This window comes from Quadrisphaera sp. GCM10027208 (assembly GCF_042658805.1).
Classification (GTDB): domain Bacteria; phylum Actinomycetota; class Actinomycetes; order Actinomycetales; family SCSIO-59966; genus SCSIO-59966.
Window position 1 is genome coordinate 1 of the sequence record NZ_JBHSRC010000010.1, and the last position, 56711, is coordinate 56711.

The 56711-nt window shown below is 72.8% G+C and carries 57 protein-coding genes and 1 pseudogene (1 of these 58 running past the window's edge); 12 read left to right on the forward strand and 46 right to left on the reverse strand.

The window, feature by feature from the left end; genetic code table 11:
* Positions 1–98: 98 nt before the first annotated feature.
* The 4 genes from ACFP6A_RS13510 to ACFP6A_RS13525 form a co-directional block, all read right to left on the reverse strand.
* The gene (locus ACFP6A_RS13510) at positions 99–917 is read right to left on the reverse strand and encodes an AAA family ATPase (protein WP_379604352.1); all 819 of its coding nucleotides are present in this window, start codon (positions 915–917) and stop codon (positions 99–101) included.
* Positions 914–2314 (reverse strand): Mu transposase C-terminal domain-containing protein, encoded by a 1401-nt coding sequence (locus ACFP6A_RS13515; RefSeq protein WP_048545308.1) that lies wholly within the window; start codon positions 2312–2314, stop codon positions 914–916. Before ACFP6A_RS13515 ends, ACFP6A_RS13510 begins: the two co-directional genes overlap by 4 nt.
* 3 nt (positions 2315–2317) lie before the next feature.
* Positions 2318–2917 (reverse strand): recombinase family protein, encoded by a 600-nt coding sequence (locus tag ACFP6A_RS13520; RefSeq protein WP_111251521.1) that lies wholly within the window; start codon positions 2915–2917, stop codon positions 2318–2320.
* 733 nt (positions 2918–3650) lie between these two features.
* Positions 3651–4040 (reverse strand): heavy metal-responsive transcriptional regulator, encoded by a 390-nt coding sequence (locus ACFP6A_RS13525; protein WP_028708020.1) that lies wholly within the window; start codon positions 4038–4040, stop codon positions 3651–3653.
* A gap of 78 nt (positions 4041–4118) precedes the next feature.
* On the opposite strand from ACFP6A_RS13525, the gene merA reads away from it, so the two are divergent.
* Positions 4119–5567: a mercury(II) reductase gene (gene merA / locus ACFP6A_RS13530; protein ID WP_379604355.1), complete on the forward strand. Its 1449-nt coding sequence runs from the start codon at positions 4119–4121 to the stop codon at positions 5565–5567.
* Positions 5568–5633: 66 nt separating this feature from the next.
* On the opposite strand, the gene ACFP6A_RS13535 is transcribed toward merA, so the two are convergent.
* Together ACFP6A_RS13535 and ACFP6A_RS13540 are read right to left on the reverse strand one after the other, a co-directional pair.
* Positions 5634–6230 (reverse strand): cadmium resistance transporter, encoded by a 597-nt coding sequence (locus ACFP6A_RS13535; RefSeq protein WP_030153505.1) that lies wholly within the window; start codon positions 6228–6230, stop codon positions 5634–5636.
* Complete coding sequence (locus tag ACFP6A_RS13540) at positions 6227–6586, reverse strand: helix-turn-helix transcriptional regulator (protein WP_028708027.1); 360 nt, start codon at positions 6584–6586, stop codon at positions 6227–6229. The genes ACFP6A_RS13535 and ACFP6A_RS13540 overlap by 4 nt, the downstream gene beginning before the upstream one ends.
* 297 nt (positions 6587–6883) lie before the next feature.
* Between ACFP6A_RS13540 and ACFP6A_RS13545 the strand changes: the two genes are divergently transcribed.
* On the forward strand, positions 6884–7462 hold the full coding sequence (locus ACFP6A_RS13545) for a DUF3267 domain-containing protein (protein WP_379604358.1): 579 nt from the start codon (positions 6884–6886) through the stop codon (positions 7460–7462).
* A 56-nt stretch (positions 7463–7518) separates the two neighbouring features.
* Here the strand turns inward: ACFP6A_RS13545 and ACFP6A_RS13550 are convergent, their stop codons facing one another.
* The 7 genes from ACFP6A_RS13550 to def are packed head-to-tail and all read right to left on the reverse strand — an operon-like array spanning position 7519 to position 12726.
* Positions 7519–7971: a PH domain-containing protein gene (locus tag ACFP6A_RS13550; RefSeq protein ID WP_379604360.1), complete on the reverse strand. Its 453-nt coding sequence runs from the start codon at positions 7969–7971 to the stop codon at positions 7519–7521.
* Positions 7959–8804, reverse strand: coding sequence for an ATP phosphoribosyltransferase (gene hisG, locus ACFP6A_RS13555; RefSeq protein ID WP_379604362.1), 846 nt, complete (start codon positions 8802–8804; stop codon positions 7959–7961). The genes ACFP6A_RS13550 and hisG overlap by 13 nt, the downstream gene beginning before the upstream one ends.
* Before the next feature lie 11 nt (positions 8805–8815).
* A complete protein-coding gene (locus ACFP6A_RS13560) occupies positions 8816–9079 on the reverse strand; it encodes a phosphoribosyl-ATP diphosphatase (RefSeq protein ID WP_379604364.1) in 264 nt (87 codons plus the stop codon).
* A 26-nt stretch (positions 9080–9105) separates the two neighbouring features.
* Positions 9106–9765: a ribulose-phosphate 3-epimerase gene (rpe, locus tag ACFP6A_RS13565; protein WP_379604366.1), complete on the reverse strand. Its 660-nt coding sequence runs from the start codon at positions 9763–9765 to the stop codon at positions 9106–9108.
* Between the two features lie 10 nt (positions 9766–9775).
* On the reverse strand, positions 9776–11209 hold the full coding sequence (locus ACFP6A_RS13570; RefSeq protein WP_379604368.1) for an RsmB/NOP family class I SAM-dependent RNA methyltransferase: 1434 nt from the start codon (positions 11207–11209) through the stop codon (positions 9776–9778).
* A complete protein-coding gene (fmt, locus tag ACFP6A_RS13575; RefSeq protein ID WP_379604370.1) occupies positions 11206–12180 on the reverse strand; it encodes a methionyl-tRNA formyltransferase in 975 nt (324 codons plus the stop codon). The genes ACFP6A_RS13570 and fmt overlap by 4 nt, the downstream gene beginning before the upstream one ends.
* Positions 12181–12726, reverse strand: a complete 546-nt coding sequence (gene def, locus ACFP6A_RS13580; RefSeq protein WP_379604372.1) for a peptide deformylase — start codon at positions 12724–12726, stop codon at positions 12181–12183.
* 66 nt (positions 12727–12792) lie between these two features.
* On the opposite strand from def, the gene ACFP6A_RS13585 reads away from it, so the two are divergent.
* Positions 12793–15678, forward strand: coding sequence for an EAL domain-containing protein (locus tag ACFP6A_RS13585; protein WP_379604374.1), 2886 nt, complete (start codon positions 12793–12795; stop codon positions 15676–15678).
* Between the two features lie 183 nt (positions 15679–15861).
* Here the strand turns inward: ACFP6A_RS13585 and ACFP6A_RS13590 are convergent, their stop codons facing one another.
* A complete protein-coding gene (locus ACFP6A_RS13590) occupies positions 15862–17931 on the reverse strand; it encodes a primosomal protein N' (RefSeq protein ID WP_379604376.1) in 2070 nt (689 codons plus the stop codon).
* 167 nt (positions 17932–18098) lie between these two features.
* Between ACFP6A_RS13590 and ACFP6A_RS13595 the strand changes: the two genes are divergently transcribed.
* Positions 18099–19241 carry a hypothetical protein gene (locus ACFP6A_RS13595; RefSeq protein WP_379604377.1) on the forward strand — a complete coding sequence of 381 codons (1143 nt, stop codon included), beginning with the start codon at positions 18099–18101 and terminating at the stop codon, positions 19239–19241.
* Here ACFP6A_RS13595 and metK read toward each other — a convergent pair.
* The 13 genes and pseudogenes from metK to pyrR all read right to left on the reverse strand — a co-directional run bounded on the left by metK (position 19227) and on the right by pyrR (position 33003).
* Positions 19227–20432 (reverse strand): methionine adenosyltransferase, encoded by a 1206-nt coding sequence (metK, locus tag ACFP6A_RS13600; protein WP_379604379.1) that lies wholly within the window; start codon positions 20430–20432, stop codon positions 19227–19229. The genes ACFP6A_RS13595 and metK overlap by 15 nt on opposite strands.
* An 88-nt stretch (positions 20433–20520) precedes the next feature.
* Positions 20521–21765 carry a bifunctional phosphopantothenoylcysteine decarboxylase/phosphopantothenate--cysteine ligase CoaBC gene (gene coaBC / locus ACFP6A_RS13605; protein WP_379604381.1) on the reverse strand — a complete coding sequence of 415 codons (1245 nt, stop codon included), beginning with the start codon at positions 21763–21765 and terminating at the stop codon, positions 20521–20523.
* A 14-nt stretch (positions 21766–21779) separates the two neighbouring features.
* On the reverse strand, positions 21780–22043 hold the full coding sequence (gene rpoZ, locus ACFP6A_RS13610; RefSeq protein ID WP_379604383.1) for a DNA-directed RNA polymerase subunit omega: 264 nt from the start codon (positions 22041–22043) through the stop codon (positions 21780–21782).
* A gap of 60 nt (positions 22044–22103) precedes the next feature.
* Positions 22104–22709, reverse strand: coding sequence for a guanylate kinase (gene gmk / locus ACFP6A_RS13615; RefSeq protein WP_379604385.1), 606 nt, complete (start codon positions 22707–22709; stop codon positions 22104–22106).
* A 2-nt stretch (positions 22710–22711) separates the two neighbouring features.
* Positions 22712–23026, reverse strand: coding sequence for an integration host factor, actinobacterial type (gene mihF / locus ACFP6A_RS13620; protein ID WP_379604387.1), 315 nt, complete (start codon positions 23024–23026; stop codon positions 22712–22714).
* A gap of 108 nt (positions 23027–23134) precedes the next feature.
* Positions 23135–24013 carry an orotidine-5'-phosphate decarboxylase gene (gene pyrF / locus ACFP6A_RS13625; protein WP_379604389.1) on the reverse strand — a complete coding sequence of 293 codons (879 nt, stop codon included), beginning with the start codon at positions 24011–24013 and terminating at the stop codon, positions 23135–23137.
* The gene (locus ACFP6A_RS13630) at positions 24010–25122 is read right to left on the reverse strand and encodes a quinone-dependent dihydroorotate dehydrogenase (RefSeq protein WP_379604391.1); all 1113 of its coding nucleotides are present in this window, start codon (positions 25120–25122) and stop codon (positions 24010–24012) included. The genes pyrF and ACFP6A_RS13630 overlap by 4 nt, the downstream gene beginning before the upstream one ends.
* Positions 25119–28415 carry a carbamoyl-phosphate synthase large subunit gene (gene carB / locus ACFP6A_RS13635; RefSeq protein ID WP_379604393.1) on the reverse strand — a complete coding sequence of 1099 codons (3297 nt, stop codon included), beginning with the start codon at positions 28413–28415 and terminating at the stop codon, positions 25119–25121. Before carB ends, ACFP6A_RS13630 begins: the two co-directional genes overlap by 4 nt.
* A gap of 113 nt (positions 28416–28528) precedes the next feature.
* Positions 28529–29629 (reverse strand): annotated as a pseudogene (carA, locus tag ACFP6A_RS13640) (glutamine-hydrolyzing carbamoyl-phosphate synthase small subunit); the annotation flags it as partial.
* Entirely contained in the window at positions 29626–30132 is a 507-nt protein-coding gene (locus tag ACFP6A_RS13645) for a hypothetical protein (RefSeq protein WP_379604395.1), read from the reverse strand. The gene ACFP6A_RS13645 and the pseudogene carA, both read right to left, overlap by 4 nt.
* Entirely contained in the window at positions 30129–31451 is a 1323-nt protein-coding gene (locus ACFP6A_RS13650) for a dihydroorotase (protein WP_379604397.1), read from the reverse strand. Before ACFP6A_RS13650 ends, ACFP6A_RS13645 begins: the two co-directional genes overlap by 4 nt.
* Entirely contained in the window at positions 31448–32419 is a 972-nt protein-coding gene (locus ACFP6A_RS13655; protein ID WP_379604399.1) for an aspartate carbamoyltransferase catalytic subunit, read from the reverse strand. Before ACFP6A_RS13655 ends, ACFP6A_RS13650 begins: the two co-directional genes overlap by 4 nt.
* Positions 32416–33003 (reverse strand): bifunctional pyr operon transcriptional regulator/uracil phosphoribosyltransferase PyrR, encoded by a 588-nt coding sequence (gene pyrR / locus ACFP6A_RS13660; RefSeq protein ID WP_379604401.1) that lies wholly within the window; start codon positions 33001–33003, stop codon positions 32416–32418. Before pyrR ends, ACFP6A_RS13655 begins: the two co-directional genes overlap by 4 nt.
* Before the next feature lie 188 nt (positions 33004–33191).
* Between pyrR and ACFP6A_RS13665 the strand changes: the two genes are divergently transcribed.
* A complete protein-coding gene (locus ACFP6A_RS13665; RefSeq protein WP_379604402.1) occupies positions 33192–33689 on the forward strand; it encodes a transcriptional regulator in 498 nt (165 codons plus the stop codon).
* A gap of 5 nt (positions 33690–33694) precedes the next feature.
* On the opposite strand, the gene nusB is transcribed toward ACFP6A_RS13665, so the two are convergent.
* Positions 33695–34105: a transcription antitermination factor NusB gene (gene nusB, locus ACFP6A_RS13670; RefSeq protein WP_379604403.1), complete on the reverse strand. Its 411-nt coding sequence runs from the start codon at positions 34103–34105 to the stop codon at positions 33695–33697.
* Between the two features lie 3 nt (positions 34106–34108).
* A complete protein-coding gene (efp, locus tag ACFP6A_RS13675; RefSeq protein ID WP_379604404.1) occupies positions 34109–34672 on the reverse strand; it encodes an elongation factor P in 564 nt (187 codons plus the stop codon).
* Positions 34673–34841: 169 nt separating this feature from the next.
* Between efp and ACFP6A_RS13680 the strand changes: the two genes are divergently transcribed.
* On the forward strand, positions 34842–36197 hold the full coding sequence (locus ACFP6A_RS13680; protein WP_379604406.1) for a hypothetical protein: 1356 nt from the start codon (positions 34842–34844) through the stop codon (positions 36195–36197).
* A 301-nt stretch (positions 36198–36498) separates the two neighbouring features.
* Here ACFP6A_RS13680 and ACFP6A_RS13685 read toward each other — a convergent pair whose 3' ends face one another.
* The 4 genes from ACFP6A_RS13685 to ACFP6A_RS13700 form a co-directional block, all read right to left on the reverse strand.
* Positions 36499–36966: a hypothetical protein gene (locus ACFP6A_RS13685; protein WP_379604408.1), complete on the reverse strand. Its 468-nt coding sequence runs from the start codon at positions 36964–36966 to the stop codon at positions 36499–36501.
* A complete protein-coding gene (locus ACFP6A_RS13690; RefSeq protein WP_379604410.1) occupies positions 36963–37547 on the reverse strand; it encodes a helix-turn-helix domain-containing protein in 585 nt (194 codons plus the stop codon). The genes ACFP6A_RS13685 and ACFP6A_RS13690 overlap by 4 nt, the downstream gene beginning before the upstream one ends.
* Positions 37548–37625: 78 nt before the next feature.
* Positions 37626–38087 (reverse strand): type II 3-dehydroquinate dehydratase, encoded by a 462-nt coding sequence (locus ACFP6A_RS13695; protein WP_379604412.1) that lies wholly within the window; start codon positions 38085–38087, stop codon positions 37626–37628.
* Positions 38088–38266: 179 nt separating this feature from the next.
* Positions 38267–39880, reverse strand: a complete 1614-nt coding sequence (locus ACFP6A_RS13700) for a choice-of-anchor I family protein (RefSeq protein WP_379604413.1) — start codon at positions 39878–39880, stop codon at positions 38267–38269.
* A gap of 286 nt (positions 39881–40166) precedes the next feature.
* On the opposite strand from ACFP6A_RS13700, the gene ACFP6A_RS13705 reads away from it, so the two are divergent.
* Positions 40167–40406: a hypothetical protein gene (locus ACFP6A_RS13705; RefSeq protein ID WP_379604415.1), complete on the forward strand. Its 240-nt coding sequence runs from the start codon at positions 40167–40169 to the stop codon at positions 40404–40406.
* A gap of 255 nt (positions 40407–40661) precedes the next feature.
* Here the strand turns inward: ACFP6A_RS13705 and ACFP6A_RS13710 are convergent, their stop codons facing one another.
* Positions 40662–40886: a hypothetical protein gene (locus tag ACFP6A_RS13710; protein WP_379604417.1), complete on the reverse strand. Its 225-nt coding sequence runs from the start codon at positions 40884–40886 to the stop codon at positions 40662–40664.
* A 59-nt stretch (positions 40887–40945) separates the two neighbouring features.
* Here ACFP6A_RS13710 and ACFP6A_RS13715 point away from each other — a divergent pair, with 59 nt between their 5' ends.
* Positions 40946–41233 (forward strand): hypothetical protein, encoded by a 288-nt coding sequence (locus tag ACFP6A_RS13715; protein WP_379604418.1) that lies wholly within the window; start codon positions 40946–40948, stop codon positions 41231–41233.
* 33 nt (positions 41234–41266) lie between these two features.
* Here ACFP6A_RS13715 and aroB read toward each other — a convergent pair whose 3' ends face one another.
* Together aroB and ACFP6A_RS13725 are read right to left on the reverse strand one after the other, a co-directional pair.
* Entirely contained in the window at positions 41267–42355 is a 1089-nt protein-coding gene (gene aroB, locus ACFP6A_RS13720) for a 3-dehydroquinate synthase (protein ID WP_379604420.1), read from the reverse strand.
* Between the two features lie 239 nt (positions 42356–42594).
* Positions 42595–43080, reverse strand: coding sequence for a shikimate kinase (locus tag ACFP6A_RS13725; RefSeq protein WP_379604422.1), 486 nt, complete (start codon positions 43078–43080; stop codon positions 42595–42597).
* A 257-nt stretch (positions 43081–43337) separates the two neighbouring features.
* Between ACFP6A_RS13725 and ACFP6A_RS13730 the strand changes: the two genes are divergently transcribed.
* From ACFP6A_RS13730 to ACFP6A_RS13745, 4 genes are all read left to right on the forward strand, one after another.
* A complete protein-coding gene (locus tag ACFP6A_RS13730; RefSeq protein ID WP_379604424.1) occupies positions 43338–44681 on the forward strand; it encodes a sensor histidine kinase in 1344 nt (447 codons plus the stop codon).
* Positions 44678–45388 carry a response regulator gene (locus tag ACFP6A_RS13735; RefSeq protein WP_379604426.1) on the forward strand — a complete coding sequence of 237 codons (711 nt, stop codon included), beginning with the start codon at positions 44678–44680 and terminating at the stop codon, positions 45386–45388. Before ACFP6A_RS13730 ends, ACFP6A_RS13735 begins: the two co-directional genes overlap by 4 nt.
* Before the next feature lie 190 nt (positions 45389–45578).
* Entirely contained in the window at positions 45579–46472 is an 894-nt protein-coding gene (locus ACFP6A_RS13740; RefSeq protein WP_379604428.1) for an ABC transporter ATP-binding protein, read from the forward strand.
* On the forward strand, positions 46469–47677 hold the full coding sequence (locus ACFP6A_RS13745) for an ABC transporter permease (RefSeq protein ID WP_379604430.1): 1209 nt from the start codon (positions 46469–46471) through the stop codon (positions 47675–47677). The genes ACFP6A_RS13740 and ACFP6A_RS13745 overlap by 4 nt, the downstream gene beginning before the upstream one ends.
* A gap of 278 nt (positions 47678–47955) precedes the next feature.
* On the opposite strand, the gene ACFP6A_RS13750 is transcribed toward ACFP6A_RS13745, so the two are convergent.
* The 10 genes from ACFP6A_RS13750 to ACFP6A_RS13795 form a co-directional block, all read right to left on the reverse strand.
* Positions 47956–48405, reverse strand: a complete 450-nt coding sequence (locus ACFP6A_RS13750; RefSeq protein WP_379604432.1) for a shikimate kinase — start codon at positions 48403–48405, stop codon at positions 47956–47958.
* Positions 48406–48443: 38 nt separating this feature from the next.
* The gene (locus ACFP6A_RS13755) at positions 48444–49010 is read right to left on the reverse strand and encodes a Uma2 family endonuclease (protein WP_379604434.1); all 567 of its coding nucleotides are present in this window, start codon (positions 49008–49010) and stop codon (positions 48444–48446) included.
* Positions 49011–49015: 5 nt separating this feature from the next.
* On the reverse strand, positions 49016–50221 hold the full coding sequence (gene aroC, locus ACFP6A_RS13760) for a chorismate synthase (protein ID WP_379604435.1): 1206 nt from the start codon (positions 50219–50221) through the stop codon (positions 49016–49018).
* Between the two features lie 71 nt (positions 50222–50292).
* A complete protein-coding gene (locus ACFP6A_RS13765; RefSeq protein WP_379604437.1) occupies positions 50293–51279 on the reverse strand; it encodes an LPXTG cell wall anchor domain-containing protein in 987 nt (328 codons plus the stop codon).
* A 328-nt stretch (positions 51280–51607) separates the two neighbouring features.
* Positions 51608–52621 (reverse strand): hypothetical protein, encoded by a 1014-nt coding sequence (locus ACFP6A_RS13770; RefSeq protein WP_379604439.1) that lies wholly within the window; start codon positions 52619–52621, stop codon positions 51608–51610.
* A 22-nt stretch (positions 52622–52643) separates the two neighbouring features.
* Positions 52644–53441 carry a hypothetical protein gene (locus tag ACFP6A_RS13775; protein ID WP_379604441.1) on the reverse strand — a complete coding sequence of 266 codons (798 nt, stop codon included), beginning with the start codon at positions 53439–53441 and terminating at the stop codon, positions 52644–52646.
* Complete coding sequence (locus tag ACFP6A_RS13780) at positions 53441–54148, reverse strand: PilN domain-containing protein (RefSeq protein WP_379604443.1); 708 nt, start codon at positions 54146–54148, stop codon at positions 53441–53443. The genes ACFP6A_RS13775 and ACFP6A_RS13780 overlap by 1 nt, the downstream gene beginning before the upstream one ends.
* Positions 54145–55197: a type IV pilus assembly protein PilM gene (pilM, locus tag ACFP6A_RS13785; protein ID WP_379604445.1), complete on the reverse strand. Its 1053-nt coding sequence runs from the start codon at positions 55195–55197 to the stop codon at positions 54145–54147. The genes ACFP6A_RS13780 and pilM overlap by 4 nt, the downstream gene beginning before the upstream one ends.
* A 131-nt stretch (positions 55198–55328) precedes the next feature.
* Entirely contained in the window at positions 55329–56108 is a 780-nt protein-coding gene (locus ACFP6A_RS13790; protein ID WP_379604447.1) for a prepilin peptidase, read from the reverse strand.
* 49 nt (positions 56109–56157) lie between these two features.
* Positions 56158–56711, reverse strand: partial view of a hypothetical protein gene (locus tag ACFP6A_RS13795; RefSeq protein WP_379604449.1) — the 3' end only. The gene runs 901 nt beyond the window's last position; 554 of the gene's 1455 nt are visible here — the last part of the coding sequence; the start codon falls outside the window, past its right edge; it ends in the stop codon at positions 56158–56160.

The following is a 56711-nucleotide window of genomic DNA, read 5'->3' on the forward strand; positions in this document are numbered from 1 at the left end:
GCCGGCACAGGCCGGCGGACCAGCCACGCCCACGACACCGACCGACCTCATCAGGCCACCGAAACCACCCAAGCCGAATCAGCGCGGTGGATCAGGGGTCAACTGACGCCGATGACGAGAGTGCTGCCGGCGGCTTCGATGACGTCGTTGGTGATGGTGTCGAGTTCGTTGATCTTCAGGACGCGCTCGATCTGGGGGAAGAGTCGTTCCAGAAGCCGGAAGTTACCTCGGGTGATCCGGGCGATGGCGGCGATGGCTTGGGCGTCGGTGAAGTCCTCTGGGTCGAGGATCTTACCGAGGGCGCGCCAATGCCGTTGCAGGACGAAGAGCAGTTCCTCCTTGCCCAGGGGCCGGTACTGGTGGGCGAAGCCGACGCGGCTGTAGAACTGGGGATAGTGGCTGAACTGCTTCTCCAGACCGGGCATGCCGATCAGGATGAGGGCAAGGTTTTCTCGGTCGTAGCGATCGCGCAGCAGTTCCATTGCGGTGGGGCGGAGGCGTTCGGACTCATCGACGATGACCAGCTCCACGTAGTTCCTGCTGTGGCGCCATCCGCGCGTCTCTGGCGTGACCTGCCCGGCCGGCGCGAGGTGCTGCTCGATGCAGATGTTGGTGCGGGTGATGACCTGGTCGAGTTCGTCCTTCAAGGCTCGTGGCGTGGTCAGCACGCTGGGGGTGTAGAGCACGGTGCGGCTCTTGGCCAGCGCAGCGTAGACCTGCGCGTCACTGTCGGAGCGCGGTCCCCAGTAGGTCAGCAGGTCGTGGACCTTGTCCCAGCGGGCGTAGCGGCGCGCGGAGAGCGTCTTGCCCACGCCGGCTGGGCCAAAGCACAGGCCGATGGTGTGCCCGCGCCGCACGGCGTCGGCGAACTCGGTGAAGCGGCGGTGTTCTTTGGTCACGATGAAGCGCTGACTCACCTTAGGTCCTCTCTGTAAACCTTCAACTTCCGCCGTGGCGCCGGTGGCGGCGCCTCGGTCGCTGGTGGCGTTTCGGTGGTGTGGGTGGCCACGACGGCGATCCGCTCGTTGATGCCCTCCCGCAACGCCCGGCGCCGGGCGTTGCGGGAGGCCTGGACCTCCTTGAGGCTGACCTTCTGGTCGTGGTGGTCCTGGTTGATGGCCTTACAGACGAACTCCTCGTGGTCGAACACGCGGATCTCGGTGATGTCCCTGGGGTCGTAACGGATCACGACCGCCCGGCCGACATAGCCAGCCAGGGTCGGGGAGATGTAGCGCAGGCCCTGGAAGTGGATGCCATCGCGGCGCACCACCCTGGTCTGGGCGACGGTGAGCAGCAGCCCGTCGAGGTCCTCCAGGCTCTCCGGCATGCGCGGTAGCCAGCCATCGGCGATCCAGGCAGCGCGCGGGGAGGTGCCGAGCTCGCTGTGAGTCCGGTCGTTGTAGGTGATCACGAACTCCTCCAGCGCAGCGTCGAGCTCAGCCAGGGACAGCTTTGGCGTTGGCCAGGGGTGGCCCTCGGCGATGTACCCAGGCAGACCAGCCAGCAGCTCGGTGTTCACGGTCCCGAAGATCCTCTCCACCTTGCCGCGACCCTGAGGACGAGCGACAGCAGAGTGGATGAGCCGGATATGCAGGTCCACGGCTGTGCCGGTGAGTTGGTTGCTGATGAAGTCGCTGCCGTGATCGACGTAGAGCACATCGGGCAGGCCGCACATCGGCCAGGAGAGGACGGCCTTGTGCCAGATCGCCTGGCGCAGCGCCAAGGCGGTGTTCATCGCCGAGGGCGCGCCGAGGAAGACGGTGTAACCGCAGATCGCCCGGGAGTGGTCATCGATGATCGTGGTCAGCCATGGCCGGGCAGGCTTGCCGTCGGTGCCCACCACGAGGATGTCGAGCATCGTGTGGTCGGCCTGCCACATCGCATTGGGGTGCTCGGCCTGCCGTCGCAGCGCCAGTTCGTACTTGTCGCGATACGACGTCGGCCCTTCCAGGGCAAGGGTGACCATGCCCGGGTCGAGGTCGGCGATGATCGCGCGCACCACGCCATAGGAGGGCGCCGGCCATCCCCCCTCCTCGCAGATGGCGCTGATCTTGCGGTGGATGGTGATGATCGTCGGGCGGGGCTTGCTCAATGCCAGCCCCTCGATCAAGGACACGAGCTCGGAGGGCAGGTGATGGCTGCCGGCATCAGCGCGTCTTCGCGTACCGAGGCCCGTGTACCCCTCGGTGCGGTAGCGGGCGTGCCAGCGCTCCAGGGTGCGCAGCCCGACACCGGTGTCCCGGGCCAGGGCGGCGAGCGGGATCTGGTCCTCGACGTGAAGCCTGAGGATCTGCCAGCGCCCGGCCGCGTCCATGACCTACACGGCGCTTCTCGACTGTCGTGGTTCGACCACTGGGACACTTTGGCGGTTGAGCGCGCGGTAGATGGTGGCGCGGCTGACGCCCAGGACCGCACCGATCTTCGCCACCGTCATCTCATTCTGCTCATACATCCGACGGGCCGCCTTGACCTGGTCCGGCGACAGTGCGGGCGGTCGCCCGCCTTTGCGGCCACGGGCCCGGGCGGCGGCCAGTCCTGCGTTGGTGCGCTCACGGATCAGGTCACGTTCGAACTCGGCCAGCGCGGCGAAGACGTGGAACACCAGCCGCCCGCCCGAGGAGGTCGTGTCGATCGTCTCCTGCAAGGAGCGGAACCCCACGCCCTGCTCGGACAAGATCTGCAGCTGGTCGATAAGATGCCGGATCGAGCGACCCAACCGGTCCAGCCGCCACACCACCAGCGTGTCCCCCGGGCGCAACTGGTCCATCAGCTTCGTCAGCTCGGGACGGTGATCCAGGGAGCCAGAGATCGTGTCGACGAAGACCCGGTAACACCCCGCGGCAGTCAGCGCATCGACCTGCAGCGCAGCGTCCTGATCAGTCGTCGACACACGCGCATAACCCAGCAGATGCCCCACGGTACTGACTGTAGCGATACTCATCCAGCACTGGAAGTATCGAGCCATAGAATCCGGCACTGAGTTCCGCTACAAACGCCGTGGGTTGAGAGCCGCGAAGCGTCAAGCATCCTGGACAGGGCAACGCACCCTCGTCATCGCTGTAGCGGAATCGTTCGTTTACGGGACGACAGGCCGTCCCATATGACGCACCGTCACCGGACAACCCTTCTCGGGCGGTCTTGCGAACATTCGGGCGTGGGTTTCCGCCGATGACCTGCACCGCCTCCGCAACGGGTTCCTCCTACGGGACGGACAACTGGACCGACCGCAACCGCTGCGAGGGCGGACCACTGAGCGTTAGGGGGTCCCGTCCGGCTCCGATGCCCTCTCCAGGCTTCGGACCGCTGCCAGGCGGTGGAGCTCAGACCGTCGGATGAGGAGTGCGGCAACGGGCGCCCGCGATCGCGCTGGCGGCGTGATGATTGGTCGTCATTCGCGCCCTTTGGTTCCTTCGCGCACCATCCGACGATGTTCGCCGCGGCCGGCGGCGTGCCCGCGTTGCGGGCGGAGTCGTTCAGTCGCGAGCGATGTGAAGGGCGACCCAGAGCGCGCACCTTCGGCAGATGTAGGCCGGTTCGCTCCCGAGTGCGTGGAGCGACCTTCGTGGCCGCTGGCGGCCGCAGCACGAGCATCGTTGCTGGGTGTCATCGGCCATGTCGCGATGGTGCCACGGGCCGGTGACCTTCGCGGGTCACAGGTAGCGGCAGACGTCCTCGGGGGAGCATGTGGCCGGGTCGCCGGTGGTGGCGTGCTCGCGCAGGATGGCGATCGTGGTGCGTAGCTGCGCGAGCTCGGCGAGCTGCCGGTCGATGACCGCGAGGCGGGTGTCGAGCAGGTCGGTGACGTGCTGGCAGGGGGCCTGGCCCCGGTCTCGGATGGCCAGCACCTGGCCGATCTGGGCCAGGGTCAGCCCGGCGGCTTGGCCCCGGCGGATGAAGTGCAGCCGGTCGAGCACCTCGGGGCCGTAGTCCCGGTACCCCGCCGGGCTGCGGTCGGGGTCGGGGAGGAGTCCGACGTCCTCGTAGTACCGCAGGGTCTTAGCTGTCGTGCCCGACGCCTGAGCCACCTCACCGATCCGCATGCCACTCATTCTGCCTTGACCTTCCAGTGCACTGGAAGGTCGATCCTGGTCCTGAGGCGCGGCAACAAGGGAGGACTTATGACGGCAACGGACAAGGGCAGGTCGTATGACCTGGCAGTGATCGGGTCCGGTGGGGCGGCGTTCGCGGCCGCGATCCGCGCCACCACCCTGGGCAAGCGGGTGGTGATGATCGAGCGCGGCACCATCGGCGGTACCTGCGTGAACACCGGGTGTGTGCCCTCCAAAGCCCTGCTCGCGGCCGCCGAGGCCCGCCACGTCACACTCGACGCCGCCCGGTTCCCCGGTCTGCCACTCCCCGACGCCCCACCGGTCGACATGCCCGCCATGGTCGCCGGCAAGGACAAGCTCGTCGGATCGCTGCGCAGCGAGAAGTACGCGGCCCTGGCCGCCGAGTACGGGTGGGCCCTCCACCCCGGCGAGGCCACCTTCGTCGGCACACCGACTGAGCCGGCACTCCGCGTGACCGGCCCGGACGGCACGGCGGAAACCGTCCGGGCCGCGCACCACCTCATCGCTACCGGCTCCACGCCCTGGGCGCCGCCGGTCCCCGGCCTGCAGGAGGCCGGTTATCTGACCTCGACGACCGCGATGGAGCTGGACCACGTCCCGGAGTCGCTGCTGGTCATCGGCGGCGGCTACGTCGCCATGGAGCAGGCCCAGCTCTTCTCCCGCCTCGGTGCCCAGGTCACCATGCTCGTCCGCTCACGGCTGGCCTCCCACGAGGAACCCGAGGCCGCCACCGCCCTGGAAGAAATCCTCGCCGACGAAGGCATCGAGATCATCCGCGGCGCGGTGCCCACCGCGGTGCGCCGCGACCCGGCCACCGGCGAGGTCACGGTCACCGCCACCACCGCCGACGGCTCACACGAGCTCCGCGCGGCCGAGCTCCTCGTTGCCACCGGCCGCCGCCCGGTCACCGGCACGCTCGGCCTCGACACCATCGGCGTGCGCGCCGGCAAGCGCGGCGAGGTCATCATCGACAGCCACCTGCGCACCACGAACCCGCGGATCTGGGCCGCGGGTGACGTCACCGCCCACCCGCAGTTCGTGTACGTCGCCGCGGCCCACGGCGCCCTGGTCGCCGACAACGCCCTCACCGGAGCCGGCCGGGAGGTCGACTACCGCCACCTGCCCCGGGTCGTGTTCACCAGCCCCGCCCTGGCCTCCGTCGGAATGACCGACCAGCAGGCCAGCACTGCCGGGATCCGCTGCGACAGCCGCGTCCTGCCCCTGGCGCACGTCCCGCGCGCCATCGTCAACCGTGACACCCGCGGGCTCATCAAGATCGTCACCGACGCCGACACCGGCCGCATCATCGGCATCACCGCCCTCGCCCAGGACGCCGGTGACCTCGCCGCCGCCGGCGTCTACATCCTCGAGGCCGGCATGACCACCGACCAGGTCGCCAACCTCTGGAGCCCCTACCTGACCATGGCCGAAGGCCTCAAACTCACCGCCCAAACCTTCACCACCGACATCACCAAACTCTCCTGCTGCGCAGCATGAACCCGCACAGGGATCCCTATACCGGAGCGTCGAGCCTGGCGACCTCTCTCGTTCGCTTTGGCTCCGTCAGAGACCGAACGCTCCTCCGCTGACGAGGATGACGATGCCGAGGCCGATCAGGACGATGGGGAACAGGATGTGTTCCCAGCGCTCGAGGACTTCAGCGATCGGCGGCCGGGTGGCAACGAACTTGGCGACTACGACCAGGACCGCGACGAGCGCGAGGAAGACGAGGCAGTAGGCGACCACTGCGATGGGTTCCACGCTGAGGAAGACGGGGACATAGACGCCGATGTTGTCTCCGCCGTTGGCGAAGGTGACTCCTGCGACGGTCCACGCGCTGACCTTCGTGCCCGTGACCTTGGCGTCATCGTCGTCATCGTCTCCGCGCCAGGCTTGCCATGCAGCCCAGAGACCGAGGGCCAGGGGGATGAGCCCGAAGTACGGGATAGCTGCTGAGGGCAGGAATGCTCCGGCTCCGATAGTCACCAGCACAGCGGCACCGAGGATGCAGGCGAACCCCACGTACTGGCCGACCAAGATGCGGGTGGTCGTCCCGCGTTGGCCCGCGCCGCGGGCGAAGAACAAGGAGAGCACGATGATGTCGTCGATGTTGGTCGCGATGAACAGGCCGATTGCCTGCAGGACCGCAGCCAGGATCACGCGCCCGCCTCTGCTGCGTCGCATCCGTGCACCGAGCAGGCAGGATCGATGCACGGGGCGTTCTCGTCAACCGCGAGGGTGACGTCAACCAGGGCGGTCAGCGCCTGCGTCAGGTGGGGATCGGCGATCTCGTAGCGCGTCTTGCGGCCCTCGGGTTCGGCAGCAACGATGCCGCAGTCGCGCAGGCACGCCAGATGATTGGACACGTTGGAGCGTGTGAGGTCCAGATCGCGGGCCAGCTCTGCCGGGTAGGCCGGCCGGTCGAGCAGCGTCAGGATGATCCGGGACCTGGTCGGGTCGGCCAGCGCGCGGCCCAACCGGTTCATCACGTCCAGGCGAGAAGCAATGGTCAGCATGCGCTGAACTATACAGCGAGGACTGAAGTGGTTTTACGCAGCCCGGAGTCGCTAAGCGTGCGAACGAGGCTGTGTCAGTTGGGGATCGACCCACGGGACGATTCGCCCGATCATCAGGGAACTCACGAAGCGGCGACAGAACCCCGCCACATAACGGCCAAGGCCACAGCCGCCCTGGCCGAGCGGGCCCGGCCGCAGGCCTGAGCACGCCGGTCACGGGTGCCGGAGGACCTCGTCCTCTGCCGGCGCAGCCCGCCGGCGTGGAGGGTGAGGGCAATCCTGATGGAGGAGCCCTCGATGGTCACCATGCCGACCGACACGCACCTGCCCGACACCCCGCCGGGCTACCGGTTGGTCTCGAGCCTCGATCTCCGGGCAGATCGTCGAACGGCGGCCCTGATCCAGGGCGGCTTCCTCGTCGTCGCCGGGGTGCTCGTCGTGTCGGCCCTGGCCCTGGGCGTGCCGCTGGACACCGGCTGGTCCACCGCCGTCGCGGCGGCCGTGACCGTCACGGCATGCCTGGGCTACATGCTGGTGCACGAGCTCACTCACGCACTGGCGCTGCGGCTGCTCACCGGGGTGAAACCGACGGTCCGGGTGCGGCTGCCGTACCTCGCCACCGGCAGCACGGCCCTGTTGACCCGCAGGCAGGCGATCACCGTCGCCCTGGCACCCGTCACGCTGTGGGGCGTGGTGCTGCCCGTCCTGGCGCTGTTCGTGCCGGCGGACTTCGTCCTCACCGTCTTCGTCGTCGTGGTGCTCAATCTCGCCGGTTCCTCCGGGGACGCGGTGCAGGCCCACGCGTTCACGAGGCTGCCGCCGTCAGCGCGGATCCGCGACGACGGCGCCACGACCTGCGTCTTCGACCGCGTCTGAGCAGGACCGCTCTCCAGGCGCGACGGGGCCGCTGGCCGTCGGTCCCTCGGGCCGGGTCAGTCGTCGCGGTCAGTGGCGGTGTGCCGGGCGACCAGGGTCGCCAGCCGCCGGGCCTCGGCGACGCTGCGCTCGCCGTCCGCGCGCTGGACCGCCATCACCGACAGCGTGTCGGTGTCGGCGAGGTCGAGCGTGGCCCACGGCGCGCCGCCACCGAAGTGCACCGACACGATCTCGGCCCAGCGCAGCTCCCGGGTGAGGAAGAGGTTGCGCACCCGCAGGCCGTCGTGGCTGGGGACGGCGGCCACGCTGGCCTGGCGGTGCAGGAACCACATCACCACGACGCCGACGAGGACGAAGCCGACCCGGTCCAGCCAGCCGAGCGGCGCCGGCGGGAACAGCGCCAGGACGAGCATGAGCGCCAGCCAGGCCACGCCCACCGGGTAGGCGACGCGTGGGGCCCGGTACGGGCGGAACGGGCGGTACAGGTCCTCGGCCATCAGATCCTGCATGCGTGGATCGTCGTGACGAGGATGGCGCGGGCGCCCATCTCGTACAGCTCGTCCATCACCTGGTTCGTCCGCGCCCTCGGCACCATCGCCCGCACCGCGACCCACTCACGGTCATGCAACGGGGACACGGTCGGGGACTCCAGACCGGGCGTGATCGCGCACGCCTGCTCCACGAGCTCGACGCGCACGTCGTAGTCGAGCATCACGTACTGGCGGGCGACGAGGACCCCTTGCAGCCGGCGGACGAGGACGTCCAGCTCGGGGGTCGAGGCGGCGTCCCGGCGCCGGACCAGGACCGCCTCGGACTCCAGGATCGGGTCGCCGAACACCTGCAGGCCGGCGGTGCGCAGCGTCGTCCCGGTCGACACGACGTCGGCGATGACGTCGGCGACGCCGAGCTGGACGGCGGTCTCGACGGCCCCGTCGAGGTGGACGACCTCGGCGTCGACCCCGAGCCGCTCCAGGTGGTCCTCGAGCAGGCCCGGGTAGCTCGTCGCCACCCGGTGACCGTCGATCTGCTCGACGGACTCCACGGTCCCCGGCCGGGCGGCGAACCGGAACGTCGAGGCCCCGAACGCCAGCGCCATGACCTCCTCGGCGTCCGCCCGGGAGTCCAGCAGCAGGTCCCGGCCGGTGATGCCGACGTCCAGGGTGCCCGACCCCACGTAGACGGCGATGTCCCGCGGACGCAGGAAGAAGAACTCGACGCCGTTGTCGGCGTCGAGCAGGACGAGCTCGCGGGTGTCGCGGCGGCCGGCGTAGCCGGCCTCCCGCAGGATGCCGGCCGCCTCCTCGGACAGGGATCCCTTGTTGGGCACGGCGATCCGGAGCACGGGCTGGGTCCTCACAGGTGGCGGTAGACGTCGGTGGTGCTGAGCCCGCGGGCCAGCATGAGCACCTGCAGGTGGTACAGCAGCTGGGAGATCTCCTCGGCGGTGCGCTCGGCGCTCTCGTGCTCAGCGGCCATCCACACCTCGGCAGCCTCCTCGACGACCTTCTTGCCGATGGCGTGCACGCCGGCGTCCAGCGCGGCGACGGTGCCCGACCCGGCCGGTCGCCGCTGCGCCTTGTCGGCCAGCTCGGCGAACAGGTCGTCGAAGGTCTTCACGACGGGCAAGGGTAAGCGGCCCACGGTCAGCAGGCAGCGGCGGCCAGCGCCCGCAGCTCCTCGACCGCGGCGGCGGCGTCCGGTGCCCCGTACACAGCACTGCCGGCGACGAACACGTCGGCGCCGGCCTCGGCGGCTCGCTCGATCGTGGCCGGGGAGATCCCGCCGTCCACCTGCACCCACACGTCGAGCCCGGCGGCGCGCACGGCCTCGCGCGCGCGGCGGACCTTCGGCAGGCACACGTCGAGGAAGGGCTGGCCGCCGAAACCCGGCTCGACGGTCATCACGAGCAGCATGTCGACCTCGGGCAGCAGGTCCACGAACGGCTCGACCGGAGTCGCGGGCTTGAGCGCCAGGCCGGCGCGGGCACCGGCCCGGCGCAGCTCGCGGGCCAGCCGGACCGGCGCGGCAGCCGACTCGGCGTGGAAGGTGACGTTCTGGGCGCCGGCCTCGGCGTACCCGGGCGCCCACCGGTCCGGCTCCTCGATCATGAGGTGGACGTCGACCGGGACCGGGCTCACCTGCACGAGGCGCTCGACGACCGGCAGGCCGAGGGTGAGGTTCGGCACGAAGTGCCCGTCCATGACGTCGACGTGGGCCCAGTCGGCTCCGGCGACGCGGGCCAGCTCGGACTCCAGGTTGGCGAAGTCGGCCGACAGGATGCTCGGGGAGATCTGGACGCCCACGGCGGCGACCCTACCGGCGGCGCAGGACGGCGACGAACATCGCGTCGGTGCCGTGCAGGTGCGGCCACAGCTGGGCCGACGACCCCTCCCCGAGGTCCGGGACGTCGCGTCCGGCGGCACGCCGGACGAGGGCGGGAGTGTCCTCGAGGGTGACGTCGTCCCGGCCGCGCAGGACGTCGTCCAGGACCGTGACCGTCTCGGCCGGGTGCGGGGTGCAGGTGACGTAGGCGACCACCCCGCCCGGCCGGACGGCGTCCAGGGCGCTGGTCAGCAGGGCCCGCTGAAGCGGGCCGAGGGTGGCCAGGTCGGAGGGCTGACGGCGCCAGCGGGCCTCCGGACGGCGCCGCAGCGCACCCAGGCCGGTGCACGGGGCGTCGACCAGCACCCGGTCGTAGCGGCCGGGCTCGTCGGCGCCGACGTCACGGCCGTCACCGGTGCGAACCTCGTGCCGGCCGGGAGTGCCGGCCAGGGCCTGCTCGGCGAGCACGGCCGGGTGCGGGGCGACCTCGACGGCGGTCAGGGTGGCGCCGCGCCGGGCGCCCTGCGCGGCGAGCAGCGCCGCCTTGCCGCCGGGGCCGGCGCACAGGTCCGCCCACGCGGCGTCCGGGCCGTCGACGTCGGTGGCGAGCAGCGCGAGGGCGGCGAGCTGGCTGCCCTCGTCCTGCACCCGGGCCGCGCCGCGGCGGACCGGCGCCAGCGCGCCGGGGTCCCCGGCGGGCAGGACGGCGGCCAGCGGGGACCACCGGCCGGGCCGGGCGCCGAGCGCGACGAGGTCCTCGACGCTGGCCAGGCCGGGACGGGCGGCGAGGGTGACGACGGGGCGGGCATTGTCGGCGGCGAGCAGGTCGGGCAGCTCGGCGACGTCCCGGCCGTGGACGACCAGGGACTCCCGCAGCGCCCGGACCACCCACGCCGGGTGGGAGTGCGCAACGGCGAGGTGGCCCACCCGGTCGGTGGCCGGGTCGGGCGCGACCTGCGCCACCCACGCGTCGAGGTCCTGCTCGGCGACCCGGCGCAGGACGGCGTTGACGAGGCCGCCGGCCCCCGCGCCCACCGCGGAGCGGGCCAGGGCGACGGACTCGCTGACGGCGGCGTGGGTAGGGACCCGCATGCCGAGCAGCTGGTGGGCACCCAGGCGCAGCACGTCCAGCACCGGCGGGTCGAGCCGGTCCAGCGGCCGGTCGACGCAGCGCGCCAGCACGGCGTCGTAGAGGCCCTGGCCGCGCAGCGCGCCATAGGCCAGCTCGGTGGCGAAGGCGGCGTCCCGGCCGCGGACCCGGCGCCGGCTCAGCGTGGCCGGCAGCACGAGGTTGGCGTAGGCGTCGTCCTCGGCCACGGCCCGCAGCACGTCGTAGGCGGCGCGGCGGGCCGGGTCGGTGCCCCGGGCGCGCTCGGCGGGGCGCTGCACCGAGCGGCGGGCGGGCCGGTGGCCGGGGCCGGTCACGTCAGCCGCTCCCCCGGCTCGGGGCGCACGCCGCGGGCCCAGTCCGCCGCCGGCATCGGCCGTCTGCCAGCGGGCTGGACGTCGCCGAGGACGACCGGACCGGTCCCGGTCCCCACCAGGACGGCGTCCCGGTCGGCCCGCAGCTCGCCGGGGGCGAGGGCCCCCGGGTCCGAGGGTGGCGGAACTGCATGATCACGGGTGGTGGGCAGGGGGGTGGGGGGTAGCGGGGTGAGGGGGGCGAGCTTGAGGCGCTCGCCGCGGAACGTCGTCCAGGCCCCGGGGACGGGCGTGCACCCACGGACCCGGCGGTCGACGGCGGTGGCCGGCAGCGTCCAGTCCACCCGCGCGTCCTCGACGGTGATCTTCGGTGCCAGGCTGACGCCGTCCGCGGGCTGCGGCTCGGGCACGATGGTGCCGTCCTCGAGGGCGTCCAGCGTCGCGACGAGCAGCCCGGCGCCGGCCTGCGCGAGGCGCTCGAGCAGATCCCCGGCCGTGTCCCGGGGCCGGACCGTCTCGGTGAGCCGGCCGAGCACCGGCCCGGTGTCGAGGCCCTCGTCGAGCAGGAACGTCGTGGCCCCGGTGACGTCGTCCCCCGCCATGATCGCGTGCTGGACGGGGGCGGCGCCCCGCCAGGCCGGCAGCAGGGAGAAGTGCAGGTTCACCCAGCCCAGGCGCGGGACGGCGAGCGCGGCCGGCGGGACGAGCAGCCCGTAGCCGACGACCGGGCAGGCGTCCGGGGACAGCTCGGCCAGCCGGGCGACGGCCTCGTCGTCGCGCAGGGTGCGCGGCTGCAGCACCGGGACGCCGTGCTCGAGGGCGACCTGCTTGACCGGGCTGGCGACCTGCCGGCGCCCGCGGCCGGCGCGTGCGTCCGGTCGGGTGAGGACCGCGACGACCTCGTGCCGAGAGGCGAGCAGGGCGAGCAGGGACGGGACGGCGGCCTGCGGGGTGCCGGCGACGACGAGACGCACCTACAGCGCCCGGCCGAACGTCGAGTGCGGGCTGACCCGGACCTGCGGCACGGGCTCCCCCGCCCACTGGGCCTCGCGGATCGCCTTCATCGCGAGCTTGCGCTGGGCACGGTCCATCCGGTCGATGAACAGGATCCCGTCGAGGTGGTCGGTCTCGTGCTGGATGGCCCGGGCCTTGAGCTCGCTGCCCTCGATCGTCACCGGCTCGCCGTGCATGTTCCAGCCCTTGGCGACGACGCGCAGCGCGCGCGGGGTGTCGGCGTAGATGCCGGGGAAGGACAGACAGCCCTCCTCGCCGTCCTGCATCTCCTCGGACAGGTCGAGGTCGGGGTTGATGAGGTGGCCGAGCTCGCCGTCGACGTAGTACGTGAACACCCGCAGCAGCACCCCGATCTGCGGCGCGGCGAGACCGGCGCCCGGAGCGTCGAGCATCGTCTCCTCGAGGTCCTTGACGAGGGTGCGCAGCTCCTTGTCGAAGTCCGTCACCGGGGCCGCGGGGGTACGCAGCACGGGGTCGCCAAACAAGCGGATGTCCTTGATAGCCACGTCACAAGGGTACGGGCGGCTTCAGGTTCGCCGCTGCTCGGTCGATAGGGCCGATGGAGGTGGCGTGTGACGATCGAGCCGGACCGGCCCGGGACGAGGGAGACGTCGGGGACGACGATCCGTCTGACCCTGCGCTACGTGCAGGACCGTTGCGGCCCGCAAGGGGTCGCCGAGGTGCTGCGCCGCGCCAGGCTGCCCAGCGACCTCGCCGTGCGGGTGGACGACACCGACTGGTTCGGCTACGACGAGCGGGTCCGGCTGTTCGAGGCGGCGACCGCGGTCGTCGGGGACCCGCGGACGATGTTCCACGTCGGGGCCAAGGTCCTGGAGCACGGCATCAGTCCCGGACTCGTGCTGCTGCTGCGCTCGCTCGGCTCCCCGCAGGAGGTGTACCGGCAGCTGCCACGGGTGCTGCCGAAGCTCACCACGACGTCGGTGATGGAGACCCCGCGACCGGCGCAGGACCGCGTCACCGTGACCTCCGGGGTGCGGCCCGGGTACCGGCCCTCCCGGCTCAACTGCCTGTTCGCCGAGGGGCTCCTGGCCGCGGTCCCGGCGGTGTTCGGGCTGCCCGAGGCCCGGGTCGAGCACCATGACTGCCAGGCCGACGGAGCGGGTGCCTGCGTCTACGAGGTGCGCTGGCAGCCGTGGTCCCGGTTGCCGTGGCGCCGCCGCCGGTACGCCGAACGGGCCGCCGAGCAGGAGCTCGACGCACTGCGCAGGCAGCTGACCGCGCTCCAGTCCACCGCGGCCGACCTCGTCGGGGACGAGGACCTGCCGACGACCCTGCGCCGGATCACCGAGCGGGCGGCCTCCGCCGTGCTGGCCCCGGCTCACGTGCTGGCCCTGTACCCGCACGGCCACGAGCGGCCGACGGTGCAGTCGGCGGGCCTGAGTCCCGAGCAGGCGGAGCAGGTGGCGGCCCGGCTGCTCGCCGGGGACGACCTGGGACCGGGGGCCGTCGTCGTCGACGTCGCCTCGACCCGCCACCGGCACGGCCGGCTGGCCGCCCTGTACCCCGAGGGGCACCGCAGCCTGGCCGACGAGGAGCGGATGCTGGCGGCGTACGCCGAGCACGCCGCCGCCGCGCTCGACCTCGTCACGGCCCTGGACGCCAGCCGGCGAGAGGGCAGCCGGGCCCGGGCGCTGCTCGAGCTCGCCCACCGGCTCGCCGCTGCCCGTGAGCTCGAGGAGGTCGCCGACGTCGTCGTTCAGGCGATCCCCCGCATCACCGGCGCGCAGAAGTCCGCGGTGCTGCTGTGGTCGGCCGAGGCTGGAGCGCTGCAGGGCATCGCGTCCTACGGACTGGACGGCGATGAGGAGCGGGCGCTGTTCGACACCGTGCTCACCGCCGGCGACACCCCGGAGCTCGTCGACATGCTGACCAACCAGCAACCGGTGCTGCTACGGGTGTCACAGACGACTCCGGCGCTGACCCGCCTGCTGCAGGAAACCGGCACCGGCACCGTCGTGGTCGCCCCGCTGGTCGTCCACGACGAGCTGCTCGGCGTGATCACGTCGGCGTGGGCCGACGCGGATGCGCTGGTCGATCCCCCGGAGACCACGGCGCGGCTCGGCGCGGTCGCCGATCAGACCGCCACTGCACTGCAGAACGCCCGGTTGCTGGGCACGGTGCGTCACCAGGCCGCGCACGACACGCTGACCGGGCTGGCGAACCGCGAGCTGTTCACCCGCCGGATGGAGACCGCCCTGCTCACCGCGGACCCGGCCCGCAGGACCGCCGTGCTGTTCTGCGACCTCGACGGGTTCAAGCGGATCAACGACCGGTTCGGTCATGCCGCCGGCGACGAGGTCCTGCGCCAGGTCGCCGCCCGGCTCGCGGGCTGCCTGCGGCCCTCGGACCTGCTCGGCCGGCTCAGCGGCGACGAGTTCGCCGTCCTGCTCACCGACCTGGTCGACGACGAGTCCGCCGTCGCGGTTGCTCACCGGCTCGTCGAGTCCTTCGGGCCCGGATTCCGGGTCGAGGGCAGCGACGTGACGATGACGTGCAGCGTCGGCGTGGCCGTCCACGAGGGAACGGGCGGGCGGGGGGACCTGCTGCTGCACTCCGCCGACGCCGCGATGCAGGAGGCCAAGCGACGCGGCCGCAACCAGGTCGGCCTGGCCAGCGCCACCCAGCTCGTGCACCCCGGCACCGGCGAGCTCGAGGCGGAGATCGCCCGCGCCGCCGCCGAGGGACAGCTGATCCTGCACGTCCAGCCCATCATCGGGCTCCACGACGGGATGCCCCTGCTGGGCGTGGAGGCGCTGATGCGCTGGCGGCACCCCCGGCTCGGGGAGCTCCTCCCAGGAGCGTTCCTGCCGGTCGCCGAGGAGGTCGGCCTGGTCGCCGACCTCGACATGTGGGCCATCGACGAGGCGTGCCGGATCCTCGCCGCCTGGGACCCCGAGGGCCCGACGCCCGCGTACGTCGCCGTCAACCTCAGCGCGGCGTCCCTCGTCGACGACCGGCTGCTCGCGACCGTCCGGGCGTCCCTGACCCGGCACCGGCTGCGCCCCGAGCGGCTACACGTCGAGGTGGTCGAGAGCCGGTCGCTGTTCGACCTGGCCCGCGTCCAGGATCGGCTCGTCGAGCTGCGCCGCCTCGGCGTCCGCGTGGCCCTCGACGACTTCGGCACCGGCTACTCGACCCTGGCCTGGCTGCAGCGGCTGCCGGTGGACCAGCTGAAGATCGACCGCTCGTTCGTCCGCGCGCTCGGCGGAGACGGCGACGAGGCCCGGGACGCCGAGAAGCTCGTCCGCGGCGTCCTGGCGCTGGCCGAGGAGATGCGGCTCGACGTCGTCGCCGAGGGCGTGGAGACCGCCGAGCAGCTCGCGGCCCTTCAGGTCGCCGGGTGCCCGGGCGTGCAGGGCTACCTGCTCGGCCGGCCTGCCCCGGCACCGGACCGCCACTCACACCTCAACCCAGCCCCCGACCCCACCCCTCGGTGATCATGCAATCCCGCCACCCCCACCCTTCTCCCTCCCCGTGATCATGCAATTCCGCCACCCTGCCCTCCAGTCCCCTCCCCTCCAGTCCCCTCACAGAATGCTGGGTTGTTGGCGCGACACGCCGGCCACACCGCGCTGAGCACAGCATTCTGTGGTCGAGGGGTCTGGCCTTCGGCCAGGTCGTCAGAGCACGTCCAGCGGGTCGATCTGTACTCGCACCGCGCCCGGCTCCTTGCGGGCGCTGCGGACGGCCGCGGCCTCCCTTAGCGCACGGGCCAGCGCGGCCCGGTCGGCGACCGGCACCCGGACGAGCGCGCGGACCGCCGAGGTGGGCGCGTCCTGCCCGGCTGGGGGACGCGGGTCCTGCGCGACGGGGACCGGGCCCAGGACGTCTGCGGACGCCGGCAGCCGGGCGTGGCCGAGCAGCGCATCTACCGCGTCGGCCGGGCCGGTGAGGGTGGCCAGCGCCACCGCGGGCGGAAAGGCGAGCTCGACCCGCTCGGCGAGCTCCCGGGCGGCGTGCCAGGCGGGGTCCCAGCGCACCAGGGCCTCCACCGGCGGCAGGCCGGCGGGTGCGAGCAGGACGACGGTGCCGCCCTGCGGTGCGGGGCGGACCAGCGCGGCCGCGTTCGCCCACCGCCGCAGCGCCTCCTCCCCGGCCCGAAGGTCCGCCCGGTCGAACAGCGCCCAGCCGTCGAGCAGGAGCGCGGCCGCGTACCCGCTGTCCGCGACCGGCTCCGCCCCGGGCGTGGCGACGACGAGCGCCGGCCGGTCCGGGACGCCGGCCAGCACCTCCCCGCCGCCGGAGGTGCGCACCGGGACACCGGGGAAGGCACGGCCGAGCTCCTCGGCGGTTCGCCGCTGCCCGAGCACGGCCGAGCGCAGCGCCGTCCCCCCGCAGGTGGGGCAGGTCCAGGTGCCCGCGGGCCGGCCGCACCACCGGCAGGCCGGCACGGCGTGACCGGAGGACTGGGCGAGCGGGCCGGCGCACGCCGAGCACCGGGCCCGCGAACGGCACCGGGCGCACTGCAGGGCCAGCCGGTACCCCCGGCGTGGGACCTGGACCAGGACCGGGCCGTGCTCGAGCGCCGTCCGGGCGGTGCGCCAGGCCAGCGAGGGCAAGCGGGCGCTGCGGGCGGCCGGGTCCCGCTCCGGCTCCGGGCCCTCACCGGGTAGCAGCACCCGCGGTGCGGCAGCCCGGACGGCGGCGCGGTCCGCCTCGACCGGCCGGGCGAACCCGGCGTCCAGCCACGCCTGGACCTCCGCAGTGCGGGTGAACCCCCCGGCGAGCAGGGCAGCGCCCTCCCGCTCGCTGCGCAGCGCCAGCAGCTCGCGAACGTGCGGGTACGGCGCGTGCGGCTCGGCGTGCAGGTCGTCACCGTCGTCCCAGACCACGACGAGGCCGAGGTCGTGCACCGGGGCGTAGGCGGCCGCCCGGGTCCCGACGACCGCGCGCACGGCGCCGCGCTGCAGCGCCAGCCACGCCCGGTACCGGGCCGCCGCGCCCTGGTCCGCGGTGAGCCGGACGTGCTGGCCGCTGCCCAGGAGGGCCGTCAGCGCGGCGTCCACCCGGTCGACGTCCCGGTGGTCGGGGACGACGACGAGCGCCCCGCGTCCCGCGGACAAGGCGGTGGCCACCGCGGTCGCCAGGGCGGCGGGCCAGTCCTCCCCCGGCAGCGCCGTCCACGCCGCCCGCGGCGCCTGGCCGCCGTGGACGTGCTCGAGGAACGCCGGCCCGGCCCGGTACGCCGCCCACCGCCCGGCACCGGGCCGGGGCGGCGCAGCGGCCGGCTCCGGCTGCTCGCGCTTCTCGGTCCCCGCGTGCCGGCGCGGGACGGCGAGTCGCAGCACGTCGGGCAGGACGCCAGCCCACCGGTCGGCGACCGCCCGGCACAGGTCGAGCAGGCCGGGGGTGAGCACCGGCTCCGGGGAGACCACCCGGCGCAGCGGCGCCAGCCGGCCGGGGTGCTCGGCGGCGGGCTTGCGCGCCAGCAGGTACCCCTCGACGTCCTGGCCGGCGAACCGCACCCGGACCCGCACACCGGGCCGGGCGTCCTCCGCCATCGACGCCGGAACCGCGTACTCGAAGGGCCGGTCAAGGTGCGGCAGGGAGACGTCGACGGCGACCTCGGCGACAGGGTCGGTGGCGGCGAGCTCGCCCGCCGGGGCGGTGCGACGCCCCGGACGGCGTGCCAGTCCGGCGAGCGGCAGCTGGCTGCCGTCCACCGCCCCGGCGCCGTCTGCCGTCGTCATGGCCGCATCCCACCAGACGCCACGGACAGCGCCACCGGGTCGGGTGGACCAGCGGGGTGGTACGACTCGTGTCCCCGGGGTAGAGCAACGACGGAGGACGACGACAGGGCCCAAGCGGGGCCGAGGACGAGGACCACGACATGGACCGACGAACAGGACCGGGAGCGATGAGCCACCGAGGAGCCGTACCGCTGCTGCGCCGACTGCTGCTGCACGAACGCATCCAGATGGCCGCCAAGGCCGCTGTCGCGGCGGCGCTGGCGTGGTTCGCCGCCGAGATCCTCACCAGCGGCAGCGAGCTGGAGAGCTACCAGTACTACGCCCCGCTCGGCGCGCTCGTCGCCGTCCAGCCGACGGTGGCCGCCTCGCTGCGCAGCTCGGTGGAGGCGGTGCTGTCCATCGCGACGGGTGGGGTGATCGGCCTGGCGGTGCACGGCGTCCTGGACCCCGGCCTGGGGGCCCTCGCGGTCGGCGTCTTCGCCGGCGTGCTGGCCGGCGGCCTGCCGTGGCTGGGAACCTCGCGCAGCTGGGTGCCGGTCGTGGCCCTGTTCGTCCTGCTCATCGGCGGGCAGGACCCGTGGACCTACACCCTGGCCTACGTGCTGCTGGCGCTGCTCGGTGCGGTCCTGGCGGTCGGCGTCAACGTCGCCGTCCCGGCCCTGCGGCTGTCCCAGGGCCGCACCGCACTGGTCCGCGCCCAGGACCTGCTCGCCGACCAGCTGACCGACCTCGCAGCCGGCCTGCGGCAGCACCCGGCCCCGTCCCGGCAGGAGTGGGCCAGGCGGCAGCGGGACATCGACCCGGCGGTCGACGCGATGCGGTCCGCGGTGGCCGAGATGCTCCAGGCCCGCCGCGGCAACCCCCGGGCCCGCTGGCACACCGCGGAGACCGACCGCCAGCAGCGCGCCGCCCACGGGCTGGCCCGGGTCGCCGTCCTCGTGGAGGACCTCGTCGCCGCGTTCGGCGAGTACCACCGCGGCGACCTGCCGACGTCCCCGCTGGACGACGACCTCGCCGCGACGACGGCCGAGGCCCTCGATGACCTGGCCGCCGTCGTCCGGGACTACCTCAGCCCGATGGACCCGGACGACGAGCGGGTGGTCGCCGTCGAGGAGCGGATCCAGGCGGTCACCGACGAGTTCGCCCACCGACGGGACCTCGACCCGGTCGACCTGGCCGTCCTGGGCGGGGTGGTCGCCAACCTGCGCCGGGCGCTGGCGACCGTCCGCCCGGCCGCCGGCACCGCGACCTCCGACGACGCGACCTCCGACGACACGGCCTCCGACGACGCGACCTCAGCCGACCGCTGAGCGCAGGTCCTCGACCCGGTCGGTCCGCTCCCAGGTGAACTCGGGCAGCTCACGGCCGAAGTGCCCGTAGGTGGCCGTGCGCCGGTAGATCGGCCGCAGCAGGTCCAGGTCGCGGACGATGGCGGCCGGCCGCAGGTCGAAGACCTCCTTGATCGCCTCGACGATGCGGGGCAGCGGGACGGTCTCGGTGCCGAAGCACTCGACGTACAGCCCGACCGGGTGGGCCCGGCCGATGGCGTAGGCGACCTGCACCTCGCAGCGGGTCGCGAGCCCGGCGGCCACGACGTTCTTGGCCACCCAGCGCATCGCGTACGCCGCGGACCGGTCGACCTTCGAGGGGTCCTTGCCGCTGAACGCGCCGCCGCCGTGACGGGCCATCCCGCCGTAGGTGTCGACGATGATCTTGCGGCCGGTGAGCCCGGCGTCACCCATCGGCCCGCCGATCTCGAACCGCCCGGTGGGGTTGACCAGCAGCTGGACGGACGAGGAGTCCAGGTCGACCCGGTCCAGCACGGGCTTGACGACGTGGTCGCGCACGTCCGGGGTCAGCATGGACTCCAGCGACACGTCCCGGGCGTGCTGGGTCGACACGACGACGGTCTCGACGGTGACCGCCCGGTCGCCGTCGTATCCGATGGTCACCTGGGTCTTGCCGTCCGGGCGCAGGTAGGCCAGCGTGCCGTCCTTGCGCACCTCTGCCAGCCGCTCGGCCAGGCGGTGCGCCAGCCAGATCGGCACCGGCATCAGCTCGGGGGTGTCGGTGCACGCGTACCCGAACATCAGCCCCTGGTCGCCGGCACCCTGCCGGTCCAGCGGGTCCTCCCCGGCACGCAGCCGGTCCTCCAGCGAGCTGTCGACACCGGCGGCGATGTCCATGCTCTGCCCGCCGATCGACACCTCCACCCCGCAGGACCGGCCGTCGAAGCCCTTCGTCGAGGAGTCGTAGCCCACGTCGAGCACGGTCGAGCGCACGAGCGCGGGGATGTCGGCGTAGCCGCGGGTGTCCACCTCCCCGGCGACGTGCACGAGGCCGGTGGTCACGAGGGTCTCGACGGCGACCCGGCTGCTCGGGTCCTGCTCGAGCAGGTTGTCCAGGATCCGGTCGCTGATCTGGTCACAGATCTTGTCGGGGTGGCCCTCGGTCACCGACTCGGAGGTGAAGAGTCGCACGGGGCGGTCAGGACTGGTCACGTCACTCCAGAGGTTGCAGCGGCTGCTGACTGCCGCCGGGCCCGGGCCGCAGCGCATGTCGGCCTGGGTGCCGGTGGCGCCGCCCAGCCTAGAGGGTGCCCCCGACAGCCCGTGGGCCGGCGAGCCGCAGGACGGCGTCCCAGACCGCGTCGGCGACGTCCTCCTTGGCGGCGGGGCCGACGGTCTGCTGCCCGCCGTCGCGGTCGAGCAGGACGACGGTGTTGTCGGCCGTGCCGAACGCCCGCCCGTCGCCGACCTCGTTGACGACGAGCAGGTCGCAGCCCTTGCGGGCGAGCTTGGCGCGCGCGTGCTCGAGCACGTCGCCCGTCTCGTCCCCGGTCTCGGCGGCGAACCCGACGACGAGCTGCCCGGGCCGTGGCGGGTCGGTGACGAGACCGGCGAGCACGTCCGGGTTGCGCACCAGCTCGACCACCGGAACCTCCGCGTCGTCCGCGGACTTCTTGATCTTCGTGGTCGCGGGCCGGGCGGGGCGGAAGTCGGCGACGGCCGCGGCCATGACGACGACGTCGGCGTCCGCGGCGGCCCGGCGGACGGCGTCCGCGAGCTGACGGGCGGTGCCGACCCGGACGACGTGCACGCCGGCCGGGTCGGGCAGGTCGGTGTTGGCGGCGACGAGGGTGACCCGGGCGCCGCGTGCGGCGGCGGTGGCGGCCAGCGCGTACCCCTGGCGGCCCGAGGACCGGTTGCCCAGGTAGCGGACCGGGTCGAGCGGTTCCCGGGTGCCGCCGGCGGAGACGACGACGTGCCGGCCAGCGAGGTCGGCTCCGGCGCCGGGGCGGGCCAGCAGCCGGCGGGCGGCGGTGAGGATCGCCTCGGGCTCGGGCAGCCTGCCGGCACCGGAGTCGGCGCCGGTGAGTCGCCCCGCGGCGGGCTCCAGGACGACGACGCCACGCTCGCGCAGGGTGGCGACGTTGGCCTGGGTGGCCGGGTGCTCCCACATCTCGGTGTGCATGGCCGGTGCCATCAGCACCGGGCAGCGGGCGGTGAGCAGCGTGGCGGTCAGCAGGTCGTCGGCGCGTCCGTGCGCGGCGCGGGCGAGCAGGTCCGCGGTGGCCGGGGCGACGACGACGAGGTCGGCGTCCTGGCCCAGGCGCACGTGCGGGACGGCGTGGACGTCGTCCCACACCTCGGTGGTCACCGGCTCACCGGAGAGCGCCGCCCAGGTGGCGGCGCCGACGAACTCGAGCGCCCCGCGGGTCGGCACGACCCGGACCCGGTGACCGGTCTCGGTGAGGCAGCGCAGCAGCGAGCACGCCTTGTACGCGGCGATGCCCCCGGACACGCCGAGGACGACGCGTGGCGACGGGGGCATGACGGCGGGGCCGGTCAGCTGTCGACGGGCTCGACGGTGAGCAGACCCTCGTTGATCTCACGGAGCGCGACCGACAGCGGCTTCTCCTGGGCGTGGGTCTCCACCAGGGGGCCGACGTACTCCAGCAGGCCCTCGCCGAGCTGGGAGTAGTAGGCGTTGATCTGGCGGGCGCGCTTGGCGGCGTACAGGACCAGCGCGTACTTGGAGTCGGACTTCTCGAGCAGGTCGTCGATGGGCGGGTTGGTGATGCCCTCGGGTGCTGCCACGGTTCCGGCCACGGGGTTCGTCTCGCTTCTCGGGTTCGGGGACGTGCGGACTCGCCGGGCAGTCTACGCCGCTCAGCCCGGCGCGACGGGCACCGGCTGCAGGCCCATGTGCGAGATGAGCTCGTCGGTGGCCCGGTGGACGTCGTCGTTGACCACGGTGACGTCGAACTCGGACTCGGCGGCCAGCTCGACCCGGGCCGTGGCCAGGCGCCGCTCCCGCTCCTCGGGGTCCTCGGTGCCGCGGCCGACGAGCCGGCGGACGAGCTCCTCCCAGCTCGGCGGGGCGAGGAACACGAACAGCGCGTCGGGCATGGTCCGGCGGACCTGCCGGGCTCCCTGCAGGTCGATCTCGAGCAGCGCGGGACGGCCCTTGGCGAGCGCCTTGCGCACGGGCTCGCGGGGGGTGCCGTACCGGTAGCGGCCGTGGACGACGGCCCACTCGAGCAGCCCGCCGTCGGCGATCATCTGGTCGAAGGTGGCGTCGTCGACGAACCGGTAGTGGACGCCGTCCACCTCGCCCGGCCGGGGCGGGCGGGTCGTCGCCGACACCGACACCCACACCTGCGGGTAGCGGGCCCGGACGTCGGCGGACACGGTGCCCTTGCCGACCGCGGTGGGCCCGGCCAGGACGGTCAGCCGGCTGGGCCGCGGCCGATCGCCGGGTGCGGGGTCGGGCACGGTCAGTGGTCGAAGCGCTCGACGAGGGCCTTGATCTGGTGGGAGCCCAGCCCGCGGACCCGGCGGGACTCCGAGATGCCGATCTCGGCCATGATCCGGCGGGCCCGGACCTTGCCGACGCCCGGCAGCGACTCGAGCAGCGCGCTGACCTTCATCTTGCCGACGACGTCGTTCTGCTGGCCCTCGTCGATGACGTCCCGCAGTGAGCCCTGGGAGTACTTGAGCCGGTTCTTCACCTCGGCCCGCTCGCGCCGTGCCGCCGCCGCCTTCTCCAGGGCCGCAGTTCGCTGTTCGGGTGTCAGGGGCGGGAGCGGCACGGAGTCACCTCGGCGGTCGGCGGACGAGCAGGTTCTGGCCTGGCGAACCTAGCGACTCCCGCGGCGCGGCGGCAACGCGCCCCCACCCGTCGCCGTGACGTCGTGCGGTCAGCCCCGGCCGAGGACGGCGGCCACCTCGCCCGCGGCGCGCCGGGCGGCCTCGCGCAGCCCCGTCACGGTCGGTCCGGCGGCCAGCACGGCCCGGCTCGTCGACGCCAGCACCTGCTCCCGCGCGGCGCCGAACACGTCGCGCAGGTCGTCAGCGGTGGCGCCCTGGGCGCCGACCCCGGGAGCGAGCAGCGGGCCGCGTACCGCGGCCAGGTCGACTCCGAGTCGGCGGACGGCGTCCCCGGTGGTGGCGCCGACCACGAGCCCGACCGGGCCCATCGGCTCCCCCGCCGCTACGACACCGGCGTTCGCCGCCGCGGCCTGTCGAGCGACCCGGACGGCGACCGGCACGCCGTCCGGGTCGGTGGCGTGCTGCACCGAGGCACCCTCGGGGTTGGACGTGAGGCACAGCACGAACACCCCGCGCCCGGTCGTCGTGGCGAGGTCGAGGACCGGGCGCAGCGACCCGAACCCCAGGTAGGGCGAGACGGTGACGGCGTCCCCGGCCAGCGGGGAGGAGTCCCCGAGGTAGGCGTCGGCGTAGGCCTGCATCGTGGAGCCGATGTCGCCGCGCTTGGCGTCGACGACGCACAGCGTGCCGGCGGCCCTCAAGTCGGCGACCACCCGCTCGAGCACGGCGACGCCCGCGGACCCGTGCCGCTCGAAGAACGCGGCCTGCGGCTTGACGGCGGCCACGGAGCCGGCCAGCGCCTCGACCGCGGTGAGCGAGAACCGCTCGAGCCCGGTGGCGTCGTCCGTCAGGCCCCAGTCGTGCAGCAGCCCGGGGTGCGGGTCGATCCCCACGCACAGCGGGCCGTGCGCTGCCATCGCGGTCGCCAGCCGGGCCCCGAACCCCGGCACCCGGCCGGCCGCGCTCACGAGGAGACCTCGCTGCCCACGACGTCCGCCAGGGACGCGAACCCGTTGTCCCGCAACCGTTGCGCGATCCCTCGGTGCACCCGCCGCGGCCACAGCGGCCCGCCGTAGACGAGTCCGGTGTAGCCCTGCAGCAGCGTCGCACCGGCCCGCAGCCGCTCCCAGGCGTCGTCGGCGTCCTCGATACCGCCGACGGAGACCAGGACGAGCCGGTCGCCGACGCGGTGGCGCAGCAGGCGCAGCACCTGCAGCGACCGCTCGCGCAGCACCGGACCGGACAGCCCGCCGGCTCCGGTCGCCTCGACGTCCGCGGCCGGCGACGCGAGGTCCTCGCGGGAGACGGTGGTGTTCGTCGCGACGATCCCGTCCAGACCCAGCTCGAGGGCGAGGTCGGCGACCGCCAGCACGTCGTCGTCCGCGAGGTCGGGGGCGATCTTCACCAGCAGCGGGACGTGCCGGCCGGCGGCGCCGTCGGCGGCCTCCCGGACGGCGGTCAACAGCGGCCGCAGCGTCGCCACCGCCTGCAGGTCGCGCAGGCCCGGGGTGTTGGGCGAGGAGACGTTGACCACCAGGTAGTCCGCGACCTCGGCGACCTGGCGGGCGCTGAGCACGTAGTCGGAGACCGCCTCGGCGTCCGGGACGACCTTGGTCTTGCCGATGTTGACCCCGACGGCGACGAGGACCCGCCACCGGCGCGCCCGGCGGCGCAGCAGCCGGTCGCGGGCAGCGGCCGCACCAGCGTTGTTGAACCCCATCCGGTTGACGATCCCGCGGTCGGCGACCAGCCGGAACAGCCGGGGCCGCGGGTTGCCGGGCTGCCCCTGGCCGGTCACCGTGCCCACCTCGACGAAGGAGAAGCCGAGCGCGGCCAGGCCGTCGACGCCGCGGGCGTCCTTGTCGAACCCGGCGGCCAGGCCGAGCGGGCCGGGCAGGTCGAGACCGAGGGCCTGCACCCGCAGCGCCGGGTCGCGCGGCCCGAGCACCGTGGCGCCGAGACGGGCGAACCCCGGGACGGCGGCCACGGCGCGCAGGGCGCCGAACGAGAGCCGGTGCGCGGTCTCGGCGTCGAGTCGCCGCAGCACGGCGGCGAAGAACGCCTCGTACGGCGTCACCCGTTGCCCCAGACGGCGTGGAGCGCCCGCGCGTGCTCCTGCAGCGACCGCACGGACAGGGCGCCGCCCCGGGCGTGCTCGATGCCCTGCACCGCGGCGGCCAGCTGCTGCACCGTCGTGATGATCGGGGCGTCGACGGCCGTTGTGGCGGCGCGGATCTCGTACCCGTCGGCGCGGGCGTCGCGTCCGGAAGGGGTGTTGACGACCATCGCCACCTCTCCGTCGCTGATCCGCTGCACGATCGTGGGCTCGCCGTCCGGTCCCGGCCCCTCGCTGTGCTTGCGGACCACGGTGCTGGCGATCCCGTTGCGCCGCAGCACCTCTGCCGTGCCCGAGGTGGCGAGGACCTCGAAACCGAGGTCGACCAGACGCTTGACCGGGAACAGCATGGCGCGCTTGTCGCGGTCGGCGACGGACACGAACACCGCGCCGGACGTCGGCAGCCCGCCGTAGGCGGCCGACTGGGACTTGGCGAAGGCGGAGGGGAAGTCGACGTCGATGCCCATCACCTCGCCGGTGGAGCGCATCTCCGGGCCGAGCACGGTGTCGACGACCTGCCCCTCCGGCGTCCGGAACCGCTTGAACGGCAGCACCGCCTCCTTCACCGAGATCGGGGCCTCCGGCGGCAGGTCACCGCCGTCCCCGACCGCCGGCAGCATCCCCTCGGCGCGCAGGTCGGCGATCGTGGCGCCGAGCATCACCCGGGCGGCCGCCTTCGCCAGCGGCACCCCGGTCGCCTTGGACACGAAGGGGACGGTGCGGCTGGCGCGCGGGTTGGCCTCCAGCACGTAGAGGACGTCCGCGGCCAGGGCGAACTGCACGTTGAGCAGCCCGCGCACGCCGACCCCCCGGGCGATCGCCTCGGTGGAGGCACGCACCCGGTCGAGCTGGCGCGTCCCGAGCGTGACCGGCGGCAGCACGCACGCCGAGTCGCCGGAGTGGATGCCGGCCTCCTCGATGTGCTCCATCACGGCGCCCAGGTACATCTCCTCGCCGTCGAACAGCGCGTCCACGTCGATCTCGACCGCGTCGTCGAGGAAGCGGTCGACGAGGACCGGGTGGTCCGGGGTGACCAGGGTGGCCCGGCCGATGTAGTCGGCGAGCATCTGCTCGTCGTAGACGATCTCCATGCCGCGCCCGCCGAGCACGTACGAGGGCCGCACCAGCACCGGGTACCCGATCTCGTCGGCCACCGCCTTGGCCTCGGCGAAGCTGGACGCCGTCCCGTGCCGGGGCGCGGGCAGCCCCGCCTCCGCGAGCACCCGGCCGAACGACCCTCGGTCCTCGGCGAGGTGGATCGCCTCGGGGCTCGTCCCGACGACCGGCACACCGGCGTCAGCCAGGCGCTGCGCCAGCCCGAGCGGTGTCTGCCCGCCGAGCTGGACGACGACCCCGACCACCTCCCCGGACCGCTGCTCGGCGGCGACGACCTCGAGCACGTCCTCCAGCGTCAGCGGCTCGAAGTACAGGCGGTCGGAGGTGTCGTAGTCGGTCGACACGGTCTCGGGGTTGCAGTTGACCATCACGGTCTCGAAACCCGCGTCGCGCAACGCGAACGACGCGTGCACGCAGGAGTAGTCGAACTCGACACCCTGCCCGATCCGGTTGGGCCCCGAGCCCAGGATGACGACCTTGCGGCGGTCCGAGGGCTCGACCTCGTCCTCGAGGTCGTAGGCCGAGTAGTGGTACGGCGTGCGGGCGGCGAACTCGGCGGCGCAGGTGTCGACGGTCTTGTAGACCGGGCGGATGCCCAGGGCGTGACGCACCCCGCGGACGACGTCCTCGGGCATCGCGCGCAGCTCGCCGATCTGGACGTCGGAGAACCCGTGCCGCTTGGCCCGCAGCAGCAGGTCCGGGGTGAGCTGGTCGGCGTCGCGGACCTCGGCGGCCACCTCCTCGATGAGGAGGATCTGGTCGAGGAACCACGGGTCGATACCGGTGACCTCGTGCACCCGCTGGACGTCCGCGCCGGCGCGCAGCGCCTGCTGGACGGTGACGATCCGCCCGTCCGTCGGCGTCCGGGCCTGCTCCAGCAGCGCCTCGGGGTCGCCCGGGTCCCCGCGCCAGTGGAACGACGACCCTGGGGCCTCGACCGAGCGCAGCGCCTTCTGCAGCGCCTCGGTGAAGCTGCGGCCGAGCGCCATCGCCTCCCCGACCGACTTCATCGTCGTCGTCAGCGCCCGGTCGGCGGCCGGGAACTTCTCGAACGCGAACCGGGGCACCTTGACGACGACGTAGTCCAGCGTCGGTTCGAAGCTCGCGGGTGTCTCCCGGGTGATGTCGTTCGGGATCTCGTCGAGGGTGTAGCCGACGGCGAGCCGGGCGGCGATCTTCGCGATCGGGAACCCGGTCGCCTTGGACGCCAAGGCCGACGAGCGCGACACACGCGGGTTCATCTCGATGACGACGACGCGGCCGTCGTCCGGGTTGACGGCGAACTGGATGTTGCAGCCCCCGGTGTCGACGCCGACCTCGCGGATCACCGCGATCGCGATGTCGCGCAGCCGCTGGTACTCCCGGTCGGTGAGCGTCAGCGCCGGCGCCACGGTGATGGAGTCGCCGGTGTGCACACCCATCGGGTCGAGGTTCTCGATCGAGCAGACGACCACGACGTTGTCGTGGCGGTCCCGCATCAGCTCGAGCTCGTACTCCTTCCACCCGAGGATCGACTCCTCGAGCAGCACCTCGGTGGTGGGCGAGGCGTGCAGGCCGGCCGCTGCCATCCGGCGCAGCTCGGCCTCGTCGTGGGCGAAGCCGGAGCCGAGCCCGCCCATGGTGAAACTCGGTCGCAGCACGACGGGGTAGCCGAGCTCGTCAGCGGCGGCCACGCACTCCTCGACGGTGTGCGCGGTGATGCTGCGCGCCGAGGACGCCCCGCACCGGTCGACGACCCCCTTGAACGCCTCGCGGTCCTCCCCGAGCCGGATGGCGTCGACGTTGGCGCCGATGAGCTGGACGCCGTACTTGTCCAGCACCCCGTTCTCGTGCAGCGCGATCGCGGTGTTGAGGGCGGTCTGCCCGCCGAGGGTGGCCAGCAGCGCGTCCGGGCGCTCCGCGGCGATGATGGCCTCGACCACTTCGGGGGTGATCGGCTCGACGTAGGTGGCGTCGGCCATCTCGGGGTCGGTCATGATGGTGGCCGGGTTGGAGTTGACGAGGATGACGCGCAGCCCTTCGGCGCGCAGCACCCGGCAGGCCTGGGTGCCGGAGTAGTCGAACTCCGCGGCCTGGCCGATGACGATGGGCCCGGACCCGATGACGAGGACGCTGGAGAGGTCCTCCCGCCGCGGCATCAGCCCTCACCCCCCTCTCCCCCGTGATCATGCAATCCCGCCACCCCACCACCCTCTCCCCCGTGATCATGCAATCCCGCCACCTTGCCGGGTGGCGGAACTGCATGATCACCGAGGAGGGTGAGGAAGCGGTCGAAGAGGTGGGCGGCGTCGTGCGGCCCGGCGGCGGCCTCCGGGTGGTACTGCACGGAGAACGCCGGCCGGTCCAGCAGCCGCAGCCCCTCGACGACGTCGTCGTTGAGGCAGACGTGGCTGACCTCGGCCCGCCCGAACGGGGTGTCGAACGCGCCGTCGAGCGGCGCGTCGACGGCGAACCCGTGGTTGTGCGCGGTGACCTCGACCCGCCCGGTGGCCCGGTCGAGCACCGGCTGGTTCACCCCGCGGTGGCCGTAGCGCAGCTTGTAGGTGCCCAGGCCGAGGGCCCGGCCGAGCAGCTGGTTGCCGTAGCAGATCCCGAAGAACGGCACCCCCCGGTCCAGGACGCCGCGCAGCAGCTCGATCTCGTCGGTGGCGGCGGCCGGGTCCCCGGGGCCGTTGGAGAAGAACACCCCGTCCGGCCGGGTGGCCAGGACGTCGTCCAGGGTCGCGGTGGCGGGCAGCACGTGGACCTCGACGCCGCGCTCGGCGAGCATCCGCGGGGTCATCGCCTTGATGCCGAGGTCGACGGCGGCGACCGTGAACCGCTTGGGCCCCACCGCCGGGACGACGTACGCCGCGTCGGTCGTCACCTCGTCGGCGAGGTCGGCCCCGCTCATCGCGGGCGCCGAGCGGACCACCTCGAGCAGCTCGTCGTGCGGGCGCGCCGCCGCCTGGCCGGAGAACACCCCGACCCGCATCGCGCCACGCTCCCGCAGGTGCCGGGTGATCGCCCGGGTGTCGACGCCGCGGATCCCGACGACGCCCTGGTCGGCGAGCTCGTCGGCGAGCTCGCGGCGCGAGCGCCACGACGACGCCCGCCGGGCGGGGTCGCGGACGACGAACCCGGCCACCCAGATCCGGGCGGACTCGTCGTCCTCGTCGGTCCAGCCGGTGTTGCCGACGTGCGGGGCGGTCATGACGACGACCTGCCGGTGGTAGGAGGGGTCGGTGAGGGTCTCCTGGTAGCCGGTCATCGCGGTGCAGAACACCGCCTCGCCGACGGTCTCGCCGACGGCGCCGTACGGCTCGCCGGGGAACGTCCGGCCGTCCTCGAGGACGAGCACCGCGCCGCTCACGGCGTGTCCTGCCCGGTCAGCCCGGTGACGGCGGCGAGCACCGGACGCCGGTCGGCCTCGCGCCGCAGCCGCACCCCGGTGTCGAGAGTGACGTCCCCGAGCCGCCAGGTCAGCACGAGCAGCCCCTCGGCGTCGACGACCTTGCCGATGAGCCCGCGCTGCACCCGGGCGCCGAGCAGGTCGGCAGCCGGCACCCACACGTCGGGGGCGCCGCGGCGCTCGAGCAGGACGCCGGCCCGCCCGACCCGGACGACGACCGCGCTGGGCACGCCGAGACCGTGCGGGACGACGCGCTCGAGCTGCTCCCCGGCGCGGGTCGAGGTGACGTAGGTGCCCTCCGCGCCGGCGACGAGGTCGGCGGAGAACCCCTCCGGCACGACCGGTGGCGCCGGCACGTCGGCCTGCCGCTCGTGCCGGCCCCGCCACCCGCGCCACATCAGCCACCACAGCAGCGGCACGGCCACGACCAGGACGACGAGGGCGATGGTGGTCTCCGCGCTCACCGGTCCACCTCCTCGTCTCCGGCCGGCCGGGGTGAGGCCGGCGCGCCGTCCAGCACGGTGGCGTGCCCCCGGTGGAACGTCGCCACGACCCGCCCGGGCAGTTCGGTCCCGGCGTAGGGGCTGTTACGGCCCTGGGTGGCCATCGTCGCGGGGTCGATCCGGCGACGGGCGGCCGGGTCGACGAGGACGACGTTCGCCGGCTCCCCGACCTGCAGCGGCCGGCCCTGCCCGGCGACCCGGCCGATCCGCGCCGGAGCGCTCGACAGGACCCGCGCCACGCCGGCCCAGTCGAGCAGCCCGGTGTCGACCATGGCCTCCTGGACGACGGACAGCGCCGTCTCCAGCCCGGTCATCCCCATCGCGGCGGCGGCCCACTCGCAGTCCTTGTCCTCGACCGTGTGCGGGGCGTGGTCGGTGGCCACGACGTCGATCGTCCCGTCGGCGAGGGCCTCGCGCACCGCTGCGACGTCGTCGGCCGTGCGCAGCGGCGGGTTCACCTTGAACACCGGGTCGTAGCCGCGGACCCGTTCGTCGGTGAGCAGCAGGTGGTGCGGGGTGACCTCGGCGGTGACGTCGACCCCCCGGGAGCGTGCCCAGCGCAGGATCTCCACGCTGCCGGCGGTGGAGACGTGGCACACGTGCAGCCGGGACCCGACGTGCCCGGCGAGCAGCACGTCGCGGGCGACGATCGCCTCCTCGGCGACCGCGGGCCACCCCTGCAGTCCCAGGACGCCGGACAGCTCGCCCTCGTGCATCTGCGCGCCGGCGGTCAGCCGCGGCTCCTGGGCGTGCTGGGCGACGACCCCGTCGAACGCCTTGACGTACTCCAGGGCCCGGCGCATGAGGACGGCGTCCCAGACGCAGTGCCCGTCGTCGGAGAACACCCGGACGCCGGCCGCGGAGTCGGCCATCGCCCCCAGCTCGGCGAGCCGCTCGCCGGCCAGGCCCACGGTGACCGCGCCGACCGGCCGGACGTCGACCCAGCCGGCACGGCGGCCGAGTCGCCACACCTGCTCGACGACGCCGGCGGTGTCGGCGACGGGGTCGGTGTTGGCCATCGCGTGCACGGCGGTGAATCCGCCGAGAGCCGCTGCGAGAGTGCCGGTCTCGACGGTTTCGGCGTCCTCGCGACCGGGTTCGCGCAGGTGGGTGTGCAGGTCGACCAGGCCGGGCAGCGCGACCAGGCCGTCGCCGTCGACGACGCTCGCGCCGGCGGCGTCCAGACCGGTCCCGACCTCGGCGATCCGGCCGTCGCGCAGCAACAGGTCGGTGGGGTCGCCGCCCAGCGGCCGGACGGACTTCAGCAGGTAGGTGCTCATGCGCTGTCCTCCCCGGCCAGCAGGAGGTAGAGGGCGGCCATCCGCACGGCGACGCCGTTGGAGACCTGCTCGACGATGGTGGACCGGGCGCTGTCGGCGGCCTCGGCGGAGATCTCCAGGCCGCGGTTCATCGGCCCGGGGTGCATGACGATGGTGTGCTCGCCCAGCGCCCGCAGCCGCCGGGCGTCCAGCCCGTAGCGGCGGGAGTACTCGCGGGCGGAGGGGAAGAACGCCGCGGCCATCCGCTCCCGCTGCACCCGGAGCATCATCACCGCGTCGACCGGGCCGTCCCCCCCGCCGGCGAGCACGTCGTCCAGGTCGTAGGACGTCGCACACGGCCACGTCCCCACCCCCACCGGCAGCAGGGTCGGTGGGGCGACGAGGGTGACGTGCGCGCCGAGGGTGTGCAGCAGCAGCACGTTGGAGCGCGCCACCCGGCTGTGCAGCACGTCCCCGACGATGGCGACCCGGCGGCCGGTGAGGTCGGCGCCGACCGCGGCCGCGCCGTCCCCGCCGCCGACGAGGTGGCGGCGCATGGTGAACGCGTCGAGCAGCGCCTGGGTGGGGTGCTCGTGGGTGCCGTCCCCGGCGTTGAGCACCGACCCGCGCACCCAGCCGGAGTGGGCGAGCCGGTGGGGCGCCCCGGACGCGCCGTGCCGGACGACGACGGCGTCGGCGCCCATCGCCTCCAGGGTGAGTGCGGTGTCCTTGAGGCTCTCGCCCTTGGAGACGCTGGATCCCTTGGCGGAGAAGTTGATGACGTCGGCGGACAGCCGCTTGGCGGCGGCCTCGAAGGAGATCCGGGTCCTGGTGGAGTCCTCGAAGAACAGGTTGACGACGGTGCGGCCGCGCAGCGTGGGCAGCTTCTTGATCTCCCGCTGCTGGGTGGCGGCCATCTGCTCGGCGACGTCGAGCACCTGCACCGCCTCGTCCCGGGACAGGTCCCCGGCGGAGATGAGGTGCCTCATGCGGGCAGGCCCTCCTCGCCGTCCCGGGACCCGGCGCCGTCGCCGCTCTCGATGAGGACGGCGTCCCGGCCGTCGATCTCCTCGAGCAGGACGCTGACCCGCTCGTCGGCGGCGGTGGGCAGGTTCTTGCCGACGTGGTCGGCCCGGATCGGCAGCTCGCGGTGGCCGCGGTCGACGAGCACCGCCAGCCGGACGGCGCGGGGCCGGCCGAGGTCGGACAGCGCGTCGAGCGCGGCCCGCACCGTGCGCCCGGAGAACAGCACGTCGTCGACGAGGACGACGACGCGGTCGTCGACGCCGCCGGCGGGCAGCTGGGTAGGGCCGACGCCGCGGGTGGGGTTCCGTCGCAGGTCGTCGCGGTGCATGGTGACGTCGAGTGTGCCGGTGACGGCGTCGGCGTCCACGTCGGGCTCGACGGCGGCGATCCGCTGGGCCAGCCGGCGGGCGAGCGGGACGCCGCGGGAGGGGATCCCGAGGAGCACGAGGTCGCGTGGACCCTTGTTGCGCTCGAGGATCTCGTGGGCGATCCGGGTCAGGGCCCGGGAGATCTCCGGTGCCTCGAGCACCGGACGTGCGGACGCCATGGTGGGCGCCTCCTTCCCCGCCTCACGGGACGGTGGTTAAAGGAGCGGGCTGGCCGCACGGTACCCCACCTGGCGCGGCGGCCCGGACAAACCCCCCGATTCAGCGATTCGGCTTGACCGGCATGCTCACGCTCCGTGACGATCGAGGTCCAGCGGTCCCGTGGGCGGGACGGATAGGGAGTGACGACATGACCTCGGCGTACGCCAAGGCACTCGGAGCGCGGCTGCGGTCGATCCGCACCCAGCAGGGCCTGTCACTCCAGGGGGTGGAGCAGAAGTCCAAGGGCCGCTGGAAGGCGGTCGTCGTCGGCTCCTACGAGCGCGGCGACCGGGCGGTGACCGTGCAGCGACTGGCCGAGCTGGCCGACTTCTACGGCGTACCGGTGCAGGCGCTGCTGCCGGACGCCGCGCCGTCCGGGCAGGCCGCACCCCCGCCCCGCCTGGTCCTGGACCTGGAGGCCCTGCAGAAGGTGCCGCACGAGAAGGCGGGCCCGCTGCTGCGCTACGTCGCCACGATCCAGAGCCAGCGCGGGGACTACAACGGCAAGGTGCTGTCGATCCGCGCCGACGACCTGCGCACCCTCGCGGTGATCTACGACATGGCCCCCGGCCCGCTGGCCGAGGAGCTCATCAGCTGGGGCGTGCTGGACCCGGACGCGCGGCGGGCGGTAGGGCTGGAGCCCTGAGGCCGTCAGTCCACCAGGGAGGCCTTGAGGGACTTGATCCGCGCGAGCAGCCCGTTGACGAACGCCGGCGACTCGTCCGTCGACAGCGACTTGGCCAGCTCGACCGCCTCGTCGATCGCGACGGCGTCCGGGACGTCGTCGTGCCACAGCAGCTCCAGGACGCCGATCCGCAGCACCGCCCGGTCCACCGCCGGCATCCGCTCGACCGTCCACCCCTGGGAGTACGTGGCGAGGATCTCGTCGATCCGCTCGCGGTGGGCCTGCACGCCCTCGACGAGGGTGACCGCGTACTCGGGCACGGTCGCGCCCGGTGAACCGAGCCGGTCGCGCAGCAGCACGAGCGGGTCGGTTCCGCGCTGCTCGGCCTCGAACAGGACGTCGAGCGCGCGCTTGCGGGCCTTGCTGCGGGCGGCCACGGGTCAGTCGTTGACGCGACCGAGGTAGTCCCCGGACCGGGTGTCGACCTTGACCTTCGTACCGGTCTCGAGGAACAGCGGGACCTGGATCTCGTAGCCGGTCTCGAGGGTGGCCGGCTTCGTGCCGCCGGTGGACCGGTCGCCCTGCAGCCCCGGCTCGGTGTAGGTGATCTCCAGGACGACGGACGCCGGCAGCTCGACGTACAGCGGGGTGCCCTCGTGGATGCCGACGACCGCGGTCTGGTTCTCCAGCAGGAAGTTGGCGGCGTCCCCGACGGTGGCGGCCGGCACGTGCAGCTGGTCGTAGTCCTTCGTGTCCATGAACACGAAGTCCTCGCCGTCCTTGTAGAGGTACTGCATGTCGCGCTTGTCGACGGTGGCGGTGTCCACCTTCGTGCCGGCGTTGAACGTCTTGTCGACGACCTTGCCGGACAGCACGTTCTTCAGCTTGGTGCGCACGAAGGCGCCGCCCTTGCCGGGCTTGACGTGCTGGAACTCCACGACCGACCAGAGCTGGCCGTCGAGGTTGAGCACCATGCCGTTCTTGAGGTCGTTCGTCGTGGCCACGTGAGTTGTCTCCGGTTCGCGTCGGTGCGGCTGCGGGCACGCGCGTACCGCGGTCAGCCTCGGGGATCGTCGTCCATGCTACCCGTGCTGGCCGTGCTGGCCGTGCTGGCCGTGCTGCCCGTGCTGGCCGTGGTGGGATGGGACGCATGACAGCGACGAGGTGGACCCGATGAGCCCGAAGAGCCGGGGACGTCCCAAGGGCCGAGGACGCAAGGGCAAGGCGCGTGGCACCCGCACGCGGCCTGAGCGCCCCGTCAACCCCGTCGACGAGATCGTCCAGCAGGCGGCGTCCCTCGTGCACGAGGAGGACGCGGTGCTCGCCGAGACGTGGGCGAGCGGCTGGCTCGGACGGATGTGGCAGGCCGCGACGCGTCTGCCCCCCGACGACCGCCTGCCCGAGTACTGGGCAGACCTGGACGACGAGGACCGGTTCGATCCCGCCGACGCCGAGGTGGCGCTGGTCACCGCGGTCGTCCAGCGGGTGCTGCACCGGCCCAGCGCCGCGGGACTGGCCGCAATGCACGCCTTCGCGCGGGTGGCGTCGGACGACGCCACCGAGCCGCTCACCGAGGCCATCGCCGAGCTGTCGGCGACCCTGCCGGAGCCGGCGTTCAGCGCCGCGCCCGCCGCGGTGCCGAGCCGGGCGTGGACCGCGGTCGACGTCTGGGGCGCCGAGCGGTTGATCTTCGTGGAGTTCGAGCAGCCGACCGTGCACACGCTCGTCGCCCAGGTCCTGGACGTCGGGGGCCGGCTGGTCGAGTCCCTCGCACTGGCCCTGGGCCCGGGGGTCGCGCAGGACTGGGCCGGGCACCGGGCCCCGGACGACGTCCCGATGGAGCCGGTGGAGACCCCGGTCGAGGTGGCCCTGACCGACCTCGCCGACGCGCTCGCCGCCAGCGAGCTGCTCGGCGCGACGGACGACGACTGGTTCGCCGAGCTGCGCGCCCTGGCCTGGGCACGCTCGATCGAGTACGCGACCGCGCCGCAGCAACGGGCTGCTCTGGACGTCGAGGAGCGCGAACGGCTGCGCGCTGCGTTCGTCGCCGAGGCCGACGTGCCGGACACCCCGGCGACCGCGGCGCTCGTCGACCTGTTCCTCGACTTCGGCGAGACGTTTCTGCGGGAGCCCCTGGCGTGGAGCCCGCTCGCCGTCGCCGTCCTGCTCGAGGAGGCCCTGCCCGGGCAGGTGCACCTCGAGGACGACGCCCGCGACCTGCTGCCGGACGTGCTGCGGGCGTGGATCCGGTTCTCGCTCGCCCGGGTCGGGGTCGAGGAGCGCTGGGTGCAGCCGGTGCTCGACGCGGTGGAGCCGGGCATGGAGGCCTACCACGAGGTGACCGCCCGGATGACGGAGCTCGAGGCGGACCTCGGTGGGGCGATCGGGGCCCCCGACGAGGAGGACCTGGCCTGGGACGACGACCCGGACGACGACGGCTGGGACGACGACCCGGACGACGACGGCCGGGACGACCAGGACGGGGACGACGAGGGCCAGGACGACGAGGGACGCATCAGCCGGTCGTAACCCCTCCCCGTAAACAGTCGACAGTACCCTCTTCGTGATCATGCAATCCCGCCACCCACCGGCCCCCGTCCGGCTCGCAGAATGCTGAGTTGGTGGCGCAACACGCCGGCCAAGTTGTACCCAGCGCAGCATTCTGTCGCCGAGGTGCCTGACCCGACGTGGGCTCCCATGGCCACCAAGGCCCATTGTCATCTCTCGGCGTGGGCGCCAGCGGCCATGAGGCGTTGACCGCCATCCCGCTTGGAACCGGTGACACCGTCAGGCGTTCCGTTGCACCGGTATCGGTCGGCAGCGCCGTCCGCTACAGCAGCATCATCCCGGTGCCGGTGACGGCAGCTGCCCACAGCAGACTGGCGAGGGTGCCGATGATGAAGCGCTCCGAGGCACCGGGGTGGCGCAACTCCGGGTAGCGACCGAGCCCCTTGACGGCGAGCACCACCGGGACCCCGGCAGGCCAGCCCGCGAGCAGGGTCGAGGACATCGCGGCCCGCTCGAGCACCCCGATCCAGGCGCCGCCGCGCAGCACCTCGGAGGCCTCGTCCGGCTGCTCGATCGCCTGCTGCGGCGGCCGACCGGCGCGCCGCAGCAGGGCCGCGGTCACCGGACCGCCACCGGCGACAGCGGCCGCGACGGTGAGCACCCGCACAGCGCCGGCCACCCAGCCCGTGGCCGTGACGTCGACGGCCGCGGCGACGACAGCGACCACCGCGAGCGACAGCAGCACGGCGACCGCGACCACGTCGCCGCGGCCAGGGCGCGCCGCGTTCACCGGTCCGCCTCCCGCAGCAGCCGCGCGGCGAGCGGCCTCGCGTCCTGCTCGTGCTGCCACATGGCGACCCGGGCGCGCTGGCTCACCGCCTGCGGGCTGATCCCCAGGCGCGCGGCGGCCTCCTTCTGGGTCATCCCGGCGGCGAGCAGGTCCGCGACCTGCCAGCCCTGCGTCGTCCGGCGCTGGACGACGCTGGCGAGCAGGGCGAGCAGCACCTCGGCGTCCCGGGCCCTTCGCGGGTCGGGCCCGCTGACCGCGACGTGCGGGCCGGAGGTCTTGGCGCGCTGGACGGCGTCCCGGGCGTTTTCCAGTGCCGGTCCGGCGGCGGCGCGGACGCTGCGCGGCACCGGTTCGCGCACCGGTCCGGTGCCGATCCCGGTGCTCCAGGAGTCGGCGCGAGCCAGACGCAGGGCGAGGTCGACGACGGCGTCGGCGTCGTCGAGGAGCCCCTGGACCTCGTCGCCGGCGGTGCGCTCGAACCGGCGGACGACGCCGGGTGCGTCGGCGAGGTCGGCGAGGAGGGCGTCGACGAGGTCCTGGCCACGCCGGCTACCGCGCTGGTCGATGGTCATGGCGAACACCGCCCCCGCTCCTCTCCGGCGACTCCGTGACGACTCGGCGCCCGACAAGCCTACGGGCTTGTTGTCGCCAGGACAAGGCTAAAGGCTTGACGCTGCGGGATCAAGCCGGGCCGCGACCGCCTGCAGCGCCAGCCGGTAGGAGTCGGCGCCGAAACCGGCGACGGTTCCCGTCGCCACCCCTGCGATCACGCTCGTGTGCCGGAACTCCTCGCGGGCGGCGGGGTTCGACAGGTGCACCTCGACGAGCACGAGCCCGGCGCCGGTCACCTGAGCACAGGCGTCGCGGGTGGCGTAGGAGTAGTGGGTGAAGGCCGCAGGGTTGAGGACGACGTGGGCGCCGGTGTCGACGGCCTCGTGCAGCCAGCCGACGAGCTGGGCCTCGTCGTCGGTCTGACGCACCTCGACGTCCAGGCCGAGGCGCTCGCCGTCACTACGGCAGCGCTCCGCCAGGCCGGCGTGCGTGGTGGTGCCGTACACCTCCGGCTCACGGGAGCCGAGGCGGCCGAGGTTGGGACCGTTGAGGACCAGCACCCGCGTCATGCGCGGCAGGGTACTGATCGTCACCGGACCCTCGGGCTCAGACCCTGATCTTTCAGCCGGATGGTGGTGTGGGTCGTGTCGTGAGGCGGGAGTGCCCTTGCTGCAAGGGAGAACCACGGGAGCGACCGGCACGCCCGCTGCGCCCGCCACCCGTGCGGCGGGCGCAGCGCTGTTCCGAGTCAGCGGGGACGGCCGGGTCCGTCAAGCCGGTAGACGGTCGTGGTGCCGCTCACCTCGTTGCCGACGGCAAGCAGGGGATGCCCCGTCGGGCTGTCCTCGGCCGAGATGAAGGTGAGGCCCTCGGGTCCGAGGTCACCGGCCGCCGGGTTGGACGTGCCGTCCGCCAGCGTGGCCGGTTCGTCGAAGTCACGGTTGTTCACGTACTGGACGAAGCGGGGGTTGTGGGGTGTGGTGATGTCATAGACCATGATCCCGCCGACGCGCTCCAGACCGATGAACGCATAGGTCTTGCCGTAGGCGTTGCCGATCTCGATGCCTTCAGGCTCGGGGCCCTTGTCGTCGCTGCGGGCGTCGAAGCTGCCGTTCTCGTCGTTGTTGGAGTTGAAGTCCGCAGGGAGGGCGGCGGCGGTGATCCGCTCGAAGTCGTCGCCGCTGTCGAACACGAGCGCCCCGTCGGCGTCACGGATGGAGAAGGACCGGGCACCGTAGGCGTATAGCTCGGTCGCCGGGTCGGTGGTCGGGAACGCCGTCGTGGTGTTCAGGCGGCCGAGGGCATCGTTCCGTTGGAGGTCGTCGGCGTCGGGGAACGCATCGGGGTCAAGACCGAGGTCCCCGATCCTCGCCTCCTCCGAGTAGCACTCGTAGTCACGGGCATCGCCCTCGTTGGCAGTCACGAGGTAGGTGGAATCACCGTGGGAGTAGGCGTCGATGGCGTCAGGCTGGTACATGCCCGAGACAGGCCACGGTCGGATGTTGATCTCGTCGTCCTTGTTGCTGGCGTCGAGTCCGTTGTCCGCGAGGGAGTGGTCCTTGTAGCCGAGCGGCACGATGTCGGTCACCCTCGCCGAGGCGAGGTCGACGATGGCGAAGGCGTTGTTCTCCTGCAGCGACACCCACGCCGTCGCGGAGTCCGCGTCGATGGCCACGTACTCCGGCTCGAGATCCTCGGCCACGGTGGCGTCCGGTCCGAAGATGCGCACGCCGGCGACCCGCAACGCCTCCTCCTGGTCGTTGAACGCCTTGAAGTCGGCCGTGGAGACAGCATGGGTCGCCACGTCGATGATGCTGATCGAGCCCTCGGGGTCGACGCCGCCGTCGCAGTAGCCGTCGGGCTCTCCCTCGTTGGCCACGACGATCCTGGAGCCGTCCGGGGTGAAGGTGAGCATGTCGGGCAGGGCTCCGACCGAGATGGGATCGCCGACGGACTCGCCCGTGGCAGTGAACAGCTCTACCGTTCCCGGCTCCTGCGCCGGATCGCCCTGCACAGCGACGGCAACGAGCCCGTCGCGCACTGCCACGCTGTTGATCCCGCCGCTGGCAACGAGCTCGTCGACCTTCGTCGGCTCGGTGGGATCGCTCAGGTCCAGCACGTCGACCACGCCGTCGTTGGCGTTGACCACGAAGAGTCGGTGGGTGCCGGGGTCGAAGGCGACGATCTCCGCCGCGCTCTCGTCGAAGTCACCGCTGTGATAGGTGCCAATCGGGGTCAACGAGACGCGAGAGATGGGCGGCGCGCCAGCAGCCGGACCGGCCAGCGGCAAGGCCGTGGCCGCCAGGCCAGCACCGGCGAACAGCAGGCCACTGATGTGGATCCGTCGGGGGATGGGTCGCATGCACGCAACCTAGAGAGGTGACCTGGCCCGTCGGGCAGCGAGAAGGTGAACGGCATACGAAAGGCGCGCTGTCACCGACAACGAGTCCATCGCCGGTCACCAGTCGGCCGACCACATCGCCTTCCCACCCCGATCGAACGGATCCTCATGCTCGAAGCCGAGGTCGTCGCCCGTCGAACACCGCGACACCCCGCTGCAGACGGTCGACAGCCGTTCAGCGGACGCTCCAGGACAGACGGCTGAGGGACCGCTACCGCGTGCGCCGCCGAAGGTACGAGTGCCCCGGATGGGCGCCGCCCAGGTCGAGGCCCAACACCGGCTCCGGGGCGGGGTCCCGCAGGACACCAACCGGGCGTTGAAGAACGACTACACGATGAGCCACGCCCCGGCGCAGCCGTTCTTCGGCAACTGGCTGTACTGGGCGGCCGTCGCACTGGCGCACAACGTCTCCCTGTGGCTGCGGACCCTGGCACTACCGGCCGACTACCGCCGGACCCGCGGCACGCGCTGCGGCTCGGGTTCCTGAACGTCCCCGCCCGGCTGGTCCACCACGGCCGCCGGGTGCACCTGCGCTTCGCTGCCGCCTACCGGCACCTGCAGGCCTTCATCACCGCGCTGAACCGACTCCGCGCGCTGTCCGCCTTCGGCTGCCCCCTCGGCGCCGGCGCCGCACCCAGCACCGCTCACACCCACAGCTCACGCATGCACGAAACCGGCGACCGCGACCCCGTGGTGGGCGTTCACGTCACGGTCTACTGCGACCTGACGAAAAAGATCAGGGTCAGAGCGCGCGGAGCTTGCGGAAGGGGGACGGGATCCGCACTCGCTGCTCGCGGAACTGCACGAGCACTGCCACGTCCTTCTCCACGCCGACCACCGTGCCCAGGCCGTACTGGTCGTGGGTCACCCGGTCGTCGACCGAGAACTCCGGAACCGGGCGGTCCACCGGAGCGTTGAAGGGACTGTTCGGCAGGTGGCGCCGGGTGGTGGCGCGGGGAGGCTTCACTCCTTGACTGTACGCCCCACCGAGCGAGCGGCTCCGAACCGCGGTTCCATGGAGCCATGGTGAAGACCCTCCGCGACGCCGTGAACTGGGCGTTCCGCAGCCGCCAGACTGGTCGGATCACGCTGGTCCACCCGCCGAACGCACTTGCGCTGACGACGTCCGGTGCCTTGACGGCGTCCGCGCTGCTCGCTCGCCGCTCCCCCGGCGCCGCCCGCGCGGCGTCCGTGCTCGGCCGGGTGACCGGCCTGGTGTGGGCGGCCGACGAGGTGGTCCGCGGGGTCAACCCGTTCCGCCGCGCCGTCGGTGCCGTGGCGCTCGTCCGGCTGCTGCGGTCGACATCGAGCTGACCACGGCAGTCCCGACCCGTCAGTCCCGACGCCTCAGTCCCGGGCGATCTCCCCGTACGCGGCGAGCAGCAGCGACGGGTCCGGACCCTCGAGCCGCGCGGGCCGGGCCAGCCCGTCGAGGACGACGAACCGCAACAGGTCCCCGCGGGCCTTCTTGTCCCGCCGCATCGCCTCGAGCAGCTGCGGCCACCGGTCTCCGCGGTAGGTGACCGGCAGCCCGAGCGCGGTGAGGACCGAGCGGTGCCGCTCGACGACGTCCTCGGGCAGCCGGCCGGCGAGGCGGGCGAGCTCGGCGACGAACACCATCCCGACGCTCACCGCGGCGCCGTGCCGCCACTGGTAGCGCTCGACGTGCTCGACGGCGTGGCCGAAGGTGTGCCCGTAGTTGAGCACCTCCCGCAGCCCGGACTCGCGCAGGTCCTGCCCGACGACGTCCGCCTTGACTGCCGCGGAGCGTTCCACGAGCTGGCGGACGACGGGCGCGTCCCACTGCCCGACGGCGTCCGGGTCGGCCTCGATGAGGTCGAGGATCTCCGGATCGGCGACGAAGCCGCACTTGACCACTTCGGCCATGCCGGCGAGGAGGTCGTGGCGGGGCAGGGTGCGCAGGGTGCCGAGGTCGCACAGGACGCCGGCGGGCGGGTGGAACGCGCCGACGAGGTTCTTGCCCTCGGCGGTGTTGATGCCGGTCTTGCCGCCGATCGCGGCGTCGACCATGCCGAGCAGGGTGGTCGGCACGTGGACGACGCGGACGCCGCGCAACCAGGTGGCGGCGACGAACCCGGCGAGGTCGGTGACGGCTCCGCCGCCGACGGCGACGATGGCGTCGGACCGGGTGAAGTCGGACTGCCCGAGCACCTGCCACAGGAACGCGGCGACCTGGACGTGCTTGGCCTCCTCGGCGTCCGGCACCTCGGCGGCGACGGCCTGCAGCCCCTGGGCGGCGAGGTCGTCGCGGACCGACTCGCCGGTGGCGCGCAGGGCACGAGGGTGGACGACGAGCACCCGGCGGACGCCGTCGCCGAGCATGCTGGGCAGCTCACCGAGCAGGTCGGTGCCGATCACGACGTCGTAGGGACGCTCACCGGCGACGGTGATCCGGGTCGGGGCGGCAGTCGTCACCCGGCGAGTCTAGGAACGCCCCCGCACCCCCTCCCCCCACCCCTCGGTGATCATGCAATCCCGCCACCCCCCGCACCTCTCCCCCTCGCCGTGATCATGCAATCCCGCCACCCCCGGACACCCTTCCACCTGCGCGCAAAGTGCTGGGTTGGAGGCACGACACGCGGGCAAACCTGTCCTGAATCCAGCAATCTGTGGCACGGGCCCGCGCCCCCGGCTCCCCTGTGGCCTGGTCGCTCTTACAGACCCAATCGCTCGACGACCTGGTCGACAAGGTCGTCGGGGGTCGCGTCGCCGGCGTCCAAGGTCACGGACGCCACCTGCTCGTAGAGCCGGGCTCGTGCCGAGAACCGTTGTGGCAGAGCGGGATCGTCGAGCACCGGCCGCTGGGCGTCCCCGCCCACGCGGACCAGGGCCTGCTCCAGGGTCACCGCCAGGTACACGACGTCGTGCCCGGTGAGAGCCTCGCGCACCGCCGGTGTCTCAATCGCGCCGCCACCCAGGGCGACGACCGCGTCGGCGCCGGTGAGGAGATCAAGGATCACCGACTGCTCCAGCGCCCGGAACACCGGTTCCCCGTCCTGGCGGAACACGTCCGCGATGGCACGCCCCGAGCGGGCGACGATCTCGTCGTCGCTGTCGACGAACGGGACGTCGATCCGCTGGGCCAGCCGTCGGCCGACGGTGGACTTGCCCGCGCCCATGAACCCGACCAGCACGATCACGGCCGCCACCGTACGGCGTGGCGCCCGCGGAGGGTGGCGGGATTGCATGAACGCCTCATGGGCTTCGCCGGCCACCCGGAGCGTGAAATTGCGCCGTGGCGGCCCTGGGAAAGCCCGCCTCCAGTCATGGGCCCCCCACAGAATGCTGCGCGCAGCACCGCTTGACCGGCGTGTCGCGCCACCAACCCAGCATTCTGCGAGCCAGCCGGTCGCCGGGACGGCCGGCTGGCCTTCCCCACCTCTCTAAGGTGGCCGTCATGGTGCTGCGCATGCGCCCTGGGTCTCTCGCCAGACTCAACGCCTGGCTCAACGACCCTGACGACCCGCTGTGGGAGCGGCCCGGTCCCACCAAGCGACAGCAGCACAACGATGTCCTCGGCGCACTCGTGGCCGTCGCAGCAGGCCTGCTGGGGATCCTCCTGACCAAGTCGATGGGCGCCGTCGTCGAGGGTGAGGAGACGTGGCGCGCGTACGTCGCGACCGCCGCGATGATCGCACCGCTCGCACTACGCCGCCGCGCCCCGATCCTCGTCCTGACCGTCGCCAGCGCCCTGTTCCTCGGGCTGTCGTACCTCAGCCCCGAGGCGAGCGTGCAGCTGGCCTTCCAGGTGTCCTACTTCGCGGCGTTGTACACCGCCGTCGCGTGGGCGCGCGACCGACGGCTGCTGTGGATCGCGATGGGCCTCGTGCTGCTGACGATGGCCCTGTGGGTCGTGGTGACGTTCACCGCCGCCTCCGGCTACGCCGGACTCATCGCGGACGGCGAGGACGCCGACGGACCGCTGCCGCCGGTCACGGCGGCGGTCATCTACACGGCAGTGGTCAACCTCGCCTACTTCGGGGGAGCCATCCTCATCGGCCGGTCCTCGTGGCGCTCCGCCCTCCAGCGGGCACGGCTCGCGCGGCAGGCGCAGCAGATCGCCGAGCAGTCCGAGGAGCTCTCCCGCCGGGCGGTCGTCGACGAGCGGCTGCGGATCGCGCGCGAGCTGCACGACGTCGTCGCGCACCACGTCTCCGTCATCGGCGTCCAGGCCGGGGCCGCGCGCAAGGTGCGCGACCGGGACCCCGCCGCGGCGACCAGAGCGCTGCGCGCCATCGAGGACGCCAGCCGGACCGCGGTCGCCGAGATGCGCTCCCTGCTCGGTGTTCTGCGCTCGGACACGCTGCTCCCTGGCGCCGGCCGCGCGCCCGAGCCAGACCTCCAGCAGATCGACGCCCTCGTCGCCGAGCACTCGCACCTCGATGTCACGGTCACCCGGGTCGAGGAGCACCCGGGCGACCTTGCGCAGGTACCTGCCCCGGTCGCGCTCTCCCTGTACCGGATCGTCCAGGAGTCGCTGGCGAACGTCGAACGGCACTCCACGGCCCGCCGCGTCGCGGTCACGTTGCGTACCGGCACCGGACCGAGCGGTAGCTGGGTCGAGGCCGAGATTGTGGACGACGGCGTGCCCCGCGCTGGGACGGCCGGCTCCGGCTACGGGCTGGGAGGCATCCGCGAGCGGGTCCATCTCCACGGCGGCGAAGCCGAGATCGGCCCGCGCGTCACCGCTCGTGGGTGGCGGGTTCGCGCCCGCCTCCCGATCCACAGGCTGGCCGCATGACCCCGCCGGTCCGGGTGCTACTCGTCGACGACCAGGCGCTGGTGCGCTCCGGGTTCGCCATGGTGCTCTCGGTCGAGGAGGACATCGAGGTGGTGGGCCAGGCCGCCAACGGGGCCGAGGCGCTCGACGCCCTCGAGACGACCGCGGCGGACGTCGTCCTCATGGACGTCCAGATGCCGGTCATGGATGGCATCACCGCCACCGAGCAGGTGGTCGCCCGAGGACTCGCCAAGGTGATCATCCTCACGACGTTCGACCGAGAGGACTACCTCTTCGACGCGCTGTGCGCCGGCGCGAGCGGGTTCCTGTTGAAGAACGCGGACCCCGATGACCTCGTCGGCGCCATCCACGCCGTCGCCGAAGGCCATGCGCTTCTCGCCCCCGAGGCCACGCTGCGGGTCATCGATCAGGTCGTCCGTTCGCGCCGCGGCTCGTCCGCCGCCAGATCGCTCAGCGCGTCTCCCGCCGAACCGCCGGCCCTGTCCCCGCAGACGCAACTTGCGATCGACTCCCTCACCCGGCGGGAGCGTGAAGTGCTGCAGCTGCTGGCCCGGGGCCTGTCCAATGCCGAGATCGCCGGGCGGCTGTTCCTCGGTGAGGCCACGGTCAAGACCTACGTCTCGAACATCCTCGCCAAGACCGGCTCCCGGGACCGGGTGCAGGCCGTCGTCTTCGCCTACTCCACCGGCCTGGTGGGCCAGGCCTGAGGCCGGCGCGCCTGAGTCCCTCTCGCGACCGATCCGGCACAGGACGGCTCCCCCGGACGGCGGAGCGCCGAGGATCCGCCGGAAGGCGGATCTGGCGAGCCAGCGGCCTCCCTAGCCTGAAAGCACCGCCCGTACGGGCCGACGGCGCTGCGGAGCACCCACGGCCGCGGACCACCCACGAAGGAGAACGATGCACGAGGCCCCAGCTCTCGAGGTGGAGCACCTGACCCGACGGTTCGGCGAACGCACCGTGGTCGACGACGTCACGTTCACCGTCCACCCCGGCACGATAACCGGCTTCGTCGGAGCGAACGGCGCCGGCAAGACGACGACGATGCGAATGATCATGGGCATCCTCGCCATCCACGGCGGGACGGTGCGATGGGGCGGCCGGCCGATCACCGCGGAGGACCGTGCGGCGTTCGGGTACATGCCCGAGGAGCGTGGCCTGTACCCCAAGCAGGGCGTCCTCGACCAGCTCATCTACCTCGGCCAGCTCCGCGGGATGACCCGCGGCGACGCCGAGGCAGAGGCGAGACGCCTGCTCGACCGGTTCGGACTGGGCGCCCGCGGCAAGGACAAGCTCGAGTCCCTCTCACTGGGCAACCAGCAGCGGGTGCAGATCGCCGCCGCCCTCCTGCACGGCCCGACCGCGCTGGTCCTGGACGAACCGTTCTCGGGGCTGGATCCGGTGGCCGTGGAATCCATGGTGGACCTCCTGCGCGATCGCCTCCATGACGGCGTCCCGGTGCTCTTCTCGAGCCACCAGCTGTACCTGGTCGACCGGCTGTGCGACTCCCTGGTCATCCTGTCCGACGGTCGGGTCATGGCCGCCGGGACGAGTGAGGAGCTGCGTAGCCGGGGGCGGCGGCGTTACCGGATCATCACGGAGCCGGATGCCGGTTGGTTGCGAGGCGTTCCCGGCGTCGACCTCCTCGACGTCGAGGGGGCCAGGGCCGTGCTCGAGTTCCACGACGACGCCGCGCAAGAGCACGTCCTACGCGCCGCGGTCGACCGTGGCATGCGGGAGTACACCCCGATCGTGCCGTCCCTGTCCGAGATCTTCCGGGAGGTCCTCCGGTGAGCGTCACGACGACCCGCGAGCCGCAGGTCGAACCGCGCCTGCGACGCGCCCAGCGGCCCTGGCTCGTCGTCACCGTTCGGGAGATGGTGGTCAAGCTCACGGACAAGAACTTCCTCGTCGGCACCGTGGTCACGCTCGCCCTGATCGCCGGCTCCGTGGGGCTCAGCGCCTTCCTCGGGAGCCAAGCCACAACCTACGAGGTCGCCGTCGTGCCGGCCGAGTCCGCAGCGGTTGCCGACGCGGCGGAGGAGATCGTCGCGGACAGCGGTGACACTCTGCGGCCGGTCGCGGTCACTTCCCACGAGGCTGCCCGCCAGGCGGTCGAGGACGGCGAGGTGGACGCAGCCCTGCTTCGCGACGGCTCGTGGGTCGTCGTCGGCCTCGACCAGGTAAGCAGTGGCCTTTCCGACGCCCTCGGGCGCGCGGTCGAGGAGACGGTCCTGGCCGCCAACGCCGCCGAGGCGGGCACGTCGCTGGAGGCGCTGCGGGAGGGCGCCGCTCTGCGCACGGAGCTGCTGGACGCCGACGCGCCACCGGAGAGCGCCGTCTTCGCGATGACGTTCGCGTTCGCCTTCCTCTTCTACATGGCCGCGATCACGTTTGGTCTGCAGATCGCCCAGTCGGTTCTGGAGGAGAAGCAGAACCGGGTGGTGGAGATCCTCGCCACCGCCATCCCGATCCGGCAGCTGCTCTACGGCAAAGTCCTCGGCAACTCGCTCCTCGCCTTCGGCCAGATTGCCCTCTACGGAATAGTCGGGCTTGTCGCCGTCAACGTCGCCGACCTCGCCGTCGAGGTGGGGTGGATGCTCAGCGCGGCGGGGTGGTTCGTCGTGTACTTCGTCGCCGGCTTCGCCGCCCTGGCCGCGGTGTGGGCGGCCCTCGGTTCCCTGGCGAGCCGCAGCGAGGACCTGCAGAACAACACGACCTCGGTCATGACGGTCATCCTTGTGGCGATGTTCGCCGGCCTGCTCGCCGAGGGGACGTGGCTGGTCGTAGCGTCCTACGTGCCGGTGATCTCCTCGGTCGCGATGCCGGTGCGACTGCTCCAAGGCGACGTCCCGGTGTGGGAGCCGCTCGTCTCCCTGCTCCTAACGGCGGTCGTCGCCTACGGTTTGCTCCGCCTCGGCGAGCGGGTCTACCAGCGTGCAGTCATGCAGACCGGCACGGCACTGACGTGGCGTAAGGCCCTGCGCCTGGAGGGCTGATCGCCAGACGTCGGCGCATGACGACGCGCTTGCATGGATGCAGAATTGCATGAACCCTCATGGCCGCTGGCGGCCACCCGACGGATGGAGAAAGCCTTGGCGGGCATGGCAGCCCATGTCGGGTCAGGCGCCTCGACCACAGAATGCTGCGTGCGACGCAGCCTGGCCGGCGTGTCGCGCCACCAACCCAGCATTCTGTGAGCCGGACCGGCGTGGCGCCCGCGGAGGGTGGCGGGATTGCATGATCACCGAGGGGGTGTGGGGGTGGTCGGCGCGGGTCAGAGGGCGGCGAGGATCTCCTCCACCACCTCGCTGGGCGCCTTGCCGTCGACCGCGACGACGACGTCCGCGACCCGCTCGTACACCGGCCGTCGCTTCTCCATCATCCGCAGCCACTGCGCCCGCGGGTTGATGACCGTCGTCGGGCCGATGAACCCGAGCGTCCGCGCGGCCTGCGAGATCGACACGTCGAGGAACACGACCCGCTCGCCGGCGAGGTCCGCCTCGGTGAGCGGGTCCATGACCGCGCCACCGCCGAGGACGAGGACGCCGTCGTGCTCGCCGAGCGCGGTGACGACGGCCTGCCTCTCGAGCTCGCGGAACGTCGACTCGCCCTTCTCCACGAAGATCTCGGCAACGGTCGCAGCCGCACGCTCCTCGACGTCCCGGTCGGTCGACCGCACAGGCAGGTCGAGCATCCGGCCGAGCTCGGCGGCGATCGCGTCCACGTCAACACCCGGAGGGGCGACGAGGATGACTCGGGGACTCACTCGTCGAGCAGCTCGGACGGTACGACAGCCACCGGGAACGGTTCGGTGGCTCTCCACTCCTGCGACCCGATGGCCGAGCCCACCTCGACGTACTGCCCCGCCTGCAGGCTCAGCGCCACGATGCAGGGGCCGTCCGGGTCGACCAGCCAGTAGTGCGGGACGCCGTGCTCCTCGTAGACCAGTCGCTTCAACGACCGGTCGGTGGCGCGCGAGCTCGCCGACGTCACCTCGACCACGAGCACGGGCGGATGCTCGAGCCGCTGCGCACCCACCTCGCTGCGGCGGGCGACGAGGACGTCGGGCTGCAGCGAGTACCCGGGGCGCGGCACGTAGTCGTAGGGCGCCAGGAACACCTTGAGGTCCGGCGGGCACGCCGCCTTGAGCAGCGCGGCGAGCGACCCGACGCACGACTGGTGCCGACTGTCCGGCACCGGAGACACGATGAGCTTGCCCTCCACGATCTCGTGTCCGGCGTAGCGGTCGTCGGGAATGCCCTGCAGGTCTTCCCACGACAGCGGACGGTCGCTCGGGAAGCCCCGCTCGAACACCGGCTGCACGGCCACGGCGGCTACCCTACGCCGCCGGACCTCATCAGCTCGGGGATCGCGGCGAGGTAGCCCTCGAGGTTGCGCCGGACCTCGGCCACGGAGTCACCGCCGAGCTTCTCCAGTGCGGCGTCGGCCAGGACGAGCGCGACCATCGCCTCGGCGACGACGCCCGCGGCGGGCACCGCGCAGACGTCGGAGCGCTGGTTGATGGCAACGGCCGGCTCGCCGGTGGCGACGTCGACGGTGTCCAGCGCTCGCGGCACGGTGGAGATCGGCTTCATCGCCGCCCGCACGCGCAGCACTCCCCCAGTGGTCATGCCGCCCTCGAGGCCGCCGGCTCGCCCGGTGCGCCGGCGCAGCGCCCCGTCCGGCCCGTGCTCGATCTCGTCGTGGGCGGCCGACCCGCGCCGCCCCGCCGTCCGGAACCCGTCGCCGATCTCGACGCCCTTGATGGCCTGCACGCCCATGAGCGCCCCGGCGAGCCGCGAGTCAAGCCGCCGGTCCCAGTGGACGTGGCTGCCCAGGCCGGGCGGTACGCCGTAGGCGAGCACCTCGACGACGCCGCCGAGGGTGTCCCCGGCGCGCCGGCAGGCGTCGATCTCGGCGACCATCGCGGCGCTCGTCTCGCTGTCGTGACACCGCACCGGGTCGGCGTCGAGGGCCGCGACGTCGTCCGGGGTGGGCAGCTCGACGTCGTCCGGGGCGCCGACCGGACCGATGGCGACGGTGTGGCTGACCAGGCCGGCCCCGAGCGCGTCCCGCAGGAAGGCGGCGGCGACGGCGCCGAGCGCGACGCGGGCGGCGGTCTCCCGGGCGCTGGCGCGCTCAAGCACGGGGCGGGCGTCGTCGAAGCCGTACTTCTGCATCCCCACGAGGTCGGCGTGGCCGGGGCGGGGCCGGGTCAGCGGGGCGTTGCGGGCCTGCCCGGCCAGGACGTCGTCGGGCACCGGGTCGGCGGACATCACCGTCTCCCACTTGGGCCACTCGGTGTTGGCGACCTCGATGGCGACCGGGCCGCCGAGGGTGCGCCCGTGCCGGACGCCGCCGAGGATCCGGACGGCGTCCTGCTCGAACGTCATCCGGGCGCCGCGGCCGTAGCCGAGCCGGCGCCGGGCCAAGGCGGCCTGGACGTCGTCAGTGGTGATCCGGACGCCGGCGGGCAGGCCCTCGAGGACGCCGACGAGCGCCGGGCCGTGGGACTCCCCGGCGGTGAGCCAACGAAGCATGGGGCGATGCTCCCACGACTGCGGGGACGGTCACCGGAGTGGCCGTCCCCGCAGTGCGGTGCAGCGTGCGCTTAGGCGGTGCGCCGCCGGCGGACCGCCATGAAGGTCCCGCCGGTCAGGACGAGCAGCAGGCCAGCGGCCAGCAGCGCCTGGACACCGGACGCTCCGGTGTACGGCAGGGATCCGTCGAGGCCTGCCGATGCAGCAGCTGCCGGGAACTTCGTCCCGAGGACGGCGACGTCGGCGGAAGCCTCAGTCTCGGTCGGGGTGGAGGGGCTGGCGCTGCCGGAGGGCGGGGTGCCTGGGCCCTCGATGACCACCGGACTGACGTCGACGAGCGGTTCGTCGCTGTCCTCACTGGGGCTGTCCGGGTTCTCGGGGCTGTCCGGGTTCTCGGGGCTGTCCGGGTTCTCGGGGCTGTCCGGGTTCTCGGGGCTGTCCGGGTTCTCGGGGCTGTCCGGGTTCTCAGGGCTGTCCGGGTTCTCAGGACTGTCCGGCTGCTCCGATGCCGTGCACCCGGTGTGAGCGGGGTTGCCCTTGGCGATGCCGTTGTTACCGTCGCACTCGTAGCCGTTGTTGCCGTCGCTCGCAGCGTTCGGGCGCTGGCCCTTCGGGTTCTTGTTGTCAGCGCGGCCCTTCGACCCGGCCTCGATGCCGTTCTTGCCCTGGCCGTTACCGGAGAGCGTGCCGTCCCGTGTCGAGCAGTAGGCGCCGCAGTCACCGCCGTTGTTGGCGCCGCCCTTGTTCATGTCGGCGTTCGACTTCGGCTGAGGCTGGCCGCTCTCGCCGGAGACGACCTTCGCCTTGCCGCCCTGGCTGGCCGGCTTGTCTTCCGTCGCCGGCTTCGAGGACTTCTCCGCCGCCGCTGACTGCCCACCGGCCTTCGCCGGCGCGCTCACCTCGGCGGCCTTCTTCTCCTGCCCCGGCGCGCCGTCCTTGCCGTTGCCGTTGCCGTTCGCGAGCGCCGGCATCGCGGCCCAGAACACGAGCGCCAGCGCGGTCACGAGCAGCACGGCCGTGCGCAGCAGCGCCGCCTTGCTGACTGTCCGTGTCGTCATGGTCTCCCCTACGTAAGGGGGCCGGTCTCACCACTGGCTCCACCGTCGGGGTCCCCGGAGGGAGGGTGACCGCTCGCCACCGACGGCTTCATCGCGTCCCAGCTAGATGACTGTCCGCGCACAGCACAGCACATGCCGACGACAACCGCTACCCGCAGTTATCACCGAGCACCCGTTTGACCCAGATGGACCAGCAGAAGTCACCAGAAGCACAAAGGACCACGACGCAGAGTGACCGTCGACGCAGAGCCGAGGCCCGGGAACGCTCGCAGCGCGTCCCCGGGCCCCTCCCCGGTCCGTCCCGCTCTGCAGCGGGGCGTCCTGCGTCCTACTCCGGCTGCACCCCGAGTCCGAGCAGGAAGTTCTCCAGCACCGACTCCAGCGGCTGGTAGATCACCCGCGGCCGGTCCTGGGTCAGGGTGAACGGCTGGGCCCCGAGGCGCACCTTCGCCCGGGTCAGCTCACCCTCGACGTCCGGCTGGACCTCCATGAGCTGCAGCCACGACAGCGGCGGCGCGCTGTGGAAGGTGGAGCCGACCGGCACCTCGACCTCGTACTCGTCCGGCATCCCGATGTCGACGACGAAGTAGCCGTAGACGGTCTCCTCCGGGTCGACCGGGTCCGTAGCAGGGTCGGTCGGTTCCGCGGACGTCGTCACGCCGGAGTCCTCGGTGACCTCCTCCACCCACGGCGTCTCGTCGAACCCGATCGGGTCCCAGCTGGAGGGCAGGTCGGCCGGGTCGTCGGCGGTGCCGGCCCCCAGGTAGGTGATCGAGACGAACGGGATGATCGTCTCGCCAGCCGGGCCGGTGGGTCCCGCGGGTCCGGCAGGTCCGGCAGGGCCAGCCGGGCCCGGGACGCCGATCAGCTCGGGGTCGAGTCCGGGGTACATCTCGGGCGGCAGCTCGGTCCACGGGTCCGTCTCGGACGTCGTGGGGTCGCCGGAGCCGGACGGCGCCGGGTCCGTCGGGCTCACCGGAGCCGGAGCCGGGTCGGTCGACGCCGCAGCCGCGCCAGTCCCACCGGAGCCCTCGACGATCCGCGCCTTGAACGGGTTGCGCCCGGCGAACTCCGCGGACGTCGGCAGCGGGGCCGGGGCCTCGACGGCCTCGGTCGGCGACGCGGACGGCGTCGGCGCGGTGACGGCCAGGTCGGCCTCGTCGTCCGAGCCACCGGTCAGCACCAGCGCGACGCCGGCGGCCAGGACGACGGCGGCCAGGCCGCCACCGGCGAGGGCGAGGACCTTGGTCCGCTTGCCGCCCTCCTCCTCGACCGGCGCCGCTGCCGGCGCCGAGCGGGGCGACCCGAACGGGTTCGGCGTCCCGAAGGTGTTGCTGCTCATCAGTTCGCTCCGTTCCCCGGACTCAGGGGGTGGTCGTCGTGGCGGGGGCGGCGGGCGCGGCGTCGGCGGTCTTCAGCACGAACACGCTGCCGCTGATCGTCGTCGTGATGTCACCGTTCTCCGTGGCCGGCTTGCCGCCGCTGGCCTCGCCGCCCGGCTCGGTGGTGATCGACAGGTTCTGGACGAGGAACGCGCGGGTCATCTCTGCCTGCAGGTCCTTGAGGAACATCTCCGAGGCGAAGAAGTCGCCGACCGTGGTGAGGGTGACCGGCACAGAGACCAGCACCATCCCGGCGCCAACGGGCGTCGCGGTGGCGGCGGGGTCGGCCGGCGCGGCCGGGTCGGCAGCAGCCGGGTCGGCGTCCTCGGCCGCGGCGTCCCCAGCGGCGTCCGCGTCTGCACCCTCACCCTCGGCAGCGCCGTCCTCAGCCGACTCGGCCGGCTCGGCCGGCGCGGTCGGCGTCGGCTGCTGGACGGCGGCCGGCTGCCCGGGCGCCAGGCTCATCAGCGTGACCTCGTGCCGGTCGGCCATGTCGTCCAGGGTGCGCACCAGCGTCGGCAGCGCCGGGTCCCCGGGCATCGCCTGCTGGATCGCCGCGAGCTCGGCCTGGTACTGCGGGAGCTCGGCGAACTGCTCCTTGAGCTGGGCGATCCGGGCCTCGAGCTGCTGGTTGCTCAACTCGGTGGCCTCGGTCTGCTGCTCGAGCTCGGCGGCCTCGGCGCGCTTGGGCGAGATCAGCAGGAACCAGCCGGCCACGGAGATGAGCACCGCGAGCAGGACGGTCCCGGCGACCCAGACGCGGGTCCTCGTGGCGAACATCAGCGGGCCTCGCTCTCGTACCGGTCCCACAGCGCGTCGCCGGTGACGACCACCTGGGAGGAGAAGGTCACGACGTCGGTGCCGTCGATCTGCGACCGGGTCGAGTTGCTGAAGTACGCGTCGGCGAAGCCCTCGGTGCCGGCGAGCACGTCCAGCCAGCTGGCGACGTCCGAGTGCTCGAGGGCCTTGCCGGTGAAGGTGACGGTCCCGATGCCCGGGGTGGCCAGCGGGTTGGTGCCGGCGACCGGGACGGGCGCGGTTCCGTCGGTGGACGCCGCGACCGAGGCGGTCATCGTGTCCAGCCAGACGGTCTCGGGGTAGGTGAGGGCGAGGTCGTTGAGGTAGCGGTACCAGGCGACGTTCGTCGACAGCGCCTGGTCGCGGGCGGCCTCGGCGGCGTCGACCTGGGCGATGACCCGGGGCACCTCGGCGTACTTGGCCTCCTCGGCCTTGAGCCGGGTGGTCTCGGCCTGGACGACGGCGAGGTCGGCGGCGGCGGTGTCGGCGCGCTCGACGGCGAGGTAGTACAGGCCGCCGACGGCGGCCACCGTGCCGACGACGGCGAGGGCGAGCAGGCGCCGGGTACGGGCGAAGCGCCGGTTCTCCAGGATCTCCGGTGGGAGCAGGTTGACCCGCGGGACGGTGTAACTCGTCTCGGTCAGCGGGGCGAGGACCTGGGTGGTCTCGTCGTTGCTGGGCGCGGTCATCGGTGGGCTCCCAGGGCGAGGCCCACCGGCACGGCGGCCAGGGGCTGGACGACGGCGAGCTGCTGCTCGTCGAGGCCGGTCTTGCCGATCCGCATCGTGCCGAGGGGGTTACCCCCCTGGACCGGCAGCCGGGTGGCGGTGGAGATCCGGTCGACCAGGCCGCGCAGCAGGGACCCGCCGCCGGAGACGACGACCCGCTCGACGGGGTAGTCGGGGTTGGAGGCGCGGTAGTAGTCCAGGGAGCCGCGGATCTCGTCGACGAAGGTCGAGGCGGTGCTCTCCACGGCGCGGGCGGCATTGGTGAGCTCGGTGCCGGAGCCGTACAGACCGAGTTCCTGCTTGAGGCCCTCGGCCTCGAGCTGGGGGACGCCGAGCCGCTCGGCGACGGCGTCGGTGATGTCCTGCCCGCCCATGAGCAGGATGCGCACGAACCGGGGGACGCCGCCGGAGTGGACGACGATGTTCGTCACCCGGGCGCCGACGTCGACGAGGGCCTCGGTCTGGACGTCGAGGTCGGTGCGCTTGCCGATGGCGCGCAGGACGGCGAAGGAGGTGAGGTCGACCATGGACACCTTGAGGCCGGCCTTCTCCGCGGCGTGCACGTTGGCGAGCACGGTCTCGCGGGAGGCGGCGACGAGCAGCCCGCGCTGGGTGCGCCCGCCGCTGGTGTCGGTCGTGGTCTCCAGCGGGTGGAAGTCGAGGACGGCCTGCTCGGCCGGCATCGGCAGGAAGTCCTGGACCTGGAACGGCAGGGCCTTGCGCAGGTCGGACGCCGGCATCCACGGCAGGTCGATCTGGCGGACGATGACCCGCTGGTTGGCGACGCCGAGGACGACCTGCTTGTGGCTGAACCGAGTGGCCTGCCACAGCTGCCTGATGGCGTGGGTGACGGCGGGGCCGTCGATCACCTCGCCGTCGCGGACGGCGCCCTCGTGCACCGCGACCTGGCCGAACTTCTCGAGCGTGACGCCGTGCTTGCCGAACGACAGCTCGGCGGCGCGGACGCCCGAGGTCCCGATGTCGAGACCGATGGCGGTGCGTGCTGCCACGTCGATTCCCCTTCCCTGGCCTGGTCCGGCCGTCGGATGTGGTGTCGGGCGGCGGGCGGGCGGTCTTGAGCAGAACGCGCCGAGTCGTTCGGCGGGAAGCGGCCGTACACCCGATCGGGCTACGGCTCGGGTCACAGGCCGATGAGGTTCAGGTACCAGTCGGCGATGGGCCGGCCGAGGACCATCCCGAGGTAGGCCCCAAGCAGCATGAACGGCCCGAACGGGATGCGGGTCTTGCGCCCGGCCCGGTTGACGGCCATGAGGGCGCCGCCGACGACGCCGCCGAGGAGGAAGGCAAGGAAGGCGCCGACGACGAGTTCGGCCCAGCCGAGCCAGGCGAGGTACATCCCGAGGACGCCGGCGAGTTTGACGTCGCCGAACCCCATCCCGCCGGGGTAGACGAGAGCGAGGACGAAGTACAGGGCGTAGAGGGCGGCCATGCCGATGGCGGCGCGCAGGATCTGGTCAGGATTGCCGTCGAGCAGGCTGGCGCCGGCGAGCAGGACGCCGCCAACGAAGTAGGACGGCAGGACGATGGAGTCGGGCAGCCGCTGCACGTCGAGGTCGATGAGCGCCAGGGCGATCGCGGCGGCAGCCAGGTAGAGGAAGGCGGGCAGGTGCCACTGCCAGCCGATCCACGCGGCAGTGGCGCCGAACAGAGCCGCGGTGCCCGCCTCGACGAGGGGGTACCGGGCGCTGATCGGGCTGCCGCAGTCCCGGCACCGGCCGCGCAGCAGCAGCCAACTCAACACCGGGACGTTGTCGCGCGGGCGGATTGGCCTGCCACAGGCCGGGCATGCGCTTGGCGGGCTGACCACCGACTCCCCCCTCGGGACGCGCCAGATGACGACGTTGAGGAAGGAGCCGATGAGCAGGCCAAGGACGACACAGGCGGCCACGAGCAGGGGCACGGCGGCGAACGCTAGGGGATGAGAGACCGGGTGGGCGCCGACTCCTTCCTCACCGGATCTCCCGCTTGTGCACGATGTCGATCTTGTAGCGCAGCAGCGGCAACGAGGTGGGGTCGACACCCCAGACAGGAACCTCTCGGTACTGCATCGCGAACTGGTTGTTGATCGTGACGTCACCACCCCCGATGACCTGGCCGAGGTGGTCGGAGTTGTTGCTGAACGAGATGTCACACGGGGTGTAGACCAGCATGTTGACCTCGGTCGCGAAGTTGAACTGGTTGTCGGTAGTGATGTCGCACGGTGACGCGGTGGTGTCCGCCGGGACGATCCAGTGCAGGATGCGGGGCGAGCCGTCGTTGGACACGAAGCTCACTTGCTGAGAGGACGAGAACCCACCATCGGCGAAGATCGCCAGGTCGCCATACAGCGGGATGTCCTTGTCCTTCGCGAAGGAAACCCGGCAGTCCGTCAGGACAAGGGTCTTGCCTGGCTGCTTCGCATAGGTGTCCTTGATCTCGTCCTTGACCGTGGCGCAGTCGGAGTGCGAGACGATCGAGTACCCGGCGTCCACCCACTCCTGCAACGTCGCCGGGTCGCTGTTGA

Bases quoted from the DNA above. Each gene is read 5' to 3' on its own strand.
- ACFP6A_RS13655 (WP_379604399.1), bottom strand. From the start codon at position 32,419: ATGAGGCACCTCATCTCCGCCGGGGACCTGTCCCGGGACGAGGCGGTG.
- ACFP6A_RS13770 (WP_379604439.1), bottom strand. From the start codon at position 52,621: ATGAGCAGCAACACCTTCGGGACGCCGAACCCGTTCGGGTCGCCCCGC.
- merA (WP_379604355.1), top strand. From the start codon at position 4,119: ATGACGGCAACGGACAAGGGCAGGTCGTATGACCTGGCAGTGATCGGG.
- ACFP6A_RS13540 (WP_028708027.1), bottom strand. From the start codon at position 6,586: ATGCTGACCATTGCTTCTCGCCTGGACGTGATGAACCGGTTGGGCCGC.
- ACFP6A_RS13680 (WP_379604406.1), top strand. From the start codon at position 34,842: ATGAGCCCGAAGAGCCGGGGACGTCCCAAGGGCCGAGGACGCAAGGGC.
- ACFP6A_RS13525 (WP_028708020.1), bottom strand. From the start codon at position 4,040: ATGCGGATCGGTGAGGTGGCTCAGGCGTCGGGCACGACAGCTAAGACC.
- carB (WP_379604393.1), bottom strand. From the start codon at position 28,415: ATGCCGCGGCGGGAGGACCTCTCCAGCGTCCTCGTCATCGGGTCCGGG.
- ACFP6A_RS13700 (WP_379604413.1), bottom strand. From the start codon at position 39,880: ATGCGACCCATCCCCCGACGGATCCACATCAGTGGCCTGCTGTTCGCC.
- ACFP6A_RS13740 (WP_379604428.1), top strand. From the start codon at position 45,579: ATGCACGAGGCCCCAGCTCTCGAGGTGGAGCACCTGACCCGACGGTTC.
- ACFP6A_RS13765 (WP_379604437.1), bottom strand. From the start codon at position 51,279: ATGACGACACGGACAGTCAGCAAGGCGGCGCTGCTGCGCACGGCCGTG.
- ACFP6A_RS13515 (WP_048545308.1), bottom strand. From the start codon at position 2,314: ATGGACGCGGCCGGGCGCTGGCAGATCCTCAGGCTTCACGTCGAGGAC.
- ACFP6A_RS13705 (WP_379604415.1), top strand. From the start codon at position 40,167: ATGGGCGCCGCCCAGGTCGAGGCCCAACACCGGCTCCGGGGCGGGGTC.
- ACFP6A_RS13730 (WP_379604424.1), top strand. From the start codon at position 43,338: ATGGTGCTGCGCATGCGCCCTGGGTCTCTCGCCAGACTCAACGCCTGG.
- ACFP6A_RS13550 (WP_379604360.1), bottom strand. From the start codon at position 7,971: ATGCAGGATCTGATGGCCGAGGACCTGTACCGCCCGTTCCGCCCGTAC.
- ACFP6A_RS13650 (WP_379604397.1), bottom strand. From the start codon at position 31,451: ATGAGCACCTACCTGCTGAAGTCCGTCCGGCCGCTGGGCGGCGACCCC.
- ACFP6A_RS13665 (WP_379604402.1), top strand. From the start codon at position 33,192: ATGACCTCGGCGTACGCCAAGGCACTCGGAGCGCGGCTGCGGTCGATC.
- ACFP6A_RS13545 (WP_379604358.1), top strand. From the start codon at position 6,884: ATGGTCACCATGCCGACCGACACGCACCTGCCCGACACCCCGCCGGGC.
- ACFP6A_RS13735 (WP_379604426.1), top strand. From the start codon at position 44,678: ATGACCCCGCCGGTCCGGGTGCTACTCGTCGACGACCAGGCGCTGGTG.
- pyrR (WP_379604401.1), bottom strand. From the start codon at position 33,003: ATGGCGTCCGCACGTCCGGTGCTCGAGGCACCGGAGATCTCCCGGGCC.
- ACFP6A_RS13590 (WP_379604376.1), bottom strand. From the start codon at position 17,931: ATGACGACGGCAGACGGCGCCGGGGCGGTGGACGGCAGCCAGCTGCCG.
- ACFP6A_RS13780 (WP_379604443.1), bottom strand. From the start codon at position 54,148: ATGACCGCGCCCAGCAACGACGAGACCACCCAGGTCCTCGCCCCGCTG.
- ACFP6A_RS13695 (WP_379604412.1), bottom strand. From the start codon at position 38,087: ATGACGCGGGTGCTGGTCCTCAACGGTCCCAACCTCGGCCGCCTCGGC.
- coaBC (WP_379604381.1), bottom strand. From the start codon at position 21,765: ATGCCCCCGTCGCCACGCGTCGTCCTCGGCGTGTCCGGGGGCATCGCC.
- ACFP6A_RS13775 (WP_379604441.1), bottom strand. From the start codon at position 53,441: ATGTTCGCCACGAGGACCCGCGTCTGGGTCGCCGGGACCGTCCTGCTC.
- aroC (WP_379604435.1), bottom strand. From the start codon at position 50,221: ATGCTTCGTTGGCTCACCGCCGGGGAGTCCCACGGCCCGGCGCTCGTC.
- ACFP6A_RS13595 (WP_379604377.1), top strand. From the start codon at position 18,099: ATGAGCCACCGAGGAGCCGTACCGCTGCTGCGCCGACTGCTGCTGCAC.